The sequence below is a fragment of the Actinomycetes bacterium genome, from assembly GCA_022599915.1.
In the GTDB taxonomy this organism is placed as follows: Bacteria; Actinomycetota; Actinomycetes; order S36-B12.
In genome coordinates, this window is record JAHZLH010000008.1 from 1 (window position 1) to 57,671 (window position 57,671).

General features: G+C 61.6%; 56 protein-coding genes. 31 read left to right on the plus strand and 25 right to left on the minus strand.

What is annotated here, in order from left to right; translation table 11 throughout:
- A partial coding sequence (locus K0U62_01500) for an ATP-dependent DNA ligase (protein MCH9800190.1) occupies positions 1-267 on the minus strand: 267 nt, incomplete at its 3' end.
- 126 nt (positions 268-393) lie between these two features.
- On the opposite strand from K0U62_01500, the gene mscL reads away from it, so the two are divergent.
- The gene (gene mscL, locus K0U62_01505; GenBank protein MCH9800191.1) at positions 394-798 is read left to right on the plus strand and encodes a large conductance mechanosensitive channel protein MscL; all 405 of its coding nucleotides are present in this window, start codon (positions 394-396) and stop codon (positions 796-798) included.
- Here the strand turns inward: mscL and K0U62_01510 are convergent.
- Positions 782-1,450, minus strand: coding sequence for a hypothetical protein (locus K0U62_01510; protein MCH9800192.1), 669 nt, complete (start codon positions 1,448-1,450; stop codon positions 782-784). The two genes, mscL and K0U62_01510, sit on opposite strands and share 17 nt — an antisense overlap.
- 174 nt (positions 1,451-1,624) lie before the next feature.
- Between K0U62_01510 and msrB the strand changes: the two genes are divergently transcribed.
- Positions 1,625-2,074 (plus strand): peptide-methionine (R)-S-oxide reductase MsrB, encoded by a 450-nt coding sequence (gene msrB, locus K0U62_01515; GenBank protein ID MCH9800193.1) that lies wholly within the window; start codon positions 1,625-1,627, stop codon positions 2,072-2,074.
- Between the two features lie 62 nt (positions 2,075-2,136).
- Here the strand turns inward: msrB and K0U62_01520 are convergent, their stop codons facing one another.
- From K0U62_01520 to hemE, 4 genes are all read right to left on the minus strand, one after another.
- Positions 2,137-2,970, minus strand: a complete 834-nt coding sequence (locus K0U62_01520) for a DMT family transporter (protein MCH9800194.1) — start codon at positions 2,968-2,970, stop codon at positions 2,137-2,139.
- Positions 2,971-3,663, minus strand: coding sequence for a chlorite dismutase family protein (locus K0U62_01525; GenBank protein MCH9800195.1), 693 nt, complete (start codon positions 3,661-3,663; stop codon positions 2,971-2,973).
- A 10-nt stretch (positions 3,664-3,673) separates the two neighbouring features.
- On the minus strand, positions 3,674-5,197 hold the full coding sequence (gene hemG, locus K0U62_01530; GenBank protein ID MCH9800196.1) for a protoporphyrinogen oxidase: 1,524 nt from the start codon (positions 5,195-5,197) through the stop codon (positions 3,674-3,676).
- A gap of 85 nt (positions 5,198-5,282) precedes the next feature.
- A complete protein-coding gene (gene hemE / locus K0U62_01535) occupies positions 5,283-6,380 on the minus strand; it encodes a uroporphyrinogen decarboxylase (GenBank protein MCH9800197.1) in 1,098 nt (365 codons plus the stop codon).
- A gap of 95 nt (positions 6,381-6,475) precedes the next feature.
- Here hemE and K0U62_01540 point away from each other — a divergent pair, with 95 nt between their 5' ends.
- The 5 genes from K0U62_01540 (at position 6,476) to K0U62_01560 (ending at position 12,447) form a co-directional block, all read left to right on the plus strand.
- Positions 6,476-6,991 (plus strand): DUF3000 domain-containing protein, encoded by a 516-nt coding sequence (locus K0U62_01540; protein MCH9800198.1) that lies wholly within the window; start codon positions 6,476-6,478, stop codon positions 6,989-6,991.
- A gap of 150 nt (positions 6,992-7,141) precedes the next feature.
- A complete protein-coding gene (locus K0U62_01545) occupies positions 7,142-7,744 on the plus strand; it encodes a LuxR C-terminal-related transcriptional regulator (protein ID MCH9800199.1) in 603 nt (200 codons plus the stop codon).
- Between the two features lie 10 nt (positions 7,745-7,754).
- Complete coding sequence (locus K0U62_01550; protein MCH9800200.1) at positions 7,755-8,987, plus strand: HRDC domain-containing protein; 1,233 nt, start codon at positions 7,755-7,757, stop codon at positions 8,985-8,987.
- A 98-nt stretch (positions 8,988-9,085) separates the two neighbouring features.
- Positions 9,086-10,294: an acetyl-CoA C-acyltransferase gene (locus K0U62_01555; protein ID MCH9800201.1), complete on the plus strand. Its 1,209-nt coding sequence runs from the start codon at positions 9,086-9,088 to the stop codon at positions 10,292-10,294.
- A gap of 2 nt (positions 10,295-10,296) precedes the next feature.
- Complete coding sequence (locus tag K0U62_01560; GenBank protein ID MCH9800202.1) at positions 10,297-12,447, plus strand: enoyl-CoA hydratase/isomerase family protein; 2,151 nt, start codon at positions 10,297-10,299, stop codon at positions 12,445-12,447.
- 40 nt (positions 12,448-12,487) lie between these two features.
- Here the strand turns inward: K0U62_01560 and K0U62_01565 are convergent, their stop codons facing one another.
- The 6 genes from K0U62_01565 to K0U62_01590 form a co-directional block, all read right to left on the minus strand.
- Positions 12,488-14,257, minus strand: a complete 1,770-nt coding sequence (locus K0U62_01565) for a bifunctional diguanylate cyclase/phosphodiesterase (GenBank protein ID MCH9800203.1) — start codon at positions 14,255-14,257, stop codon at positions 12,488-12,490.
- Between the two features lie 319 nt (positions 14,258-14,576).
- Positions 14,577-16,442 (minus strand): 1-deoxy-D-xylulose-5-phosphate synthase, encoded by a 1,866-nt coding sequence (dxs, locus tag K0U62_01570; protein MCH9800204.1) that lies wholly within the window; start codon positions 16,440-16,442, stop codon positions 14,577-14,579.
- A gap of 97 nt (positions 16,443-16,539) precedes the next feature.
- Entirely contained in the window at positions 16,540-16,911 is a 372-nt protein-coding gene (locus K0U62_01575) for a hypothetical protein (GenBank protein ID MCH9800205.1), read from the minus strand.
- Positions 16,912-16,914: 3 nt separating this feature from the next.
- Positions 16,915-19,566, minus strand: a complete 2,652-nt coding sequence (gene acnA / locus K0U62_01580; protein MCH9800206.1) for an aconitate hydratase AcnA — start codon at positions 19,564-19,566, stop codon at positions 16,915-16,917.
- A gap of 106 nt (positions 19,567-19,672) precedes the next feature.
- Positions 19,673-20,908 (minus strand): methyltransferase, encoded by a 1,236-nt coding sequence (locus K0U62_01585; GenBank protein ID MCH9800207.1) that lies wholly within the window; start codon positions 20,906-20,908, stop codon positions 19,673-19,675.
- Positions 20,862-22,871 (minus strand): APC family permease, encoded by a 2,010-nt coding sequence (locus K0U62_01590; GenBank protein MCH9800208.1) that lies wholly within the window; start codon positions 22,869-22,871, stop codon positions 20,862-20,864. The genes K0U62_01585 and K0U62_01590 overlap by 47 nt, the downstream gene beginning before the upstream one ends.
- 164 nt (positions 22,872-23,035) lie before the next feature.
- On the opposite strand from K0U62_01590, the gene K0U62_01595 reads away from it, so the two are divergent.
- A complete protein-coding gene (locus tag K0U62_01595; protein ID MCH9800209.1) occupies positions 23,036-23,704 on the plus strand; it encodes a TrkA family potassium uptake protein in 669 nt (222 codons plus the stop codon).
- Complete coding sequence (locus tag K0U62_01600) at positions 23,701-24,387, plus strand: TrkA family potassium uptake protein (GenBank protein ID MCH9800210.1); 687 nt, start codon at positions 23,701-23,703, stop codon at positions 24,385-24,387. The genes K0U62_01595 and K0U62_01600 overlap by 4 nt, the downstream gene beginning before the upstream one ends.
- Here the strand turns inward: K0U62_01600 and K0U62_01605 are convergent.
- Both K0U62_01605 and K0U62_01610 read right to left on the minus strand, forming a co-directional pair.
- Entirely contained in the window at positions 24,369-25,088 is a 720-nt protein-coding gene (locus tag K0U62_01605) for a DUF3159 domain-containing protein (protein MCH9800211.1), read from the minus strand. The two genes, K0U62_01600 and K0U62_01605, sit on opposite strands and share 19 nt — an antisense overlap.
- Positions 25,085-25,462 (minus strand): OB-fold nucleic acid binding domain-containing protein, encoded by a 378-nt coding sequence (locus K0U62_01610; GenBank protein ID MCH9800212.1) that lies wholly within the window; start codon positions 25,460-25,462, stop codon positions 25,085-25,087. The genes K0U62_01605 and K0U62_01610 overlap by 4 nt, the downstream gene beginning before the upstream one ends.
- Before the next feature lie 67 nt (positions 25,463-25,529).
- On the opposite strand from K0U62_01610, the gene K0U62_01615 reads away from it, so the two are divergent.
- Positions 25,530-26,255, plus strand: coding sequence for a hypothetical protein (locus tag K0U62_01615; protein ID MCH9800213.1), 726 nt, complete (start codon positions 25,530-25,532; stop codon positions 26,253-26,255).
- A gap of 6 nt (positions 26,256-26,261) precedes the next feature.
- On the opposite strand, the gene K0U62_01620 is transcribed toward K0U62_01615, so the two are convergent.
- The 3 genes from K0U62_01620 to K0U62_01630 are packed head-to-tail and all read right to left on the minus strand — an operon-like array spanning position 26,262 to position 27,846.
- Complete coding sequence (locus tag K0U62_01620; GenBank protein MCH9800214.1) at positions 26,262-26,984, minus strand: DUF3710 domain-containing protein; 723 nt, start codon at positions 26,982-26,984, stop codon at positions 26,262-26,264.
- Positions 26,984-27,448: a dUTP diphosphatase gene (gene dut / locus K0U62_01625; protein MCH9800215.1), complete on the minus strand. Its 465-nt coding sequence runs from the start codon at positions 27,446-27,448 to the stop codon at positions 26,984-26,986. Before dut ends, K0U62_01620 begins: the two co-directional genes overlap by 1 nt.
- On the minus strand, positions 27,445-27,846 hold the full coding sequence (locus tag K0U62_01630; GenBank protein ID MCH9800216.1) for a PaaI family thioesterase: 402 nt from the start codon (positions 27,844-27,846) through the stop codon (positions 27,445-27,447). The genes dut and K0U62_01630 overlap by 4 nt, the downstream gene beginning before the upstream one ends.
- Positions 27,847-27,983: 137 nt before the next feature.
- Here K0U62_01630 and K0U62_01635 point away from each other — a divergent pair, with 137 nt between their 5' ends.
- Together K0U62_01635 and K0U62_01640 are read left to right on the plus strand one after the other, a co-directional pair.
- On the plus strand, positions 27,984-28,517 hold the full coding sequence (locus tag K0U62_01635) for a DUF3093 domain-containing protein (protein ID MCH9800217.1): 534 nt from the start codon (positions 27,984-27,986) through the stop codon (positions 28,515-28,517).
- Complete coding sequence (locus tag K0U62_01640; protein MCH9800218.1) at positions 28,517-28,771, plus strand: DUF4235 domain-containing protein; 255 nt, start codon at positions 28,517-28,519, stop codon at positions 28,769-28,771. Before K0U62_01635 ends, K0U62_01640 begins: the two co-directional genes overlap by 1 nt.
- A gap of 4 nt (positions 28,772-28,775) precedes the next feature.
- Here the strand turns inward: K0U62_01640 and K0U62_01645 are convergent, their stop codons facing one another.
- On the minus strand, positions 28,776-29,069 hold the full coding sequence (locus K0U62_01645) for a DUF4193 domain-containing protein (protein ID MCH9800219.1): 294 nt from the start codon (positions 29,067-29,069) through the stop codon (positions 28,776-28,778).
- Between the two features lie 133 nt (positions 29,070-29,202).
- Between K0U62_01645 and K0U62_01650 the strand changes: the two genes are divergently transcribed.
- Positions 29,203-29,721, plus strand: a complete 519-nt coding sequence (locus tag K0U62_01650) for a gamma carbonic anhydrase family protein (GenBank protein ID MCH9800220.1) — start codon at positions 29,203-29,205, stop codon at positions 29,719-29,721.
- A 39-nt stretch (positions 29,722-29,760) separates the two neighbouring features.
- Here K0U62_01650 and K0U62_01655 read toward each other — a convergent pair whose 3' ends face one another.
- Complete coding sequence (locus tag K0U62_01655) at positions 29,761-30,570, minus strand: inositol monophosphatase (protein ID MCH9800221.1); 810 nt, start codon at positions 30,568-30,570, stop codon at positions 29,761-29,763.
- A complete protein-coding gene (hemH, locus tag K0U62_01660) occupies positions 30,563-31,558 on the minus strand; it encodes a ferrochelatase (protein ID MCH9800222.1) in 996 nt (331 codons plus the stop codon). The genes K0U62_01655 and hemH overlap by 8 nt, the downstream gene beginning before the upstream one ends.
- A gap of 154 nt (positions 31,559-31,712) precedes the next feature.
- Here hemH and K0U62_01665 point away from each other — a divergent pair, with 154 nt between their 5' ends.
- A complete protein-coding gene (locus K0U62_01665; GenBank protein ID MCH9800223.1) occupies positions 31,713-32,927 on the plus strand; it encodes an MFS transporter in 1,215 nt (404 codons plus the stop codon).
- A gap of 30 nt (positions 32,928-32,957) precedes the next feature.
- Positions 32,958-33,743, plus strand: coding sequence for a DUF3071 domain-containing protein (locus K0U62_01670; protein MCH9800224.1), 786 nt, complete (start codon positions 32,958-32,960; stop codon positions 33,741-33,743).
- 48 nt (positions 33,744-33,791) lie between these two features.
- Here K0U62_01670 and K0U62_01675 read toward each other — a convergent pair whose 3' ends face one another.
- Genes K0U62_01675 through K0U62_01685 form a run of 3 tightly spaced genes read right to left on the minus strand, consistent with a single transcriptional unit; the run spans position 33,792 to position 38,189 of the window.
- Positions 33,792-34,895 (minus strand): alkaline phosphatase family protein, encoded by a 1,104-nt coding sequence (locus K0U62_01675; protein ID MCH9800225.1) that lies wholly within the window; start codon positions 34,893-34,895, stop codon positions 33,792-33,794.
- A 1-nt stretch (position 34,896) separates the two neighbouring features.
- Positions 34,897-35,457: a phosphodiesterase gene (locus tag K0U62_01680; protein ID MCH9800226.1), complete on the minus strand. Its 561-nt coding sequence runs from the start codon at positions 35,455-35,457 to the stop codon at positions 34,897-34,899.
- A gap of 47 nt (positions 35,458-35,504) precedes the next feature.
- Positions 35,505-38,189, minus strand: a complete 2,685-nt coding sequence (locus tag K0U62_01685; GenBank protein ID MCH9800227.1) for a GNAT family N-acetyltransferase — start codon at positions 38,187-38,189, stop codon at positions 35,505-35,507.
- 78 nt (positions 38,190-38,267) lie between these two features.
- Between K0U62_01685 and K0U62_01690 the strand changes: the two genes are divergently transcribed.
- The 7 genes from K0U62_01690 (at position 38,268) to K0U62_01720 (ending at position 44,935) form a co-directional block, all read left to right on the plus strand.
- Complete coding sequence (locus tag K0U62_01690) at positions 38,268-40,691, plus strand: DNA topoisomerase IV subunit A (protein MCH9800228.1); 2,424 nt, start codon at positions 38,268-38,270, stop codon at positions 40,689-40,691.
- A complete protein-coding gene (locus K0U62_01695; protein ID MCH9800229.1) occupies positions 40,688-41,515 on the plus strand; it encodes a hypothetical protein in 828 nt (275 codons plus the stop codon). Before K0U62_01690 ends, K0U62_01695 begins: the two co-directional genes overlap by 4 nt.
- Positions 41,516-41,567: 52 nt before the next feature.
- A complete protein-coding gene (locus K0U62_01700) occupies positions 41,568-42,281 on the plus strand; it encodes a hemolysin III family protein (GenBank protein MCH9800230.1) in 714 nt (237 codons plus the stop codon).
- Entirely contained in the window at positions 42,278-42,691 is a 414-nt protein-coding gene (locus tag K0U62_01705) for a DUF393 domain-containing protein (protein ID MCH9800231.1), read from the plus strand. Before K0U62_01700 ends, K0U62_01705 begins: the two co-directional genes overlap by 4 nt.
- A 170-nt stretch (positions 42,692-42,861) precedes the next feature.
- Complete coding sequence (locus tag K0U62_01710; GenBank protein ID MCH9800232.1) at positions 42,862-43,443, plus strand: thioredoxin family protein; 582 nt, start codon at positions 42,862-42,864, stop codon at positions 43,441-43,443.
- Positions 43,440-44,423, plus strand: coding sequence for an NAD(P)/FAD-dependent oxidoreductase (locus K0U62_01715; GenBank protein MCH9800233.1), 984 nt, complete (start codon positions 43,440-43,442; stop codon positions 44,421-44,423). The genes K0U62_01710 and K0U62_01715 overlap by 4 nt, the downstream gene beginning before the upstream one ends.
- On the plus strand, positions 44,423-44,935 hold the full coding sequence (locus K0U62_01720) for a carbonic anhydrase (protein MCH9800234.1): 513 nt from the start codon (positions 44,423-44,425) through the stop codon (positions 44,933-44,935). Before K0U62_01715 ends, K0U62_01720 begins: the two co-directional genes overlap by 1 nt.
- 8 nt (positions 44,936-44,943) lie before the next feature.
- Here K0U62_01720 and K0U62_01725 read toward each other — a convergent pair whose 3' ends face one another.
- The gene (locus tag K0U62_01725) at positions 44,944-47,061 is read right to left on the minus strand and encodes a type IIA DNA topoisomerase subunit B (GenBank protein MCH9800235.1); all 2,118 of its coding nucleotides are present in this window, start codon (positions 47,059-47,061) and stop codon (positions 44,944-44,946) included.
- 262 nt (positions 47,062-47,323) lie between these two features.
- Here K0U62_01725 and K0U62_01730 point away from each other — a divergent pair, with 262 nt between their 5' ends.
- The 9 genes from K0U62_01730 (at position 47,324) to K0U62_01770 (ending at position 57,097) form a co-directional block, all read left to right on the plus strand.
- The gene (locus K0U62_01730) at positions 47,324-47,524 is read left to right on the plus strand and encodes a hypothetical protein (GenBank protein ID MCH9800236.1); all 201 of its coding nucleotides are present in this window, start codon (positions 47,324-47,326) and stop codon (positions 47,522-47,524) included.
- A 9-nt stretch (positions 47,525-47,533) separates the two neighbouring features.
- Entirely contained in the window at positions 47,534-48,007 is a 474-nt protein-coding gene (locus tag K0U62_01735) for a DUF456 domain-containing protein (GenBank protein ID MCH9800237.1), read from the plus strand.
- A gap of 111 nt (positions 48,008-48,118) precedes the next feature.
- The gene (locus K0U62_01740; GenBank protein MCH9800238.1) at positions 48,119-49,618 is read left to right on the plus strand and encodes an amidase; all 1,500 of its coding nucleotides are present in this window, start codon (positions 48,119-48,121) and stop codon (positions 49,616-49,618) included.
- Positions 49,619-49,649: 31 nt separating this feature from the next.
- A complete protein-coding gene (locus K0U62_01745; protein ID MCH9800239.1) occupies positions 49,650-51,506 on the plus strand; it encodes an ATP-binding cassette domain-containing protein in 1,857 nt (618 codons plus the stop codon).
- A gap of 117 nt (positions 51,507-51,623) precedes the next feature.
- Entirely contained in the window at positions 51,624-52,754 is a 1,131-nt protein-coding gene (locus K0U62_01750; GenBank protein MCH9800240.1) for an acyltransferase family protein, read from the plus strand.
- A gap of 354 nt (positions 52,755-53,108) precedes the next feature.
- Complete coding sequence (locus K0U62_01755) at positions 53,109-53,723, plus strand: fasciclin domain-containing protein (GenBank protein ID MCH9800241.1); 615 nt, start codon at positions 53,109-53,111, stop codon at positions 53,721-53,723.
- 62 nt (positions 53,724-53,785) lie between these two features.
- Complete coding sequence (locus K0U62_01760; protein MCH9800242.1) at positions 53,786-54,349, plus strand: RNA polymerase sigma factor; 564 nt, start codon at positions 53,786-53,788, stop codon at positions 54,347-54,349.
- Complete coding sequence (locus K0U62_01765; protein MCH9800243.1) at positions 54,336-55,097, plus strand: anti-sigma factor; 762 nt, start codon at positions 54,336-54,338, stop codon at positions 55,095-55,097. The genes K0U62_01760 and K0U62_01765 overlap by 14 nt, the downstream gene beginning before the upstream one ends.
- 113 nt (positions 55,098-55,210) lie before the next feature.
- A complete protein-coding gene (locus K0U62_01770; GenBank protein ID MCH9800244.1) occupies positions 55,211-57,097 on the plus strand; it encodes a Na+/H+ antiporter in 1,887 nt (628 codons plus the stop codon).
- Here K0U62_01770 and K0U62_01775 read toward each other — a convergent pair.
- Positions 57,079-57,654, minus strand: coding sequence for a hypothetical protein (locus K0U62_01775; protein ID MCH9800245.1), 576 nt, complete (start codon positions 57,652-57,654; stop codon positions 57,079-57,081). The genes K0U62_01770 and K0U62_01775 overlap by 19 nt on opposite strands.
- Positions 57,655-57,671: the final 17 nt, after the last annotated feature.

Below are 57,671 nucleotides of genomic sequence, written 5' to 3' on the forward strand. Positions count from 1 at the left end.
GCGTGGCACCCGTTTCTGGTAGAAGGCGGCCCCCTTGACCCCGCTGCCTGGCTCGGTACCGGCCACTACCCCACCGGGCCACCGCTCTAGCGTGGTTGGTCGGCTATGCAGCTGCGGGAGCAGCACATCCGCAACCGCAACATAGTAGTTGACGACATCAAGTTTGGTCAGTCCAACTTCAGCAAAGTAGGGGCGCTGCGGGTTGCTGCAGCGAACTTCTCGCTCCCCAACCGTAATCGTGAGTGGTTCACCGAACTTCCCTGCCACACCCCTGACGCTAGCCGTTGACTTTCCTACATGAGAACTTCCTGACCGAAACGGACACGGCCCCCGGTATCCCATTGGGCGTGCACATGTTGCAATGACACGGTTGTTGATGAAGTGGGAGGCAACATGATCAAGGAATTTAGAGAGTTTGTCACGCGAGGCAATGTTCTTGACCTGGCAGTCGCGGTCGTTCTGGGTGCGGCTTTCGGAGCAGTCGTCACATCGGTTGTCGAGAACCTACTGATGCCCCTCATTGCGGCACTGGTTGGTGAACCCGATTTCAGCAAACTGGCATTTTCCATCGGTGACACTACGTTCTCCTACGGCTTGGTATTGACCGAGGTCGTCAACTTCCTGTTGATCGCACTGGCAGTCTTCTTCTTCATCGTGAAGCCCGTTACGAGCCTCACTGATCGCCTCAAAAAGGAAGAGGAAAGCACCGAGCGAGACTGCCCGGAGTGCACCAAGGCGGTTTCCATTGATGCCAAGCGGTGCCCCTACTGCACCTCAGAACTCACCCCGGCTGGTTAGCGGCAGCGGCGTCACCTGTGTGGCTGGTGGCGCGGAAGTAGCGTCCGCCGTAGCGGCGCTTGAGCCCGATCAATGCGAAATAGAACGGGATCGTCGCGATGTACCAAATCGCGTCCGGAACGACGGTGTAAGGGATCATCTCGCCATTCCGCGAGAATAATGACGTGGTGTAGTAGGCCGGGTTGTACTCGTTGGGGATGAACAGGAAGGTACTTCCCACGCTGGTCCAGTCAACTAGGTAGTTGGAGATCACGCCCCACGCCCAGATGATCCCGAACTCGCCCCAATGCCAACGCGTGAACGCACCGCGTCGGTTCCGGCCCAAAAACAGCCACGCCAATGCAACGCCAATCATGAAGATAGCGCCGTCCTCGATGGTGTGCGCCAAACTGATGTACCACCGTGGCAGCGGGCTACCGGGTAGACAGATCTCATTGTCGGCGACAAAGTGACACCCGTCGTGAACCGTGAAGGACTCACCCAGCAGATCGAAGGTGAACTCCCAGACCGCTCCGATCAAGCAGCCGACCCAAAAGGCCAAGAAAATCGCGAGATCGCAACGACGACTCAGCCACAAACCGAGCATGACGCCAACTGCTGTGATCGGCAGCACGACGTCTGACACCCACTGGTACTGCTGCAGATCAGCCATGTTCGCGGAGCCTCTCGGAAATCATGTCGGGTTACCTCCACCCTAGACGCGGGCCACAGCGCATTGCAGCGCTTTGCGGAGGAGCGACAACACAAAACCGCTCGGATCGTCACCGTGCATCTCACGCTGACCCCCCGCACACTAGTTGCAGGGCACGTGAGTGAAGGCGGCACTATGGCTGAGATAACGAAGGTTGACAAGACCGACGAAGAATGGCGAACCCAACTTTCCCCCGAGGAATATCAGGTCCTGCGACAGGCCGGCACCGAGCGACCCTTCACCGGTGAATACACCGACCACAAAGAGGTCGGCGTCTACACCTGTCGGGCCTGCGATGCGGAACTGTTTCGCTCAGAACACAAGTTCGACAGTCACTGCGGTTGGCCGTCATTCTTCACCCCGTTGGCGGGCGAGGCAGTCGTGGAGATCGAAGATCGCTCACTGGGAATGGTTCGGGTTGAGGTTCGTTGCGCGTCTTGTGATTCCCACCTCGGCCATGTGTTCGAGGGCGAGGGCTACGGCACTCCCACTGATCTGCGGTACTGCATCAACTCCATCTCGTTGCGGCATGTTCCCGCCGATGAGGACGATGAGAACGATGGGGACGACAGCACCGACAGCTAGCCGCGACAGTGGCTAACCGGCCCGGCTGACGCTGCGCTGCTGATGGATGATCTGATCACACCCTAACCAGCGTTGATGGCCACCACCCCAACCATCGCTACCGTGACCCCGATGTATTGCACCGGTGCCAGTCGTTCTCGCAAAATCAACCAGGCCAACAGCACTGTGACTACGGGGTACAGCGAACCGAGGACCGACACCACCGAGAGCAGCCCAGTTTCGGCGGCCAGCGCGTAGGCCAGATTGGCACCGATATCTAAGGTGCCGATCGCTAATACCGCACCAGCGTCCCCGCGCTGCAGGTCTCCGGTGCTGCGAGTCAGCAGGATAGCCCCCAGCACCAGTAGCGAGGCCCAGATCCGCTCGGCAAACATCACCATGGTTGGACTCTCTTGCGAGCCAGCGGCAATAAAGACGTAGAACAGTCCGAAACCAATTGCAGCGCCAAGGGCTAGCAACACTGGTCGCAGGCCAGCCGCCCCGCTGACTTCTGGCCCGCTTGCCAGCACCACGCCCACCACAGCAATCAGAATTCCCAGCAGTTGCACTCCGCTGGGTGATTCGCCACCCACCAGCCCGACCGCCAACGGGACCAAGACACCTAACGCCGCGATGGGTGAGACTACTCCCATCCGGCCGCTGGCCAGCGCTAGGTAGAACATCACCAGCCCCCCCAGTCCGGCCACACTGGCCAGTGCCGCCCACCAAACGTAACTGCCCCAACCGATCCGCCACTCGCCCGTGACCAGCACGATGACAGTCATCAGTACTAGGCCAACGAGTTGCGAAGCACCTGCTACGGCATAGGCGGAGCGCTTCCGAGACAGTAGGCCGGCGATGAAGTCGCCAGTCCCCCACAGCAGGCTGCTGAGTAGCGCCAGTACGGCTGCCGGCATCTAGGCCAACGCCGCGATGAGATCCTGCGGCTCGTGCCGGCGTCCGGTGTAAAACGGAATCTCTTCTCGCACATGCATCCGTGCTTGGGAAGCCCGAAGATGACGCATCAGATCCACAATGCGGTATAACTCATCGGCCTCAAACGCCAAAATCCACTCGTAGTCACCAAGCGCAAAAGAAGCCACGGTATTGGCGCGTACATCCGGATAGTCACGGGCCATCTGTCCGTGCTCCACGAGCATGGCTCGACGTTCTTCATCTGGCAGCAGGTACCAGTCGAAGGAGCGAACAAACGGGTAGACGCACAGGTAGTTTTTCGGGTCCTCACCAGATAGGAATGCCGGAACGTGAGACTTGTTGAATTCGGCCGGCCGATGCAGCGCCATCTGGGACCAGACTGGCTCTAGTTGCCGACCCACTTCGGTACGTCGCAGCGCATGGTAGGCGGACTGCAGCGCATCACTGTCAGGTGCATGAGTCCACAGCATGACGTCCGCGTCCGCCCGCAGCCCCGAAACGTCATACCAACCCCGTACCGCAACGTCGTCCAGCGAGGTCACTGCTTCCTTCACCGCAATTGGCGTAGCTGGTAGCGGGCCAGCCGCCCGGAAGACGCTGATCATCATGTAAGCGATCGAGTCGTTGATTTCCCGAGTTCGCTGGGCCGAAGGGTTGTTGCCGTGGTGTCCCATGGCTATGAGTTTATCCCGCAGATGCAGTTGCCGCCCTGCCGCGGGCGATCATCCGTCGCGCCGCAGTTCGAGAGGAACCAATAACTGCGGCGATACCGACGCCATCAAATGCCGCACCGCACACCTCAAGACCCTCAATACCAGCGATCGAGTTCCGGATCCGTTCCACTCGACGTACATGTCCCGTGGCGTACTGTGGCAGCGCATCCGGCCAACGAGTCACTCGGCCCGCCACCGGCGGTGAGGAAATCCCGACGGCTTCAGCCAGATCGGTATGCACGTCACCGACCAGATCCTTGTCTGGCCGCTCAAGTACTTCTTCCTCGCCGATGCGGCCAACGGAAGCCCGGATCATCACGAGTGCGTCGCTGCGCTGCTGCCGGGTGCCTGCAGCACGGGCGACCCAGTTCCACTTGTTGCTGGCGTAGTTTGCGGCCTTGATGGTCCGCCCTGCAACCTGCGGTACCAAGAATCCCGAACCACGCATGGGTGCGACGTCGCGAGCCCGATAGGCGCACGTCACTACGGCCACACTGGACATGTCGATCAAGCCCAAGTCGTTGGCTGCGGGTGGACAAATGTGGGACAACAACTCCGAGGCCACCGGCGGCGGCACTGCCAGGATGACCTCTTCAGCCGTCAAAACTTCTTGGTCGTGAGGTGGATTGACGATGATCCGCCAGACATCATCAACCCGATGCAGCGAACGCACTGCGGACTGGGTTCGCAGTGAAACTCCCTTGCGATCGAGGTCAGCAGCAATCGCCAACGGCAACCGACCGACACCACCACGGATCCCAGCAAAAACCGGTCCCCGACGGGCCCCAGCGCGCCGACCGCCCCCTCGGGCAGTGCGTTGGGCGGCACGCAGCAGCGAGTTCTCGTTGCGCAGTTCCCGGAACAGCGCCGGGACCGTCGCGGCCAACGACAACGCGTCCGCGCGACCCGCATAAACGCCACCGAGCAGCGGCTCCACCAGATTGTCGACAACGTCTCGACCCAATCGCGACTCAACAAAGGCACCGACGGACACGTCGTTTTCGAACCGAGTCGCTGCCTTGCGGTATTCCAGCGGCAACTTCAGTAGCGAGCGATAAGGCAGCACCTGACTAGCAGCCAGTGCGGCCAAATCGGTGGGAACACCCATGACTCCCGGGGACATCGGGCGCAACTCGTCCCGCACCCACAGCGAGGCCTTGGTAGTGAGTGGGTCCACCAGATCGCGATCCAAGCCGACCTCGCGGGCCAAGCTGACCGCCTCGGGGCGCGCGGCCAACAGCGCCTCAGCGCCTTCGTCGACGGGGACGCCAGCTACTTCGCTGACGCTGAGCTTTCCGCCGACTTCGTCTCCGGCCTCCAGCACAGTGATATCTAATGCTTCATCGGATTCGGACACCAACGTATGCGCTGCCGCCAAGCCAGCAATACCGCCACCAATAATGACGACTCGCCGCCGTGGCTCCGCAGGGTGCGGCACCAACCGCAGATTGGGTCGGGACGACTCGCGGGGCACCCCCGCGGGGGAAACAGTCATGCCCCACCTTTGCACAGGTGCACAGGTGGTGTGCAAGAGGTTACGGCCAGATAAATTTCGTGTCCGTTATCCCGAAGACTGAGAACTACTCCTGCGCAGCGGGCACTGGCTGCTCGTGCAGCCAGTCCACCAGCCGAGTGATTTGGTCCGGATCGGTGGCAGGCAGCACCCCGTGGCCGAGGTTGAAGATGTGGCCGCGGGCCATCGCGCCCTCCCGCAATACCCGGGCAGCCTGCCGTCGCACCTCGTCGGCCCCCGCGAAGAAAGCAGTGGGGTCTAGGTTCCCCTGCACGCTGTGTCGTGGCCCGATCCGTTCGATTCCGTCAGCCAACGCCACCCGCTGGTCGACACCGACAACCTCGCACTCCGGCACCGCCATATCGGCCAGTAACTCACCGGTCCCCACGCCAAAGTGAATCCGAGGCACCTGCAAATCTGCGACTGAGGCCAAGACCTGTTTGCTGTAAGGCAGAACCTGCGCGACGTAGTCAGCGCGGGACAGCGCGCCCGCCCAGGAGTCAAAGATTTGCACGATGCTGGCCCCGGCCAGCACCTGCGCTCGCAGGAACTGCCCGCACAGCACCGACAGCCGAGACAGCAATTCCTGCCATAACTCCGGCTCAGACCACATGATGGCCTTGGTATGGGCGAACTCGCGGCTCGGCCCACCTTCGATCAGGTACGAGGCCAGCGTGAATGGAGCACCGCAGAATCCGATCACCGGGATTTCGCCCAGTTCCGCCGTCAACTGCTTCACTGCCGCAGTGATGCTGCTGACATCACCGAGTTCACCAATCGCCGCAACCCCTGCGGCGTCGCGCACCGGACTGGCCATCACGGGACCGACGCCCTTCTTAATGGTGACGTCCACGCCTGCCGCGCGCAATGGGACCACAATGTCGCTGAACAGCACCGCCGCGTCAACCCCGTGGCGGCGGATCGGCTGCAACGTAATCTCAGTGACCATCTCCGTGCTGAAGCACGCCGCCAGCATGTCACCGTCACCGCGAGTCTGGCGATATTCCGGAAGAGAACGGCCAGCTTGGCGCATGAACCACACCGGCACCCGTTCAGGTGTCAGACCACGGGCAGCGGCAATGATGGGCGAACCTGCGGTGGCACCGTACAGCGGGTGATCGGCAGGTAGTTCGGTAACTACATCGGCGGAGGACACGAAAAACAATGGTGCCACGCTGCCAAGGATCTGCAGCGTTCCGGGACTAGCCTGGCGGAGTGTCCCGATCACCCAGCCCTGCCGCAACTGCGTTCGAGGAGGCCATGAACCAACTGCGGGAGACCCGAGTACGCCCGGAGATTGAGGTTGTCCAAGCACCAGCGCCGCAGCGGCTGGCTCCCCACGCGGCGGCATTGACCGCCGAGGTGATCTCCGACGAGGAAGAAATCGCCAGTGGGCGACTCGTCGTGCTGTTTGACCCGGAAGGCCAGGATGCTTGGGAAGGTGACTGGCGGGTAGTGATCTTTGCTCGCGCTCAACTCGACCCAGAAATGGCCAGCGACCCGGTCTTGTGTGACGTGGGCTGGTCTTGGCTCGGTGAGGCGATTCAAGCTTTGGGGGTGTCACTGACCGCCTACGGCGGCACGGTGACGCGAACTCAGTCCCAACCATATGGCGCCATGGCAGGCCGATCCGAGAGCGGCGAACTGGAGATTCGCGCATCCTGGACCCCCACCGATGGCCGGATCGGCCATCATGTTGCGGTGTGGCTGCAACTCCTTGAGACCATGGCCGGTCTGGAACCGGAACTCGAAGGTGTGACGTCGCTTCGCCGATAATTGCGATTGGCCTCATTTCGGGTTCATCCGCGTCCGATACTTGAACTATCGGACAATCCCGGTAAACGGTCTGATACCTACGCGAATCCGGCAACGACGGACGTCGTGGCTCCCTCGCTGATAACGTCAAGTCGGGTGAACGGAGATGCCATGAGCGCCGCTATCGGACAGAGTCCACAACGGCCCGCACCCCGTCTTGCCGCCCTCGTCGTCTCTCCGGAAACCGAACATCGACAGGCCTGGATCGGCAGCCTCCGCAAGGTGGGGATCGGGCACGTACTGGAGGCCATCGGAGCCAACGATGCGGTCCAGCGAGGTCGCTCCGCTACTGGGCACGGTGTCTGCATTGTGGAAGCGTTACCGCAGGAAGGCTCAACCCTGCAAGCGATTCGGGAACTGCGTCGGCAAGGCTGGCTGCGCCTGGTGCTGGTGAGTTCCCGTAATGACGAAAGCACCGTCCGGCTAGCGATGGCCGCAAAGGTTCGCAGTTTTGTGGTGCAACCCAGCAGTCGGCCTCGCCCACCCGAACCGCTGCAACCAGAAGTTTCGTCGCGAGTTCCAGAGTTGTCTAACCGGGAAATCGAAGTGGTACAACACGTAGCGAACGGCCACACCAACCGGGAGATAGGCGAAAAGTTGAGTCTGTCCGCCCTGACTGTGAAAAGTCACTTATCCCGGGTAGGGCGCAAACTGGGGACCGGGGATCGCGCGCAAATGGTGGCGATTTGTTTCCGCGCCGGAATTGTTTCCTAACCCAACCCACATGAGCGATTCCCCTGATCCGGCCACGGTTGATTCTGCCGACCATGCCGTCGCGCCGCTGCGTCGACCAGCAGAGGGCATCCCGGAGATTGTGGCCTCACCCGCCGCCCTGCGGAACACCGCAGCCGCTCTGCAAGCGGGTAGCGGCCCGATCGCTGTTGACGCGGAACGAGCCTCCGGCCATCGCTACGATCAGCGCGCCTACCTAGTTCAACTTCGTCGTGAAGGCTCCGGCACTCACCTCGTCGATCCGATCCCGTTAGGTGACACCACCATTCTGGCCAACGCCTTGCGTGAAGCGGAGTGGATCCTGCACGCGGCGACCCAGGATCTGCCGTGCCTGCGCGAACTGGGACTGCAGCCGCCTGCCCTGTTCGATACCGAGTTGGCGGGTCGACTGCTTGGCCTCCCCCGGGTCGGCCTCGCTGGGATGACTGAAGACCTATTGGGCATGGGGCTTGCCAAACAGCACAGCGCCGCCGACTGGTCTCGGCGACCGCTTCCGGCTGACTGGTTGGCCTACGCTGCGCTAGATGTCGAACTGCTCGTGGAGTTACGGGCGGTACTGATCGACATGTTGCAGCAGGCCAATCGCTGGGACTGGGCCCAGCAGGAGTTCACCTATTTGTTGACCTGGCAGCCGCAGGAGCGCCCAGATCCTTGGCGCCGAGTAAGCGGCGTGAGCCGACTCAATGACCGCCGAGATCTCGCTATCGCCAAGGAATTGTGGCAAACCCGCGACACCATCGCCCAGCGAGCGGATCAACCTCCCGGACGCATCCTGCCCAATGCGGCCATCATTGCCGCCGTCAAAGCTGCACCTACCTCAACCGCACAGTTGAAAGAGTTGCCGGAGTTTCGCAACCAGCGGCGGTCAATGAACAATTGGTGGCGTGCGATTGAGCGAGGCCGCACCCTCCCCGAGGCGGAACTGCCGCTGCGTAAAATCGAAGGCGGTATCCCCCACCACCGAAACTGGGGTCAACGCAACCCGGCGGCGGCCCAGTTGCTGGCACCTGTCCGACAGGCCATCGCCGACCATGCCCAAGAGTTAGGGATCACCCACGAGGTATTGGTAAGTCCGGAGGCGGTGCGCACTTTGGTCTGGGAGCGAGTCGGTCAGCCCGCCGACGAAGTCGCGTTCGCCGAACAGCTGGCCGAACAGCAGGTCCGCGACTGGCAGATCGAGCATGTGCTGCCGCTCATTGTGCAGGCCTGGCAGTCACCTGAGTAGCGACTGCCGAGGGGGGTTTGGGCGCCAGGTTACTTGCGAGTAATATAGGCGGATATCCGCTGGGCGCCGCGGTGCGCCCCCGGGGAATGGGAGTCATTGTGACCCGAAATGTTCGATCAGTTGTTTTCGTAGATGGGGCACGTACCCCGTTCGGCAAGGCCGGCAAAAAAGGAATCTTTGCTGAGACCCGCGCCGATGATCTTGTCGTTAATGTCTTCCGAGAGTTGTTGCGTCGCAATAGCGACCTGCCCGCCGAGCGGTTCGACGAAGTGGCAGTTGCCGCCACTACCCAGACTGGTGACCAGGGACTGACCATCGGTCGCTCCGCTGCACTACTCGCGGGTCTGCCTCGCTCCGTGCCGGGCTACAGTGTCGATCGCATGTGCGCCGGCGCCATGACCGCGGTCACCTCGCTGTCGGCCCCAATCATGGCGGGCCTCTACGATGTGGCACTCGCCGGTGGCGTTGAGCACATGGGCCGCCACCCTATGGGTGAAGGAGTCGATCCGAATCCTCGCTTCCTCGCCGAGAAGTTGGTGGATCCGGAAGCCCTAATGATGGGTAAGACGGCGGAAAACCTGCACGATCGGTTCCCGCACCTGACCAAGCAACGCGCCGACGCCTACGCAGTGGCATCGCAGGAAAAGACCGCGAAGGCATATGCGAATGGCACAATCCAGCCGATGCTGGTGCCGGTGGCCACTCGGTCCGCCGAAAATGGGTTCAGTCTCGCCACCACCGACGAACCACCTCGTCCCGGCACCTCGATGGAAAGCCTGGCCGCGCTCAAGACCCCCTTCCGTCCACATGGCCGCGTCACCGCCGGTAACGCCGCCGGGCTGAATGATGGCGCAACCGGAGCCATCCTGGCCGCCGAAGAGGTCGCTGACGAACTGGGCTTGAACAAGCGGATGCGGTTGGTGTCGTTCGCTTTCGCTGGTGTGGAGCCGGAAGTTATGGGCATCGGTCCGGTTCCCTCGACCGAAAAAGCGTTGGCCAAGGCCGGCTTAAGCATTGCGGACATCGGCCTGTTTGAGGTCAACGAAGCGTTCGCCATTCAGGTGCTCGCCTTCCTCGACCACTTCGGCATTGCCGACGACGACGCTCGCGTCAATCCCTACGGTGGTGCGATCGCCGTAGGCCACCCGCTGGCCTCTAGTGGCATCCGGCTGATGACGTACCTGGCCAACCAGTTCGAAGAGCACCCGGAGGTCCGCTACGGCTTGACCACCATGTGCATTGGCCTGGGTATGGGCGGCACCGTGATCTGGGAGAACCCAAACTACGACGGCAAGAAGGACAACTGACGATGACTGAGACCGAACAGACCATCTCGCACGAAATTCCGCAGACGTTCGCGGACCTCGCCATTGACGAGTCGCTGTTGGGCGACGAAGTAGTGACCCACGCCAAACTGCAGTTCCTGGATCTGCCCGGCGATGCGGGCCGTGCCGCACTCATCACGTTGGACAACGGTTTTGATCACACCAAGCCCAATACTTTTGGACCGCTAGGGCTGATCAGCCTCAACAACGCCCTTGATGCCGCTGAGGCTGAGGACATCGTGGCGCTGGCCATCACCGGCAAACCGTTCATTTTCGCTGTTGGAGCAGATCTTTCCGGAGTTCCGAAAATCACTGATCCAGCGCAAGCTGAGGCGATCGCCCGCATGGGCCATCGCGTCTTGGGTCGGCTGGGTACGTTCAAGGTTCCCACGTTCGCCCTAGTCAACGGCGCAGCCATGGGCGGCGGCTTGGAAACCGCTCTGCAGTGCAACTATCGCACCCTGTCCTCCGGTGCCGCGGCTATCGCACTACCCGAGTGCTTCCTGGGCCTCGTGCCTGGCTGGGGTGGCACCTACCTGCTGCCGAACCTGATCGGTGCGGATAAGGCCATCGACGTCATCATCAACAACCCACTGGCGCAAAACCGAATGTTGAAGCCGAAGCAGGTGATGGACCTGGGCATCGCCGACGTGATGTTCGAGCCGGCTGACTTCATCGAACGGTCTCTGGGCTGGGTCGCTGACGTACTGTCCGGTGATGTAACTGTGAGTCGTCCTGAGGTCGACCGCGGCGACGGCTGGGAAAACGCTGTTGCCGGCGCTCGTGCCGCCTTGGACGAAAGGCTGCACGGTGCTGCCCCGGCACCGGTGCGAGCGCTGGATCTGATCGAGCTGGCTCGCACGGCTGACCGAGATACCGCATTCGCGGCAGAGGACACCGCGTTGGTGGACCTGATCATGAGCGACGAACTGCGCGCTGGTCTTTACTCGTTCGACTTGGTACAGAAGCGAGCCAAGCGTCCGGTCGGAGTACCAGACAAGTCGCTGGCCCGGCCGGTCAACAAGGTTGGTGTCGTTGGTGCTGGCCTCATGGCCAGTCAGCTGTGCATGTTGTTCGTTCAGCGACTACAGGTACCCGTTGTGATGACTGACCTGGACCAAGAGCGAGTCGACAAAGGTGTCGCTTACGTTCACGGTGAGATCGACAAATTGCAGGCCAAGGGACGAATTAACTCCGACAAGGCGAATCGGTTCAAGGCGCTAGTTACCGGCACCACTGACAAGGCCGGCTTCGCTGACGCTGACTTCGTGATTGAGGCGGTGTTTGAGGACCTGAAGATCAAGAAGCAGGTCTTTGCAGAGGTCGAGGCAGTCGTATCCGAGACCTGCATCTTGGCCACGAATACTTCTTCCCTGTCGGTCACCGACATGGCGGTGGACTTGCAGCATCCGGAACGGGTTGTGGGCTTCCACTTCTTCAACCCAGTTGCTGTGATGCCGCTGCTGGAGATCGTTCGTGCCGAGGGCACCGACGATGCCTCGCTCGCGACCGCGTTCGCAGTTGGCAAGCAGCTGCGCAAGTCCTGTGTGTTGGTCAAGGACGCCCCCGCATTCGTTGTGAATCGGCTACTGACTCGCTTCCTCGGCGAAGTGACCAAGAGCGTTGATGAGGGAACGCCGTTCGAGGTTGCCGACAGCGCGCTGGACCCGCTTGGCCTACCCATGTCCCCCTTCATCTTGCTGCAGTTGGTCGGGCCGGCGGTCGCGTTCCACGTATCGGAGACCATGAAAGACGCCTACCCTGATCGGTTCTATGTCTCAGACAACCTGCGTCGCGGTGTTGCTGCTGGAATCACCGGAATCTGGGCCTTTGACAGTGCCGGCACCCGTAGCGTTGATCCCAAGGTTGCGGAGAACTTCCAGCAAGGCGATAGCCCGCTCACCAGCGAGCAGGTTCGCGATCGCGCACTCACTGCACTTGCCGAAGAGGTTCAGCTGATGCTGGACGAAGGGGTGGTGGCCGATGTCCGCGACATTGACATGTGCATGTTGCTAGGCGCTGGCTGGGGCTTCCACCTAGGCGGCATCTCCCCCTACCTCGATCGCAGCGGCGTAGCCGAGAAGACCAACGGCAAGCGTTTCTTGGCTCCCGGCATCGCTTCCGATCCTCGCTAGAGATTGATCAGGGCCCCGGAACCTGCCGGGGCCCAGTCAGCTAGGCGCGACGCCGCTGCTTCTGCGCCGCCGGCGAATGCTGGTCTTTCTGCATATCAGCCAGTTGCATAGGGCGACCAAATAGGTAGCCCTGACCGTATTCGCAGCCCATCCGTCGCAGCACTTCCGCCTGCTGGCGGGTTTCGATGCCCTCAGCGGTGACCTTTCTACCAAGCTGGTGGGCTAGTTCAATGATCGTGGCAACGATATTGCGGCTCTCTCGATCCTCCGTAACGCGGGCAATGAAACTGCGATCGATCTTCACCAGTCGTGCATCCACGTCCCGCAGTTGCGACAGGCTGGAATAGCCGGTGCCGAAATCATCAATGGCTATACCAAGACCGGCTTCCCGTAGCGAGGCCACATTCGCAGATACTTCATCATTCACCTGCAGCAACGCACCTTCGGTGACTTCCAGCGTTACCCGATGCGGCTCTATTCCCGCTGCATGTAGGTGAGCCAGTACGTTGAGGGAATACTCCGATTGCCGTAAATCCTCCGGCTCGCAGTTGATATTGATGTCGACATTGGGCTCGGGGAATCGCCCGGCGGCAAGATCGCCGAGCGCCCGCTCCAGGGTCATTTGATCCAGCACACTGATCAGATCCGCTGATTTGGCGACTGGTAGGAATTCGGCCGGGTTCAGCGTCTGCCCGTCTCGGGTGAGAAGCCGGACCAATGCCTCGTACGAAACTATCGTTCCATTCGCCAGATCGACAATCGGCTGGTAGGCCACCGCGACGGTGCGATGCGCGATTGCATGTGCCAACTCTTCGCGGACGTTCATGGCTGCCAAGGCTTGCTCCCGCATTTCCTCGGCGTAGAACTCCACCTGACCGCGGCCTTGGCGCTTGGCTCGATAAAGTGCCAACTCAGCCCGTCGCAGCGTCTCGTCACTGGTCAGTTCGTCGGTTTCCACCACCGCAATTCCGAACGACGCCAGCATCGAGGCCTCGCCCAACGAATCGATAATGGGGCGAGAAATCTCTTGGCGGAGTGCACCGACGAGAACTGCAGCCGATTTCCTGCTCGCGCCCGGAATCACGATCGCAAACTCGTCTGGGCCGATGCGTGCCACCACGTCCTCTGCCGAAGTCAGCTCCCTTACTCGCTGAGTGGTCTCCACCAAGATCTCGTCGCCGAAACGGTAGCCATAGAAGTCGTTGAGCTCCTTAAAGTCATCCAAATCCACCAGTACCAACGTCAGTCCGTCGTGATGACGCGATCCAGGTTTGGCCGCGGCCATCCGGTGTAACCAGGCATCCAGTTGGTCCACCAGGGCGCGTCGATTGAACAGACCCGTGGTCGGGTCAATCACCGAATGCCGCTGCGCCTCACGCTCAGCTGCGCGACGAGCGGTGACATCTTCCAAGTGCACAACGAATCGCTCTTCACCCTCATCTTCAGTTCCGACCAGCATTGCCACTGTGGCGATAGCGGTACGTTCTTCCCCGGAAGATTGGCGTACGACCAGTTCCACCTGCAAGTGCCAGAGGCCAGCGGCTTGATCACGGGCTCGATCGAAGAGGTCTTGCATCGCCGTGGCGCCAGCATCATCAAACAGGGAGATCAGCTCTTGACCGCTGAGAGCAACCGTCTGGCAGCCCGCCAGGAGTCCAGCAGCCGTGTTCGCTGACAAGATTGCGCCGGTGTCACCAGCTACCACGAGAGTGGCCAGCGGTGACGCATCGAACGTCGCCGCCAGCAGCCGGGTTTGCTCCGCCAGGATTCTCGTCTGATCGTCATGTCGACGAGCGCCGTCCGCTCTCATGACCTTCCCCGGATCATGACTCGCCCATCAGCCAACTGCCGCACAGTTTCGACAGGGGCGGTTGGTCGCTCTGATGAGGAAGCAACTGACTGGCGGCTACACACCCGACAAGAGAGCATGTCGTCCTTTCACCACCCGTTCACATGACCCTGGCGGACACGGGAACCGCCACTGATTGCCACCGACCTAGCATCGGAGGTCAGCGACGTTGTTGACGCTAGCGCAGCAGCATTCTCCTGACTAGATATCGGCACAGATCCGACCAACTTGAGGAAATATTAACTCGAAAAGTGGCCGCTACTCCAGCGGCAGCGATCGACTAGGTCCGCGTAAACTGCCCGCGAAACCACTCTTTAGCCACTGATTCCGCTATTCCGCCAGCATCAAGACCAAAATCGGCGAGTAGCGCGGGACGGCGGCCTTGCTCAGGAAAGTCGGCAGGGATACCCAGCACCACCATGGGCACTGCGGGAATAGCTGCGCGAACGGCAGCGCCGACTCCGCCGTGCACGAGATTGTCTTCCACCGTGACGACCAAGCGGGCGGCTGCTGCGAGGTCTCGCAGCGCCTCTGGCACGGGCAGCACCCAGCGGGGATCAACTACCGTCACACCGATCCCTTGATCCGCAAGCAAAGCAGCCGCCGCAACTGCATCAGCGGCCATGGCACCGACTGCGACCAGCAAGACATCATCGCCGTGATCCGCCAGCACATCGACGCTACCCATTCGGCGCAGCGCTGGGAGTGGTTCGGGCAGCGTTCCCTTGGGGAAGCGCACCGCGGTGGGGCCGTCTGCTACTGCCAAGGCCTCGCGGACTGCCGCGTCAAGAGTCTCAGCATCACGCGGAGCAGCCACCTGCATTCCGGGCACCCCAGCGAGCATAGAAAGATCCCACATCCCGTTGTGACTCGGACCGTCCTCGCCGGTGATCCCGGCGCGATCAAGCACAAAAGTCACCGGGAGTTTGTGTAGCGCCACGTCGAGGAGCACCTGGTCATAGGCCCGATTGAGGAAAGTGGCGTAGACCGCCACGACGGGATGACAGCCTCCCATCGCCAGCCCAGCAGCACTAGTGACCGCATGCTGCTCGGCGATTCCGACGTCGAAGAAACGATCTGGGTAAGCGGCGGCGAAATTCGAAAGTCCGGTCGGTCCAGGCATGGCAGCAGTGATCGCAACCACCTCTGGCCGGCTAGCCGCCTCCGCGACCAGTGCATCAGCAAAGACCCCGGTCCAACTGGGACCACTCGGTCGGGCTGGCTCTCCCGTTGTTGGATCAATCACGCCAACACCATGGAAGCGGTCTCGTTCATCCGACTCTGCCGGCGCGTACCCGTGTCCTTTCTCGGTCAAGCAATGCACAATCACCGGACCGGGGAATCCGGCGGCCTGCCGCAGACTCCGTTCCAGCTGCTCAACATCGTGACCATCGATCGGGCCAATGTATTTCAGGCCTAGATCCTCAAACATTCCCTGCGGCGCGAGCATGTCTTTGACACCTTTTTTCACACCGTGCAACGTGTCGAACATAGGTTTACCGACTAGTGGAGTCCGGCCTAGTGCGCTTCTCCCCCACCGCAACATTCTTTCGTAGCCGCCAGCGGTGCGTAACGCCGCCAGATGGTTGGCCAGCCCGCCAATAGTTGGAGCGTACGACCGCGCATTATCGTTGACCACGATGACCGTCGGCCGATCAGCGGCAGCAATGTTGTTCAGTGCTTCCCAGGCCATACCACCCGTCAATGACCCATCGCCAACTATCGCCACGACTTTGCGATCAGCCGACTCACCAGTTAGCTGGTGCGCCTTGGCGAGTCCGTCAGCGTAGGACAGGGCTGTCGAAGCGTGGGAATTTTCTATGAAATCGTGCTCGCTCTCCGATTGGGCAGGGTAGCCGGATAGTCCACCGGGCTGCCGCAAGGAATCAAAGAGTTCACGTCGACCGGTGATGATTTTGTGCACATAGCTTTGGTGACCGGTATCCCAGATCAACTGATCGTTGGGGGAATCAAACACCCGATGTAGCGCAAGTGTGAGTTCCACGACTCCCAAGTTCGGCCCCAAGTGGCCACCGGTGCGGGACACCTTCTGGATCAGGAACTCGCGAACTTCTTGGGCAAGCTGTGGAAGTTGGTCGACGTCAAGTCGCTTCAGGTCAGCAGGTGAGTTGATGCGCTGCAACAGTGTCACTTCACATCTCCCGACTCCTAGGCCTGAAACAGCACTCCGGCTGCGTCATCGCGTTACCTAACATCCTACGGCTCTTCTGCAGGTACGCGAATCACAGGCGCGCCCGCCATTGCTGACCGGCAAGCGCTGCCGCCACCAATTCCACCTGCCGTAACGATTCCGCACTTTGCGCGCCCTGGGCTTCAATGTCTGCCAGTACCGCCGCGATCTCGTCTGGCCCGAGGTACTCAATCAACTCTCGCCGCGCTCCCGCATAGGCAACGCGTAGCGCCTCGACCTCCCCCATCGCCACGTTGGCAACAATGAGCGCGAGCGCCTGAGGTTGCGAGCGCAGCGTCCGAGCAGTTCGAAACCCAGCCGGCGCTCGATCCAAAAGCCACGCCACCACCCGTTCGCGGAACTCCGCCGAATCCGGTGCTGGTAGATCTCGCGGCCAACCAGGCGGTACCGCGCTCGTGGCCATCGGCTAGTCCAGCAGGGACCGCAGCACGTAGGGCAGGATGCCGCCGTTGCGGTAGTAGTCCGCCTCACCTGGGGTATCGATTCGCACCACCGCGTCGAACGACATCGTGGTTCCGTCGCCCCGCGTTGCTGTGACGGCCACCGTTGCCGGAATCTCACCGCTGTTCAACTGCGAGACGCCAGCAATGCTGAATTCTTCGGTACCGTCCAGCCCCAGCGTTGCCGTCGACTCCCCTTCAGGGAACTGCAGCGGCAGCACGCCCATGCCGACGAGGTTTGATCGGTGGATCCGCTCGTAAGACTCAGCAATGACCGCTCGAACTCCCAGTAATTTCGTCCCCTTGGCGGCCCAATCGCGTGACGATCCGGAACCGTATTCCTTACCCGCCAGCACGACCAGCGGCACGCCGGCAGCCGCGTAGGACTGAGCGGCGTCGTAAATGAACACCTGCGGCCGCTCGGGGTCCAGCAAGTCCACGGTATAGCCACCCTCAACGTCATTTAAGAGTTGGTTGCGGAGCCGGATGTTGCCGAACGTTCCTCGAATCATCACTTCATGGTTTCCGCGACGGGAGCCGTAGGAGTTGAAGTCCCGCGGCTCAACGCCGTGGTCCATCAGGTAACGACCAGCCGGACTGTCTCGCTTGATCGCCCCCGCCGGGGAGATGTGGTCGGTGGTTACCGAGTCTCCGAGCCGAGCCAGCACCCGCGCGCCAGCGATGTCGGTCACTGCGGCGGGCTGAAGTGCCATGCCATCGAAATATGGTGGCTTGCGCACGTAGGTGCTCTCTGAATCCCAGGTAAAGGTCTTACCGGTGGGAGTCGGTAACTGCTGCCACTGCTCATCGCCGGCAAAGACGTCGGCATAGCGGGTGGCGAACATCTGTGGGTCGATGGTGGCTGCGACCGTCTCTTCGATTTCCTGCTGCGTGGGCCACAAGTCGGCCAGGAAGACCGGCTCACCCTCTGGGTCGTAGCCGAGTGGCTCGCTGGTGATATCAATGTCCATCCGGCCAGCCAAGGCGTAGGCAACCACCAACGGCGGCGACGCTAAGTAGTTCATCTTCACGTCCGGGTTAATGCGCCCTTCGAAGTTTCGGTTGCCGGAAAGCACTGAGGTGGCCGCTAGATCGGCCTCGCGAACCGCCGCCGACACTTCGGTGAGTAATGGCCCGGAGTTGCCAATGCAGGTGGTGCAGCCGTACCCGACCAGATCAAAACCGATCTTGTCCAAGTAGGGGGTTAATCCGGCCCGCTCCAAATAATCGGTCACTACCTTCGATCCCGGCGCCAACGTGGTCTTGACCCATGGCTGCCGGGACAGTCCCCGCTCGACCGCCTTCTTGGCTACGAGTCCGGCCCCGATCATGACTGACGGGTTGGAGGTGTTGGTGCAGGAAGTGATCGCCGCGATGACAACCGCGCCATGACCGATTTCGATGTCGCTGCCCTCGATCTGGGCGGTCGCTGCCGGATTATCGGTGTAGTTGGCCAGGTCTCGGACAAACGTCGCCTTGGCATCAGTGAGCGCAATCCGGTCTTGCGGTCGCTTCGGTCCAGCGATGGACGGCCGTACGTCGGCGAGGTCCAGCTCCAGAGTCTCGGAGTAGGCCGGCTCGTGCGCTGGATCGTGCCACAGCCCCTGCGCCTTGGCGTAAGCGGCGACAAGTTCGATCTGCTCCTCCGCACGACCGGTGAGCCGGAGGTAGCGCAGGGTTTCGTCGTCGATGGGGAAGACGGCTGCCGTTGAGCCGAATTCGGGACTCATGTTGCCGATGGTGACCCGGTTGGCGAGCGGGACATAAGTCACACCCTCGCCGTAGAACTCAACAAACTTTCCGACCACGCCGTGCGCACGCAACATCTCGGTGATGGTCAACACGAGATCGGTAGCGGTCGCACCTTCGGGAAGTTCGCCAGTCAGTCGGAAGCCGACTACCCGCGGAATCAACATGGATACCGGCTGACCCAACATGGCCGCCTCTGCCTCAATACCGCCGACGCCCCAGCCGAGGACCCCGAGACCATTGACCATGGTGGTGTGGGAGTCGGTGCCAACGCAGGTATCCGGATAGGCAACATCGCCGTCTGCCATGACAACTCTGGCAAGGGCCTCCACATTGACTTGGTGCACGATGCCAGTGCTCGGCGGCACCACTTTGAAATCGTCCAGAGCGGTCTGCCCCCAGCGCAGGAACTGGTAGCGCTCGCGATTGCGCTGGTACTCCAAGTCGACGTTGCGGCGAGCCGCATCGCCGGTGCCGAAGAAATCGGCGATCACGGAATGATCGATGACCAGTTCTGCGGGTGAGAGCGGATTGATCCGCTCCGGATCCCCACCCAGTTCCGCGACGGCTTCCCGCATCGTGGCTAGGTCGACGACGCAGGGAACACCGGTGAAGTCCTGCATAATCACTCGGGCTGGACTGAACTGGATCTCCTGACTTGGGGCCGCCGAGGCATCCCAACCCGCCAAGGCCCGAATATGGTCGGCCGTCACATTGCTGCCGTCCTCGGTACGAAGCAGGTTTTCCAGCAGCACCTTGTGAGTGAAGGGCAACCGACTCGACTCCGGCAACGCATCGATGCGGTAGATGTCGAAGTTCCGCTCGCCGACAGACAGCTGGGACCGCGCGGAGAAGGTGTCGAGACTCATCAAGGCTCCTCATTGGGTACTCGGATCAGGCGTAGCCACCACTTCCCCGGGCGACCGCCTCCCTCAGTCTAGTGCGACCAGTCCAACATGCAGGCCCGGCCATCACTCAACGATCAAATACGGCGATGGTTTCCACGTGATGGGTCATCGGAAAGAGGTCAAGCGCGGAAACCTCCGACAATGTCCAGCCTTGCTCGCGCAGCAATCCGGTATCTCGACCCAACGCACTGGGCTCACAGGCGATATAGACCAATCGCCGCACCGCAGTAGTGAGCAACGGCTGCAATACAGCGGCACCTGCCCCTTTGCGTGGCGGATCAAGTACCACCGTGTCCGGTTTTGGGCCACTGGCCGAGGTCACCCAGGCTCGGACATCTCGCCGGACTACCCGCACCTTGCTGAAATCAGAGAGATTGCGCCGAGCAAGCGCGGCAGCGCGACGATCGCCTTCCACCGCCACAATCGAGCGGGCCCGTTGCTGGGATAAGGCACCGGCAAACAGACCAACCCCGCAGTAGAGGTCCCAGAGCACCTCGGCGTCCTCGCACGCTGTCAGCACTTGTTCGCAGAGGGCATCGGCAGCCGCAGGGTGCACCTGCCAGAAGCCATCTCCGGCAACTGCCCAGTCTCGTCCCACTGCCCGTTCCGTTACCTCCGCTGGCCGCGGCCCAGGTTCGGGCAGCACCTGCACGCCACCGGCTGCCGACACCACCGCTAACGCCTTGCTCCCTTGCCAGTTACTCGCTAGCAGCGGCTCTCCTTCACTCACGGCTGCTTGGATCTGCGGCACCGCGATCAGACAACGATCTAACGGCACGATCGCGTCACTGCGATACTGCCGCAGTCCGGCATGACCACCATCATCGACTGCGTAGCGCACCCGGGTGCGCCAGCCCAATCCATCCTCGGCTCCGGGCAGCGAACTAATCGGCACGTCCATTGTGACCCCGCCGAGACGTTCCAGTTGTTCGGCCACAATCAGACTCTTCCAGCGAAGTTGTTCCGACAACTCCACATGTTGGTAATCACAGCCGCCACAGCCACCCGGTCCCGCGAACCGACAGGGTGGGGTGACGCGCTTGGCAGCAGGCTGCAGAATCTCCACCGCGTCAGCGAACCAGAACCGGCCACCGCCTCCCGAGCCGGTAATCCGCGCCAGCACCGATTCACCCGGCAAACTGTGTCGGACAAAGACCACTCGACCATCAAGCCGGGCAACGCACGCGCCGCCGTTAGCCACCGCAGTGACCTGCAACTGCACCAACTGATCCGGTAGCTCAGCCGGTGGCCGCGGCTCAGCGATCACCGCTCCCTGCGTTATCAGTGGAATCCGTGCCACCATGGCGGACTGCTGTCGGGATGGTGGGGTCTGGACCTGGTCGCCACTCCTGCGAAGACTGCAACTGCCACGGCACGGTCACGACGACTACGTTCTTGGAGAACATCAATCGAGTTCGCAGTCGCAGTGCCGACTGATTGTGCAGTAGGTTCTCCCACCAATGACCCACGACCAGTTGCGGGATGTAGACCGCGATCAGGTCTCGTGGACCTTCCCGGCGGAGACCGTGGACATACTCCAGCACCGGTTTGGTGATATCCCGATAAGGCGAGTCCAAGACTCGCAATTGGACCGGCAGCTCCCGCTTTTCCCATTCGGCAACCAGCCGCCTGGTACCAGCTGGATCAACGTTGACCGTAATGGCTTCTAGCTCAGTGGGCCTAGCGCCTCGAGCGTACGAAACCGCACGCAACGTGGGCCTGTGAATCTGACTCACCAGCACCAAGGCGTGTACGCGAGACGGCAGCGTAACTTTCTCGTCTTCACCGGAAACCGCCATCTCAGCGCCGACAAGGTCGTAGTGCCGCTTGATGGCCTGCATCAGCAAGTACAGCAGCGGAATCAGCAGCACCACAATCCAGGCGCCTCGGGTGAACTTCGAGACCACCACGATAACGAGGACTGAACCGGTGAGGACCGCACCGACGCTGTTGACCAACCGTGACCGTCGCATCCGTTTAGCGGCGGCGCTCCCGGGCTCTCCAGCCAGCAGCCGATTCCAATGTCGCACCATCCCTACCTGGCTCAAGGTGAAAGCGACGAAGACGCCGACGATGTAGAGCTGGATCAGTGCGCTAACGCTGGCTTGGAACACCACGATCAGTCCCGCCGCCCCCAGCGCCAGCAGAATGATTCCGTTGCTGTAGGCCAACCGATCGCCTCGGGTATGCAACTGGCGCGGCAAGTAGCCGTCTCGACCGAGCACAGAGCCCAATAATGGGAAGCCATTAAAGGCACTCGTTGCGGCTAGCAACAGCATAATCGCGGTGATGATGGAGACAGCGGCAACTAGCCAACCCATGCCACCAAAGACCGTTTCGGCAATCTGCACGATCACGGTTTGTTGGGTCTGACCTGCCGGAAGTCCGATCAGATCGGAATCTTCGCCGGTCACTTGCACCCCAGTGCGTAGTGCCAGCCAAGTAATGGCCAAGAACATGGTGCAAGAAATCACTGCGAGCAACAGCAAGGTGCTCGCCGCATTGGTGCTCTTGGGTTTCTGGAAAGCCGGCACCCCATTGGCGATCGCCTCCACCCCGGTGAGTGCCGTCGTGCCGGAGGCAAAGGCACGGGCGACGAGGAAAGCGAGTGCCAAACCAGCGAACTCGTCATCGGCCACCACCTGCCAGGCCGCACTCTCTGCAGTGAGTTCGGCACCGGTGGCGAGCCTGATGAGGGCAGTGATCACCATGATGCCGATCGTCAGCATGAACAAGTAGGTGGGTACTGCGAACAATGCCCCCGACTGCCGGACCCCGCGCAGTGTGATTCCGGCAAGCCCCGCCACCGCGAGTACTGCGATCACGACCGCATATTCAGCGATGAAATCAGAAATCGACGCCAAGCTGGCCACTCCGGCCGAGATACTCACCGCCACCGTCAGCACGTAGTCAACCAGCAGCGCCGCCGCGGTCCAGACCCCCGCCCGTGGGCCAATATTCCTCGACACCACCTCGTAGTCGCCGCCCCCTTGTGGGTAGGCGTGCACGTTTTGCCGGTAGGACGCGACCACCACGAAGTAGACCAGCACCACTGCCGCGGCTGCCCACATGCCGTAGCTGTAAAGCGATGCGCCCCCCAGCGCCAGCACGATCAGAATCTCTTGGGTGGCGTATGCATTGGAGGACAGCGCATCTGAGGCAAATACGGGTAGCGCAATCCGCTTGGGAAGCAACGTTTCGTCTAGCCGGTCCGAGCGCAGCGCTCGACCCACCATTAACCGTTTGGCGAACTCCGACAGGGCCACAGGCCACGATGATACGCCGGTTCCCTATCCCGCGGGCGCATCTCCCGGTTGCTGGCAACACAACCCGGTGGGCGGTGCTAGCGTGAAAGTAGACTTTGCGAGCGAAATATCCATTCGGCGTGGAACGTCTTGGCCGGATAATCGCGTGAAAGGTTGGAGAGCCGGTGCATATCGTCATCATGGGCTGTGGCCGCGTGGGGTCGAATTTGGCACAACGGCTGGACGCCGAGGGCCATTCGGTAGCGGTCCTGGACCGCGATCCCGCCGCATTTCGTCGACTCGGTGACAACTTCTCCGGCCAGACCGTAACCGGTGTCGGCTTTGATCGCGACCGACTGCGGGACGCAGGTATCGAGCAAGCGCACGCTTTTGCTGCCGTCAGCAGCGGGGACAACTCCAACATCTTGGCGGCGCGGGTTGCTAGGGAAACCTTTGCAGTGGAGAACGTCGTCGCCCGCATCTACGACCCGAAACGAGCCGAAATCTATGAGCGGCTTGGTATCCCCACCGTGGCTACCGTTGCCTGGTCCTGTGGCCAAATGCTGCGACGATTACTCCCCGGGAACGTCTGGGAAGAGTGGCGCGATCCATCCGGCACTGTCCTGCTCTCCCAGGTGGGTTGCCATCACGACTGGATCGGTCACCGCATCAAGTACATCGGTATGGAGACCAACACCCGGATTGCCTTCATCACTCGATACGGCGAAGGGCTACTGCCAGAGCCGGACACGGTGCTGCAGGAAGGTGATCTACTGCACGTGATGATGCGACTTGATGAGCAAGAGAAGATCATCGAAGCCCTCAGCCAACCTCCCAGTAAGCCGGCCTCATGAGAGTTGTTATTGCCGGCGCCGGCAAGGTCGGGCGCAGTATCGCGGTGGAACTTTTGGGCAACGGTCACGATGTGTTGTTGATCGACAAAGATTCCCAGATCATCGACCTGAATCTCATTCCGCAAGCCGAGACCCTGCTCGCAGACGCTTGCGAGATCGACTCGTTGACCCAAGCAGATCTACCCAACTGTCAGGTTGTCATCGCAGCTACCGGTGACGACAAGGCGAATCTGGTGGTGGCCCTCCTGGCCAAGACTGAGTACGGCGTACCCCGAGTGGTTGCTCGGGTTAACCATCCAAAGAACGAATGGATGTTTGACGAATCCTGGGGCGTTGATGTTGCGGTATCGACACCGCGCATGTTGTCGGCACTAGTAGAAGAGGCCGTTACCGTCGGCGACCTGGTGCGGCTGTTCTCGCTACGTCAGGGAGAAGCCAGCTTGGTGGAGTTGACGTTGCCCTCGCACAGCGAACTGGAGGGCCGCCGCACCGACGACGTGTCCTGGCCGCAAGACACCGCACTGGTCGCCATCGTGCGCGGCACCCGCGTCATTTCGCCGGAACCGGACGACGCGTTGGAATCCGGCGACGAACTCCTCTTCGTCTGCAGCCCGGAGCAGGAAGAGGCCCTTGAGCAACTTCTCGCCCCCGGCCATCCGCATCGTCAGGTGGAAGGCGCCTGATCAGGATCATCGGATTCAGACTCCGTGGTAGCCGCCGGCATCACTTCCGGGTTCATGCGTGGCCGCATGATTCGATAACTCACATACCCCACGAACAAGAACAACGGCCAGCCCATAGCGAGTTTGGCAACCCCCAGCGCTCCGACTAGTCCAGCCAGATAGAGCGGCAGCTGCACCGCCACTCGGGCCCCGAACATTGCCGCCCACGCCCAGGTCGCCGCCACCGCGCCGCGATACGCATTGTCATCTCCGCGCCAGGAACTCAAATCCCCCACAACGGCACCGGCAGCGTAGCCAACAAGTGGCCGACGTAGCAGTGCGCTCACCGCGAAGAGTAGGCAGTAACCGATGTTGATCAAGATGCCCGGAAGGAAGAAATCCTCCGCCCGCCCGGTGCGAGCGGCCAAGAATGCCGCGATTCCCAAACCGATCAAGCCAGTCGCGATATGCCGCAACGACTCACCGCGGATCCGTCGGACTATGGCGACAATGACTCCAGCAGCCACTGCCGACCAGATCGCGGGATAGAGCTGACTACCCGACACGAGGTAGACCACGACGAACACCGCCGTCGGTGCTCCCGAGTCGAACAGCCCAGCAGAGCCACCAATGCCCTGCGAGATGGCCGCCGACATATCGTCAGCCGGCTTCTTTTCTTCGGTCGCTTTCGAGTCAACCGGGGTGGGTTCGGGTTCGGTCACGTCTGTCCGACGGGCTGCAGTTGATAGCGAGGATTGAAGACTGTCGCCTGACTGCGCGCGTCTGCCAGCCGGCCAGTGATAGTGACAGAACGGCCCGCCTCAATGCCGTTGATGTGCCGCCGACCTAACCAGACCAACCGCAGATGCCCAGAGCCGTCGTACAAGTCTGCTTCCACGGCTGGCGATCCAGCGACCGGGCGCACCGTGACACTGCGCAGCACACCGCAGGCGGTGACCACCTGCCCACGACAGCAGTCCAGAATGGGGGTAGCGCCAGAATCATTTACCTGCTGTTGCAGATCGTCGGCCTCAGCAGCTTCCCGGGAGAAGGATTTAATCCGTCCGGAGCGTGCAAAGGGAACTTTCCAAGCCACTCCCTCAGGCTAGACCCAGTTCGCCCGTAGTTCGACTCGATTAGGGCAGATCGGCCACCATGACAGGGTGAGAAAGAACACGCCTTGGCCTAGGGAATCCGTAGCAGTCCTAGCGCATGGCGCTGGGTCGACTGCCGAATTCCTGCAACGGGCCTTCCCTGCTGATCGATTGGGGGTGGCGGAATGCCGCTATGTCGAGAATCGCAGCGGTGATCTCACCCAGATTCAACGGTCGCTACGCCTTGCGGCGATTACGGCTGATTTGCCTGTGATTCTGGGCGGAGTGTCCCTCGGCGGACACGCTGCAGCCGCATTGCTCGCCAGTAGCGAAGCACCGCCACAGGCCATCGCGGGTCTCGTCTGTCTGCCGGCATGGTTGGGGGCGCCAGAAGAGGTGGCCAGCATGACTGCCAGTGCCGCTGCTGACATCGCACACCGTGGCTCGCAGGCTGTGCTCGCTGAACTTGACCCAACCGACTGGGTAGTGAACGAACTCGCGGCCGCTTGGCGAAACCTCGATGACGAGTTGCTGGCGACGGAATTGCGAGCCACAAGTCGCCAGCCGGCCCTGACCGTCACCCATCTTGCCCAACTGCGCTACCCCATTGGCGTGGTGGCGTTGGCGAACGATCCGTTACATCCACAGATTGCGGCGCAGAAATGGGCTGCGGCCCTCCCTCGATCTGGCCTATCACTGATGGCACGAGATGAGCCTGCAGCCGATCGAGCAGTTTTCGCTGATCACGCCCGGCGGGCGCTCACTGACGCCTGGTCGGCGGCCGGGCCCGGCTAGAACTGGTTAGTCGTCACTGTCTTCGTCTGGTTCCTGCACTTCGGCCCCTTCGGGCACCTGCTCGGGCAGTTCGATGGCTAGCGGGTTTCCAGGCGGCATGGGTTCGTCGCCACGGGCCACAACCAGTGACCGAAAGACGGTTTCCAATCCGGCAGCGCGACTGGGGTCAGTGCCATCACCAAGGAGCACACCCTGCACCATCCAACGCGGCCCATCGACGCCAATGAAACGCATCCGCTGCGGCTGATCGTTGCCGTCACCGTCCTTGAGGTAGGCGGTGGTGCGTAGTTCCGTGCCAAACGTACCCGATTCTTCGTCTATCACACCGCCGTCACCGGAGATGGACGAGCGAAGTTCACCACGAGCTTCGGCCCAGCCGCCGCCCGATTTGGGGGCTGCGAACACCCGCACCTGCACGGCTCCTTCGCCCAAGACCAAGGTGACGGCCAGCGGCTGCTGGGTTTGTGGGTCTACCTCAACCCGAACTTCAAGTCCGTCAGCGAGGGGTACCTGCAAGGCGCCCAGGTCGAGCCGCTCCGCGGTAGCGGCATCTTCCTCCTCGACCTCGCCCAAATCAAAGGGACCTTCGCTGCGGTCGAATTCGTCCGCTAACTCCACTTCCGATTCATCCTCTGAGTCCGTGTCCTCGAAGTCGCCATCGTCAACTTCGATGAACTGATCCTCGTCAGTCTCCGCAGCACTGTCCTTCTTGCGCTTCCTACCCAGCATCAGCCGTGGCTCCTTCCGTCACCCATGCCCGTCGAACCAAACCCGCCTTCGGAGCGATCACTGCCCGGCAGACTGGTCACCTCATGCAACCGCACGTCAGCGACCCGTTGCACCACCAACTGGGCAATGCGATCCAGGGGCTGAAACTCAACTGGATGTGTGCCGTCCAGGTTTATCACGCTCACCTTGATCTCGCCCCGATAACCGGCATCCACAGTTCCGGGTGAATTCACTAGCGATACCCCGTGTCGCACAGCCAACCCCGACCGCGGCACCACGAAAGCGACATAACCCGCCGGCAACGCAATGGCGATCCCGGTGGGTAACAATCCCCGCTCCCCCGGAGCCAACCGAGCCGCTTCGGTAGTGACCAAGTCCAATCCAGCGTCACCAGGACGAGCCCGGCGAGGAAGTGGGACTTCCGGGTCCAGACGGTGAACCAATACATCGACGGGGTCATTCATGTCTCGCTCCGCTTCGCCGCCGCTTCCCAGGACTGCAAACCACCGCCATGCCGGCGAAAGTGATCCGCTGGTACTTGCAGAAATAGCGCCCGGGCACTGGCCAGTTCGACGCCGTCAGTAGATCGGGCCAGCGCCCGACGCCACGTTTTGCGTCCATCTTGCGATTCGACGTCAGCCATCATCAGCACTCGGGATCCCACCGGTACTGGGCGACGAAAATCAGTTTCCAACCGCGCCGTCACCGCCGGGGTCTGCAGCAACCAGCTCAGGGCACCCAGGACTTCATCGAAGGCAGCCGCTAACACGCCACCGTGGATGAGGCCGGGTGCACCTTGGTGATCAGCAGTCACCTCAAACTCAGCGAGCACTGTGCGATCAGGCCCGACCGATAGCTCCATGTGTAGGCCGCCACTGTTATGGGACCCGCAGCCGTAGCAGTGGCCATAGTGGCTGGGGAGTCGAGACCCTGCTGCGAACGGTTCCGGTGGGGAAGTCGATGGATCGGACACCGCCTCAGGGTATGCGAGGATCAAGCATGCAGTGGCAGGAAGGCCAAGATGGTCGGGAGCGGCGTTATCGTGAGCGCATCTTCCCAGGCTGGTGGCTGTGGCTGGCAGTATTTGGCTTCGTCGCCATGGTTGCTATTGCGTATGGCTACGCCTTCGGTAGCGGCGCTGGTTGGCTAGTGGCCGCAGCCGGAGCGCTACTGGCCGCCGGAGTGCTGCTCTCTACCCAGTTGGCAGTGCAAGTTGACGACCAAGTGCTGCGTGTGGGTCGGGCCAGACTGCCATTACGCTGGGTGGGCCGAGTCGTGCCACTGGATGCGGAACTCAGTCGCGAAGCCCGTTCGACCCGACTCGATCCGCGAGCCCACTTGGCGCTACGTACCTCCCGATGTGACACATCAGTGATAGTCGAGGTGACAGATCCCGACGATCCTCACCCGTACTGGCTGTTTTCCGCCAAGGACCCCGATAAACTCGCCACCGTGCTGCGCGAGGCAGTAGAACTAGATGAGGCGCGCCCACCTCAAGGCGCCCTTGGCAATGTAGGGAACGAGGACAACTAATGAGCGTCATGCGGATCGCCACCCCAGTGATTGCGGCGGTAGCCGTCTGGGGCGCTAGTGAGGCACTGAAGGCAGGCTATCGAGCAGCCACCGGAAATCCACCGCCGGAGGCGGAAGATCTAGAGGCCCCAGTTATCCAGGTGCTGGCTTTCTCGGCCGCTGCGGCTGTTTTGGCCGCCGTAGTTAACACCGGGATCACTCGTGGCGTGGCAATCGCTACAGCGCCGAGCGATGAAACGGAAGCGCTGGCTTGATTTTTCAGCCGAGGCAGTCCGTGCAGATCATGTCATCCGGATCAGCCAACTGGCTTTGGTGGTGCACGAGGAAGCACTCGGAGCAGGTGAACTCGTCGGTCTGTTTCGGAACGACCCGGACTTCGATGCTCTCTTTGGACAAGTCGGCACCCGGCAGCACCAAGTTCTCGGCGGCTTCGGTCTCATCGACGTCAACTGACGCTGTGGACCGGTCCCCGCGGCGGGACTTCAGTTCCTCGATGCTCTCGTTGCCGTTGTCGTCATCGGTCTTGCGAGGGGCGTCGTAATCGGTAGCCATCGCTTCACTTTCATCTTCGAGGGGCAGTTATCTGCCTATGCGCCGCGTATTCTGCCCCAAATACTCGGTGCTCGCACAGCCGACATGCCGAACTGTGAACTCCGCAACACTTAACGACCATCAGGAGACGGATATGCCGCGTTATGCGCTAGGCGAACAAGAACCCAAAATTGACCCATCAGCCTTCGTCCACCCAGACGCCGTCTTGATCGGAGATGTGCGCGTCGGACCGCAGTCGTCGATCTGGCCGGGGGCAGTTCTCCGCGGTGACCGTGGGGCGATCATCATCGGCGCGCAGACCTCTATTCAGGATGGCTCAGTGCTGCACTGCACCGACGAACTGGACACCGTGGTCGGCGATCGATGCGTCGTTGGCCATCGAGTTCACATGGAGGGGTGCACCGTCGAGGACGATTGCCTGATCGGTTCCGGGTCGGTGGTGCTGCACCGGGCAGTGATTCGCTCCGGAGCCTTGGTCGGTGCCCAGGCGCTGGTCACTAATGACACCGAGGTGCCAGAACGGGCTATGGCGCTTGGCGTCCCTGCCAAGATCTTCCCCGACCGCGTTCCTGCCGGCGCTCATGAACCTGCCATGCGGGTATACGTGGAGAACGCGGATTGGTACAACCGGGAACTACGCCGCATCGACTGAGGGTGCCCACCTCTCGCCGAACGCACTACGGGTGCTGCCTCACAAACAGTTACGCGCACCCAGTCGATCGAGCGCGGCAGCCAGTTGACTGGCCAGATCCGGTGGCCCCGTCACCATCATCTCGGTACCCCCTGCTCCGCCGGCCAGATCGCGGGTCACTCCACCAGCCTCAGCAATAATCAGACCGCCGGCCGCCCAGTCCCAGTAGTTCAAGCCACATTCGTAATGAGCATCCAATCGACCGTTCGCCACCCAGCACAAATCCAGCGCAGCCGCCCCAATCCGGCGCAGATCACGCACCTGCGGTAGCAACTGCGCGGCTACTTGACCCTGTCGTCCGCGACGTTCGGCGTCATAGCCGAAGCCGGTGCCTACGAGCGCATCAGCCAGATCAGCGACGCGAGATACCGCCAACCGCGTCGGCTGTTTTGCAGTGACATCCCAGGCACCACCTCCTCGCCAGGCGAGGTAGGTCTCAGGCAGGGCGGGAGCGACGACAGCCCCGGCAACAATCTGACCATCCCGTTCTGCCGCGATGGACACTGCCCAGTTGGGGTGGCCGTAAAAATAGTTGACCGTACCGTCCAGCGGGTCCACTACCCAGCGGATGCCGGACTCCCCGGTGTCGCCGGTTTGACCTTCTTCTTCACCCAACACCGCATCGTCTGGCCTAATTGCCGCTAGCCGCTCCCTGATGAGGCTTTCGCTGTCCCGGTCCATCTGCGTAACTAGATCGTGTCGGGTGGATTTTGTGTCTACGGGCTCCACATATTGCCACCCCGCTAGGAGCAACGCGGCTGCCTCGGTCCCGATGTCGAGCGCAAGCCGGGCTAACGCCTCGTCAGTCATCCGCTTGTTCCCCCACCGTGGGGAGCTCCTGTCGCGGGTTAGGGCAACAGCCGACTCGGCAGGGAATCCCGTCACCCTCCTCGATCAGGTCATAGATCATCTCGATGAAGCGCGGATCATCCTGCGGCGGCTCTACCCGCTGGTAGGCCACCCCCAACTCCTCGGCAAGCTTTCCGGCGGTGACGTCGAGGTCCCAGCGGATTTCCAAGTTGTCGGAGAGGAAACCTATCGGCACCACGAGCAGTCGCTTAACTCCCGCCTCGGCGGCTGCCGTCACCTCTTCGCCGATGTCCGGCTCCAGCCAGGGCTGATGCGGTGGCCCGGAGCGTGATTGATAAGCCATCCGCCAATCCAAATCCGCCATTCCCGCTTCGGCAGCAGCCGCAGTGGCGATTCGCTCGGCAAGTGCTTCGTGTTGTGGGCGGTACTTGACCGAATCGGAGATCGGCACCGAGTGAGTTACGAAGACCACCCGCACCGGTTCACTACCAGGCAGTGCCGCTGCTAGTCGCTCAGTCCAGATTTCCTGCAACGTTGGATGGTCGTGAAACTTCGGCACGATCTTGAGATCGAGATCCGCTCCGGACTCTGCCAGGGCGGCGGCTAGGTTTTCCCGGTACTGCCGACAACCGGAATACGAAGAGAAGGCGCTGGTTGGGAATACCACCGCAGTACGCACCCCGTCGGCGGCCATCTTGGTCATGGTGTCGGCCAAGAACGGTTCACTATTGCGGTTGCCCAGATACACCTGTTGTCCCTGCCACTCCACAGGGGCGTTCTCGGTCAGTCGCTCTACCAAATCGCGGTTCACCTCATTGATCGGCGAGACCCCACCGAAATAGCGGTATTGCTCTGCGACTGCCTCCAGCCGCTCATCGGGGACTCCCCGTCCGGCGACCACCCGTCGCAGAAACGGTATGACCTCGTCTTGTCCCTCTGGACCGCCGAACGACAGCACCAGCAAGGCATCTACATCTTGAGTACGCATCGGCGCCAGCGTAGTTCCCTTGCTGGGGAAGTACACATCGGATGGTCGACGCAGTTCTGGGTGCGGACCACGGAGCGGGAAATCCCGCAGCTTCGCACTGCACCGCAGGCTTCCGGAGATCAGCGTAGTTTCGCTGCGCGATAGATTGCGGCTCGTGGACAAGTACCGGCAATTGCTGCGCATTCCCGGTGCCGCGCGCTTCGTTACTGCTGGATTCATCGGTCGACTACCCATCGCGATGATTTCGCTGGGGATCGTCCTGCTCGTTACCGGCCAAGGCGGCGATTACGTGACCGCTGGGATGCTGACTGCCACCTTCGCATTAGCGCAAGCGTTCGTCTCGCCACTGGGGCTTCGTTGGGTGGATCGAGTGGGGCAATCAGCCACGATTCCTTGGCTCATTGTGGCGGAGGCCATCGGTCTGGCGCTGTTCACCGTGTCGGTCATCCTGGGCTGGTCGCTCGTAGTTCAATTCGTTCTCGCTGGGATTTCGGGCGCCTGCAGCCCCCATATCGGATCGCTCGTCCGCGCCCGCTGGGCGGCGCTGCTGTCCGGGAGTCCACAGTTGTCGTCCGCCTTTGCGCTTGAGGCAGTCGTGGACGAGTTGGTGTTCATCGTGGGGCCGTTGCTGGTCGTGAGCATCGCGCTGTGGTTTGGCGAGCCAGTTGCCATGACGGCAACTGTTGTCCTGCTGCTGATTGGATCGCTTTGGCTGGTTGGGCAACGCGGCACCCAACCAGCACCGCATCGAGTGTCGGCTCAAGCCAAACCGGAACGCATGTGGTCGTTGGCGCTCACCATCATGCTGGGGATCATGGTGCTGCTGGGCGGTGTGTTTGGCGCCTTCGAGGTGACAACCGTCGCGTTCACCCGCGAACTTGGCCAAGAAGGCGCCACCGGTGTCGTGCTCGCGCTCTATGCCGGCGGCAGTCTCATCGCGGGTCTCGTGCTGGGTGCCCGGCCACCGCTGATCACGTTACGCAGCCAAACGCTGCTGGCCGCCACCCTGCTCGCTGCCGTAGGGCTACCGCTGATTTGGGTGGCGGACGTCTGGTGGTTGGCATTGTTGTCATTTCTTGCCGGGTCAACCGTGGCTCCCGTGCTGATCACCACCACTGGAATGGTTGAGCGGGCAGTCCCGGTGAGTCGAATTACCGAGGCACTGGGACTCACCATTTCCGGGCTGGCAGTGGGATTTGCGCTCGGCTCGACCATCTCCGGCGCGCTCGTTGATCAAGTGTCGGCCAACGCAGGCTTCCTGCTTATGGTGAGTTGCGGGGTGGGATTGTTCATCCTCACGACCATCGGCTATCGGGCACTTCGCACCACCGATCAGCCCCGTCGAACCACGCTCACCACGTCGGACTAGGCTTGTGCCAACTACACGCGCGAGGGGCCAATGTCCAACCTGACTTTCGTGGGACTGTCTGACGACGGTGCCGCCTTGATTTTGTCCTCACCGCAGGGTGATCGATTCCGGCTTGCCATCGACGAGCGACTGCGCTCGGCGGTGCGCAGTGGTCGCGCACAGTTAGCGGCGGTCGACGGGCCGATCGGCGCCAAAGAGATTCAGGCACGCTTGCGTGCTGGTGCCACGCCAGCGGAGGTCGCTGAGTTTTCTGGCTGGACGGTGGATCGCGTAGAAGCCTTTGCGGCCCCGATCTTGCAGGAGCGTAGTTGGGTCGCCCAGCAGGCGCAGAAATGTCAGGTGGGACGCACCGAGGAAGCCCCGACTCTAGGCGAGTTGACCGAGCGTCGACTGTCGGATCGGGGAATCGACCCAGACACGGTGCGTTGGGATGCCTGGCGACGTGAGGACGGCGAATGGACCGTACTCATGGCCTACCCGTCGGGGAAGGGCGATCGGGTCGCCACCTGGCAGTTCGATGTGGCGGCAATGTCGTTGGTGGCTCAGGATGACGAGGCGCATTGGTTCAATGAGGACCCAGCCGAGCCGCAGCGGCCCCGGCTACTGCGGGTGCCCGATGACGACACTCCCCGGTCCACAGCAGTGAGTAATCACCCTGCCGGCCGAAACGCTGGCGAACAACCGCGGCCCGCCGAATCGGCCCCGCAACCAACCGAGCCTGCCAGCCAGCAACGTCCCGCTGCTGCTCCAGCCGCAGAGTCAGACAGCCCACGTTGGGATGAAGTACTTTTCGGCTCTCCTGCTGACGACAACTAGCGCGGTTGCCAGCGAGGTCCCCGTGACTCCGAGGCCCAACCGCCTCGGCTAGCCGTCGAATACTGCTAACGGCACCAGCATCTCTGCCTCAGTAAGCGCGCCGTGTTGCCCCCGCAATCCGGAGATTCGGCCATCCCGGGTCGGGGCCGTGAGCTTGCTGTTACCCCGCGCCACCGCCAGCACATCACCGATGCGTTGCCGGTGATGATCCGAGACGGTGCCGAACCAACCGGCTGCGATCGCCTGATCCCGCAACACCACCTCGGCGTGATCCTGCAGGTGATTCGCCCAGCGCTCCGCTACTGACCCAGCCTGACTTGCTTCAGTGAACACCTGCCGCATCCGCGGCTCCCCTGCCAGCAGCGTGACCCCGGCCATGAAGTCATTCGTGTCAACGTCCACTGCTGAGTCGCAATCCACCATGCCGTGATCAGCGGTGACGATGAGTCGACCGCCCGCAGGAAGTTCCTGTGCCACGGCAGTTACGAAATGCTCCACGGCCGCTAGCTCTGCTCGGTAATGCTCGGAGTGCACACCATGCACATGACCCACCTTGTCGAGGCCTTCCCAGTAGCCGTAGACCAATGCTCGGGTTCCCAGTCGTAGCGCTGCAGCAATCTCTGCGACTCGCTCCCCCACCGCATCTGCTCCGATATAGCGACCACCTCGAAAAGCTGCACCGGTCAGGCCACCAGATCGGTGCTGCCGCGGACTGACCACCCGCACCGTCACTCCGGCATGTGCGGCCCGCTCCCACCAGGTGGGCTCCGGCTGGATCGTAGTTGCCGGCGGATCCTGCCCCCAACTCAACGGGGCGAACGGCTGACCGTCGAGGCGAAAGACCGCTCCCAGCAAGCCATGCTCGCCGGGGGCCAGGCCAGTTCCTAAACTAGTGAGCGCAGTGGGAGTGGTACTGGGAAATACCGTCGTGATGGGGCCACGGTCGGCAGCCGCCAACGTCGGTGCGATCTGAGCGTGCGCCTGGAGCTGCTGGTGACCCAGACCGTCCACCACCATCACCACGACCCGGCGACTCTCCCCTAGCCCAAAATGATCCCAGCAACGCGGGACTCGAAGCCCATCACAGACACTGGGCAGCACATCGGCCAGACTGCTGTCGCCGTACCGCGGGCGGCATAGGTCTATGGCCACGTCAGCCGGTTGCCCGTGACAACGCCTCAGCGAATGCCAACGCCCGCTGCACCGCATCAGGTCCGTCGCCAGCAGCTGAGAAACGTAGGGACAAATCGTCGCTGGCAGCCGTTCCGGCGTAACCGTGATCCGCCTCGCATTGCGGATCGCCGCAGCTGGCGGGTTCCAGATCAATTCGTTGCACGGCCCCCCAACCAATGGTGAGCACGGCCTCTGCCGCTGAATTAGGCGCGTACCGTTCTGGCCCGGGGACAACCCGAGTGACCGCCACTGAGGCAACAGCGGTAAGCCGCACCGCCTCGGTAACCGAGGTCGCGTAAGGCTGTGGGTAGTTGTCGTCAGCTGGGTGCTCATCGGTGTGCTGCAGAATCAGCCTGGTAGGGGTCAGCGCTAGCACGGTCGCATGCCGGCGAAGTTCTTCACGATCAAACGTGGCCTCGTGGTGGACGACGAAGTCCACCAACTCTTCATCTCCAAGCGCGGTCTTGAGCGAGTCGTCGACGAGATCTGGATAGTAGCCAGATTTTTCAATGTCACGACGAAGTTGACTGCGAGCATCCATCCCGGCAAGCCTACCGTTCGCAGGGCCGGGTGGCGGGGATGAGTAGCTCACATTCGCGGCAGTCGGCGCACCAACGCTGAATCGCCACTGTCTGGTTCCCGCAACCAAGCCGCCGCACCGATAACTTGAACTCCCGAGGGGGCCGCCACGACTGGGTTGAGATCTAGCCGCTGTAACTGCGGCAGGTCACGACCCATCAGCCCCACCCGACACACCAACTCCTGCAGCGCCGCCATATCCACCGGCGGCCTCCCGCCGTATCCCGCCAGCAACTGAGCCGAGTCCGGCGACTGGATCAACCTACCTGCGGCAGTGTCGCTGATCGGAGCAACGTGATAGCTGCGATCAGCGACGACCTCTCCCACTAAACCAGCCGAGCCGAAGGCCAGCACCGGACCGAATACCGGATCTCGGATCAACCGCACGACCGTTTCGATACCGGACTTGGGTGTGGCCTGAACGAGCATTCGAGCCGCTGACTCTTGCCGGACGGTGGCTACGAGCGAGAGATAGGCTTGCCGCAACGTCGCCGCACTTCCCAGGTTGAACCGCCTCGCTTCTTGGCCGTCGATACCCCCTTCGCGTCGCACGCTAGTACTGCGTAACGTCACTGGCCATCCCACTTGGTCGGCCGCAGCTTCGGCCTCATCCTCCGAACCGACGACCATGCTGGGCAGAAGTGCGATCCCGTAGCAGTCCAGCAGTTCGGACAGTTGCGTGCCCACCAAACTGACCGTGGCACCCTTTTCCCGAGGCCTGATCGATTCGAGCCGTTCTCGCACGATGATGCGAGAACGCTCCCGATTGATTTCGTCCCGCTCGGGCACAATCCCTGCCGACGCGCGGCGAGTCTCAGCAGCATCAACCACTCGCTTTAAGACCTCCACCGCTTCTTGGATGATGGCGAAAGTGGGAATCGAGCCGAAATTGGCATCAGAGCCTGCGGGCGTCAGAATCGAATTGATGCCAGCCGTGCTGTGGAGCACTGCCAACACCGGAGATGTCGCCACCTCCGCTTCCCGCAGCAACGCTTCCTGCAACGGACGCGGATCTTCACCCACCGGACTGACATGCACGACCATGAGTGAACCGACGTTTGGTTCCGCTAATGCATCCCGGACCGCATCGACGAGCGGAACGCTGTTCGACCCCGGATTGACTGCTCGTTGCCGCTGCACCTGCAATCCAGCGGTTGCGCAGGTGTCAGCGACTAGGTTCACCAGCTCCCAAGAATCACCGACTACCGTCACACGCTTGCTGGTCGGCTCTGGTTGACATGCCAATAGCCCGGCTAGGTCGACCATCTGATCCAGATCTTTGGCTTCGATCACTCCCGCGGACGCCAACAAATCTGCAGCCGCTGCTGGATTTAGCGAGGTTCGAACATTTTGGGTGCCGGTAGGGAAGGCTCTGCTGGCTCGGCCTGACCGAACCACGACGACCGGTTTTTCCGCCGCCACTGCCCGCACCAACCGCAAAAACTTGTTGGGGTCCGCCATTCGCTCCAGATACAACAGAACCACGCGAACTTGACTATCGTCACGCCACATCTGCAGCAGTTCATCAGCCCCCAGATCAGCGCGATTTCCGGTTGCCACACACGAAGCGATTCCCAGCCGGCGCTGGGCAAGACGATTCAGTACCCCAATCGACAAGGGCGCGGACTGGGTGTAGAGCGCGAGCGGACCGCGCGGCGGCTGTGTCTCGGCGAAACTGGCCTGCAGCTGTACGCGAGGATCGTTGTTGATCAGGCCGAGGGAACTCGGACCTACCAGTCGCATCCCCTCGCCACGAACGAGTCGCAGCAAAGCCCGTTGATAGTCGGCACCCTCTTGCCCGGTCTCAGCGAAGCCAGCGCTCACCACAACTACCCCCTGCGCCCCCGCAGCAGCAATTTCCGGGATCAGATCGTCGACGAGATCGGCAGGAACCGCCACAATGGCTAGATCCACCGGACCGGGAGCATCCGCCACTGTTCGAAAGGCCGGTAGGCCGGCCACTACACCGGCTTCGGGATGAATGGGAAAGATCCGTCCGCGGTAGCCGCCGGCCACCAACGTGTGCACCAGTTTCCCGCCCATTGACTCTTCTCGCTGGGAGGCGCCAATGATCGCGATCCCCCGCGGATTCAGCAGTCGCCACGCTGACCGGGCATCGGCGCGGGCTTCTCGACGATGTCGGATCGCGGCGATCTCTCGATTTGGCTCAATCTCGAAGGCAAGTTTCACTATGCCCTCGTCCAGTTCTTGCGCGACTGTGTAGCCCGCTCGACTGAAGGTGGCCGCCATCTTGCGGTTTCCGGGCAAGACCTCAGCGACGAACCGACGAATACCCTCCTCTCGGGCGGCAAAGGCCAGATGCTCCAGCAGGATCGAACCCAAACCCCGACTTTGGTAGTCGTCCCGGACCGTGAAAGCCACCTCGCCGTCAGTACCTGACACCCGGTCCAGCTGCGCCACTCCGATAATGTGCCCGCCGACGAGGGCCATCAGGGCGATCCGATCATGATGATCTGCCGCAATCAGTCGATCAATGTCCTTGTCCAGTAGCTCCTGATAGGGCGAGAAGTAGCGGTAGTAGATGGATTCCTTGGACAAATGCGTGTGGAATTCCCGCAGTAGTTCGTCGTCGTCGGGTAATACCGGCCGCAAATGACACACGCTGCCGTCACCCAGTAAGACGTCCACCTCCCAGTCGCCGGGGTAATCTTCCGGCTGGTCAGCTGCAGTCACACCCACACGCTAGCGAGGTGGTGGTCGGCACACACGCTGAAGCCGCCTACTCTGTTGCTGCAGCCAAAAGGAGGGCCGATGCCACGCACGCGGGAGCCAGCACCAGCGGTCATGGAGCGAATCGTCGATATTGACGTCGCCCAAGAGATGCAGGGGTCATTCCTGGAGTACGCCTACTCGGTGATCTACTCCCGAGCGCTTCCCGACGCCCGCGACGGCCTCAAACCGGTGCAACGGCGGATCTTGTTCCAGATGGCCCAGATGGGTCTGCGGCCAGACCGCGGCCACGTGAAATCCGCTCGCGTCGTGGGAGAGGTGATGGGTCGGCTTCATCCACACGGGGATAGCGCCATCTACGACGCACTAGTGCGGATGGCGCAACCCTTCAGCCTGCGGCTGCCCATGGTGGACGGTCACGGCAACTTTGGCTCACCCGATGATGGGCCCGCTGCCATGCGATATACCGAGTGCCGACTCGCCGCACCCGCACTGGATATGACCGCATCGTTGGACGAAGACGTCGTAGATCTGGTCAGTAACTACGACGGTCGCGAGACCGAGCCGCAGGTACTGCCGTCCGCGATTCCCAATCTGTTGGTGAACGGGGCGGCCGGGATCGCAGTGGGCATGGCTACCAACATGGCTCCCCACAATCTCGGTGAGGTGGTCGCAGCTGCCCGCCATCTGCTGAAGCATCCCCGAGCCTCAGTGGCTGACCTGAACCGCTTCGTTTTGGGTCCCGATCTCCCCACTGGTGGGCTAGTTGTTGGCTTGGACGGTGTCCGGAAGGCCTACGAGACCGGAAAGGGCTCGTTCAAAATGCGGGCCCAAACCACGGTGGAGCAGGTGTCTGCTCGCCGGCAGGGCATCGTGATCCACTCACTGCCCTATGGTGTGGGACCGGAACGGGTGGTGGAACGCATCCGCGACCTCGTCCGCGACAAGAAGTTGACCGGCATCGCGAATCTGGTTGATCTGACCGATGCAGACCACGGCCTGCGGCTGATTGTCGAGATCAAATCTGGTTTCAACCCCGACGCGGTCTTGGTCCAGTTGTATAAACTCACCCCGATCGAGGAGCAGTTCTCCATCAACAACGTTGCCCTCGTCGACGGTCAGCCGCGCACGCTGGGACTTAAAGAATTGCTGCAGGTCTTCCTGGACCACCGGCTAGAGGTGGTGACCCGTCGCTCGGAGTACCGGCGGGCACGGGCCCAGGAACGACTCCACTTAGTCGAGGGTCTGCTGATTGCGATTCTGGATATCGACGAAGTCATCGCGATCATCCGTGGCAGCGATGACACCGCCATGGCTCGCCAACGGTTGATGACCGCTTTCGATCTGTCCGAAGCGCAGACCAACTACATCCTGGAGATGCCGCTGCGCCGCCTCACCAAGTTCTCTCGGCTGGAACTGGAAGCGGAAGCAGAGGAACTTAAGGAACGCATCGAGGCCCTCACTGAGATCTTGGAGAACCCCAAGACTCTGCAGAAAGTGGTGTCCGCGGAGTTGGCTGAGGTGGCTGACCGCCACGCGGATGAACGTCGTACGGTGCTGCTGGAATCAGCCGAAGCGGAGTTGCCGACCGCCGATCTGGAAGTCCCCGACGGCCCCTGCTGGGCACTGATGTCCAGCTCCGGACTGCTGGCTCGCACCACCAACACCGAACCACTGTCCACCGAAGGCAAGCGCGCCAGTCACGACAGCATTGTGGCGGCGGTGACCTCGACAGTCCGCGGTCGGGTCTGCTTGCTGACCTCCGACGGTGCGGCACATCCGATCAACGTCATCGACCTCCCAACATTGCCCGACAGCGCCAACGCGCCGGCCTTGTCCGGGGGCAGTTCGATCACTTCGCTCCTCGAACTTCCCAAGAATGTCTCTGTGATCGGCCTGGCCGTCCCGGGCAGCACCATCGCCATCGGCACCCAGCAGGGCGTGGTGAAACGGGTCGAGATCGAAGACTTGGCGAAATCGGAATGGCAAATCATCAACCTGGCTGACGGTGATGCCGTCGTCGGCGCCACCCCGGTTGTCGGTGATGATGACGACATGGTGTTCATTACGGCTGCCGGGCAACTATTGCGTTTTCCGGCCAAAGCCGTGCGGCCGCAGGGGCGAGCGGCAGGTGGCATGAACGGCATCAAACTGGCCGCAGCGGACGAAGTGGTGTTCTTCGCAGCCGTCACCGCCTCAGACGATGCCGAAGTGGTGACTGTGGCGGGATCCGCTGATGCCTTGCCCGGCACTACTCCCGGCACGGTGAAGGTAACGCCGCTGTCGGCCTACCCGAGCAAGGGACGGGCAACCGGTGGCGTTCGCTGCCACAAGTTCCGTTCCGGTGAGGATCGACTGCAGGTCGGTTGGGCTGGGCCTGGTCCGGCACGTGCGGCCACTGCCCGAGGCGCAGCTGCGCCGCTACCGGAGGCCGACCCTCGCCGCGATGGCACCGGCACGCCCGCGACCAAAAACGTTGCTCGGGTGGGCGGCCGTTTCGCATGAGCGACGTGGCCACGCGTTGCTCGCGTGCCAACGGGGCCGAGCCGTTGGCGGGTACCGCCCCGACGGAATCGCACATTTTGATTCTGGAGCAACCGGGAGCATGGGGTCGGGATGCAGTGTCCGATAGCCAGCTTCCAGCGGAAGTTTGGTCGCGCTGTGCTCCGGAAGGAACTCGGGTCATGCTCGCCCGACGGGCCGACCGCACCAAAGCGTCCCAGGAGCGGCACTGGTGGTCCTTGCAGGTCGACGGCAGCACGGTGACCAGCCGGGCTGGTGTCATCGGCTGGCAGGATTCGCTGGACGACCGGGTCTGGCACGGTCCAACTACCACGACAAATCCGATCTTTTTATGCAGCAACGGCAAACGAGATGCCTGCTGCGCTGAGTTCGGTCGAGCACTACTACGGGAGTTTCCCAATGAGGATCGGCTATGGGAGTGCTCCCATTTGGGCGGGCATCGCTTCGCGCCGACCGCGCTGGTGCTGCGCACCGGGGAGGTGCTAGGTCGGCTCTCCCCCACATCGCTGACTGCTGCCCTCGCCGGAGCTGCGCCTGGCGCCGATGTGTTGCGCGGCCGAGTTGGTCGTAGCCCCCAACGACAGGTGGCCGAAATCATCGCCCACACCCAAGCCGGCGTACCGCTTCGCGAGGTTAGCTCGATCCAGCGGGGAACTGACGAAGTGGAACTCACGCTGCGATTGGCCGATGGTCGGGCAGCCACCTCTCGGCTGCGGCTGCAGCGGCAGGAAGGTTCGCCCCGGTCGGTGTCCTGCGGTCGCGAACTGGAGCCCGCCGTGTTCTGGCAACAACTATCGCCAGGCTAGTTGCGAATTCCGTAACTATGCCACTGTCGGCTATAGCGGCTAACGTTCTCCCATGGCTATCAATGACGGCAGCGCAGGTGGATTAGACGCTGTCGATCCCCGCGCCAAGATCGAGGGGTTGCGCGCCTCGATCGGCACGGCAGTCAAACCACGGTTGCGGGGCTGGCTGCATTTTGGTGCCGCACCGATGGCTTTCCTCCTGGGTCTGGGCCTCCTAGTTTTCACCCCGGATCAGAGCCTGCGGTTCGCAGTCGCGGTGTATGTCGCAACCACCGTTTTGCTCTTCGGTGTGAGCGCCGGCTATCACCTAGGGGCGGGTGGTCGACGCACCAGCGCCGCCCTGAACCGACTCGACCACGCCAATATCTATCTATTCATCGCTGGCAGCTATACCCCGTTTGCAGTAGCGCTCGACAATGAGCAGATCGGCCGAACGATGCTGCTGCTGGTGTGGAGTATCGCGTTGCTCGGCAGTCTCGTGCGGGTGATCTGGTGGGGTGCGCCACGCTGGCTTGTGGTGAGTTCTTATTTGGCGTTGGGCTGGGTGTCGGTGCTCTTCCTACCGGCCATTGCCGAGCAATTCAGTGCCGTCATAGTGGCACTAATGGCAGCGGGCGGAGTGCTGTACTCCATCGGTGCCGTCGTATATGCCCGGAAACGACCCGATCCCCACCCGGAATGGTTCGGCTATCACGAGGTGTTCCACGGCTTCACCATTGCCGCCTTCCTTCTCCAGTTTGCCGCGATAGCGATGGTCGTCACATGACCTCCGCCACTTGGCCAGTGTCGACCGAGCACCATAGGCCTTTGCTCGTTTTTGACGGCGATTGTGGTTTTTGCACCACCTCGGCCACCTTCATTGTTCGTCGGATCCGCCCGACTGCTCAGGTCGTGCCGTGGCAACGCCTAAACCTCGGGGACCTCGGCTTGACCGAACAGCAGTGCACTGAGGCAGTTCAATGGGTCACGCCCGACGGTGCGATCCGTTCCGGTAGTCAGGCGATCATGGCCATGTTGGCGACAGCGGGCGCGCCGTGGCGGGTTCTGGGCCGGGTTGGTGAATGGCCACCCGTAGCGATCCTCGCGGATCGATGTTACCGCTGGATCGCAGAGCACCGCGGCATGCTGCCTGGCGCTACCCCTGCCTGCGCCCAACCCATCACTGCAACCGGCTAACGGCCAACGACTCAGCGGCATTTTCTGGCCGCGGGCGGCCCACATCGGGCGCGGTAGCAACCCATTGCCGGTAGCGAGTACCCACGGCAAACCTCACCTCTCGCGGCAAATTGTCCGATCAGCGACACCGCTCCCGGCCGAAGTGCCCTAGGTGGGATAAGTTGTCAGCCATGGCTGTTCAGTCGCAACAAACCGAACTGGGAACTGCGCTTCCCGCCACCACCCTGCCGGATCTCGACGGCAACTCCGTTGATCTGGCGGCTTACCGCGGTGACGAACCACTCGTAGTGGCTTTCGTCGCTAATCACTGCCCTTATGTCAAACATGTGGAAGCCGAACTCGGCCGATTGGCCGCCGAAGCGGCCGCGGCTGGGGTGAACTTCGTGGCTATCGTCTCCAACGATCTCGCGAACTACCCTGATGATGATGTTTCGGGTGCGCGTGACCAAGCAAAACGGTCCGGTTGGGACTTCCCGTATCTGATGGACCGCGAGCAAACCGCAGCGATGGCCTTCGGCGCCGCCTGCACACCCGATTTCTTCGTCTTCGATGCCGACGGAAAACTCGCCTATCGCGGTGCCCTGGATGAATCGTCGCCCAAGAATGGCAAGCCGCTGACCGGCGATGCCTTGCGTGATGCCATTGCCCGGATCACGCGTGGCGACGAGGTCCCGCTTCCCCACCAGCCGGCGCTGGGCTGTGGAATCAAGTGGCTACCGGGGAACCAGCCGGAGGGAATCAGTCTGATATGAGTTCCATCGAGGTCGACTACACCATCATCGGTGCCGGGCCCACTGGCCTGTATGGCGCCTACTACGCAGGTTTCCGCGGCTGGTCCAGCGCCGTCATCGACGCACTACCCGAAGTGGGTGGTCAGATCACCGCGATGTACCCGGAGAAAGATATTTTCGATGTCGCCGGTTTCCCCTCGGTACGCGGGCGAATTCTGGTGGAACAGCTCAAAGAGCAGGCCGATCAGTTCTCCCCGCAGTACGTGTTGGGTGAACAGGCTGCGGAGTTGAAGGCTCCGGAAGACGGGCCGATCACCATCACTACGACCCAAGGCACCACCGTCACCACCAAAGCGCTGTGTATCACTGGCGGGATTGGCTCGTTCCGACCGCGCCCATTGCCGGCAGGGGCTGGCTGGGAGGAACGCGGTTTGGTGTTCTTCGTTCCTAAGCCCGATGAACACGCGGATAAAGACATTGTGATTGTCGGCGGTGGTGACTCGGCGCTTGACTGGGCGCACATGCTGCATCCGATCGCCCGCAGCGTGACCGTTGTGCATCGTCGTGATCAGTTCCGGGCGCATGCGGCGATGGTGGATCAGGCGCGGGATTTGGGGATCGAACTGCTCACCCCATGTGAGGTCACCGCGCTGCGCGGCGAGAGCCAGGTGGAAGAAGTAGAGGTCACCGGCAAGAAAGATGGCAGCGTGCGGGTGCTTCCTGCCCAAACCGTCGTGGCAGCGCTTGGCTTCATCGCCAACATTGGCCCGATCGCTGACTGGGGCCTGGAGCTGGAGAAGCGCCACATTACGGTTGACACGCAGATGCGCACCAACCTGCCAGGGGTCTTTGCCGCCGGCGATATCGCGGTCTACCCCGGCAAGGTGCCGCTGATCTCTATTGCGTTCGGTGAGGCTGCCTTGGCCGTCAATAACGCCGCTCCGATCATCAATCCAGAACTGGGCGTGTTCCCCGGCCATTCGAGTGGAGAATCGAACTGATGTCGACCTTCCCCGGCGATACCTTCGCCGACGTCATCACCGGCAATGATTCTTACGCAGCAAGTTTCGGCCAGGGCGACCTACCTGCCCGCGCAGGCCAAGGACTCGCGATCGTCACTTGCATGGATTCCCGCATTGACCCGCTGGCGATCACCGGGCTTCAGGCTGGTGATGCGAAGGTGATCCGCAACGCGGGGGCGCAAGTCACCGATGAGGTGCTGCAAACGCTAGTGCTGGCGGTCTACCTGTTGGGGGTGACCCGGGTGTTAGTGATGCCACACACCAACTGCAAGATGGCTAGTGCGACTGAGACTGAAGTTCATGACCTGCTAACCGAAGCCGCTGGCATGGACACCCGCAGTTTGCAGATCAAAACCATCGATGACCAGCTGCAAGCGCTGGCTCGTGATCTGGTGAAGATTCGCAACTACCCCTACTTACCAAGCGACCTGACTGTAGCCGGTGCTATTTACAACGTGACCAATGGCCAGTTGCAGCCGTTCGAGGACTAGTTCGCCGCTTAGGCGTCGATGCGTTCGCGGTCGAGTTGTTCCGATGAGGTAACCAAGAACTCCTTGCGGGGAGCAACGTCGTTGCCCATCAGCAGATGGAATACCTCCTCGGCCGCTTCCGCGTCCTCGACCTGCACTCGGCGCAGGGTGCGGGATTGACGACTCATTGTGGTCTCCCGCAACTGCCGTGCGTCCATTTCACCCAAACCCTTGTACCGCTGCACTGGGTCCTTCACCCGAACATTGCGCTTGTCCAGATCGCGCAGCGTTTCGTGCATTTGATCCTCGTTGTAGGTGTAGATCACCTCACCGTTGCGCTTACCCGCTGCGACCGTTTCGATCCGATGCAGCGGCGGAACCGCGGCGTACACCCGGCCATCTTCCAGCAGCGGGCGCATGTAGCGATAAAACAAGGTGAGTAACAGGCACCGAATGTGCGCGCCATCTACATCGGCGTCACTCATCATGATGATCTTGCCGTAGCGGACCTGATCGATATCAAAGGTGCGACCGGAGCCAGCCCCGATGACCTGAATGATGGCGGCACATTCAGCGTTCTTCAGCATGTCGGCGACCGAAGCTTTTTGAACGTTCAGGATCTTGCCGCGGATCGGCAGCAGTGCCTGCCCCTCGGATTCCCGTGCGAGTTTGGCCGTACCCAAGGCGCTATCACCCTCGACGATGAAAAGCTCGCTCTCGTCCACTTTGCTGGTGCGGCAGTCCACCAGTTTCGCTGGTAGTGAGGAGGACTCCAGCGCATTCTTGCGCCGCTGCAAATCCCGAGTAGCCCGGGCCGACACCCGCGCCCGCATGGCGTTGGCGACTTTCTCCAGCGCCAACTTCACCGATTGTTTGTCGCCGCGTGGTGGTTTGCGCATCCACTCAGCCAACTGCTCAGACACCACTTTCTGCACAATTTTGGTAACCGCTGGCGTGCCCAAGACCTCCTTGGTCTGACCTTCGAACTGGGGCTCAGCTAGTCGAACCGACACCACCGCGGTAATACCTTCCAGCACGTCGTCTTTAGTGACGTTGTCTTCCCCCGACTTCAACACCTTGGCCGATTTGAGCCGCTCGTTGAACGTCCGGGTCAATGCTCGCTCGAAGCCGGTGACATGCGTTCCACCCTTGGGGGTAGCGATGATGTTCACGAACGATTTCAAGACTGTGTCGTACCCGTTGCTCCACCGCAACGCGACGTCTACGGTCAGATCTCGTTCCACGTCCTGCGGTGTCATATGACCGGCGTCATCCAGCACTGGCACCGTTTCGGTAAAAGTATCCGAGCCGCGCAGTTCCACGACGTTGGTGACCGGCTCACCCACGGCGAGGTGGTCGACGTAGTCCACGATCCCACCTCGGTGGGCAAATGACTCGTCCACTACCTCCTCGGGATTCCGCTCGTCCAGCAGGCGGATAGTCACGCCGGGGACGAGGAAGGTGGTCTGTTGGATGCGTGCGCGGAGGATGTCGAGGTCGTAGCCGGCGTCAGCGGTGAAGATTTGGCGGTCCGCCCACCAGCGCACCCGCGTGCCGGTTTTCTTCGGCGAACAACGACCGCCGTCCTGCAGACCAGCCTTTTTCTTGAACTCAGCATCCGGCCCATCACCATCGAATAGGCCAGGAACGCCGCGGCGGAAAGAGATGACGTGGATTCGGCGGTCACGGTCTACCTCAACATCGAGCCGTTCCGACAGCGCGTTGACTACCGAAGCTCCAACGCCGTGTAAACCGCCAGAGGCGGCATATGAGCCATCGCCGAACTTGCCACCAGCGTGCAGTTTGGTCATCACCACTTCCACACCGGTCATCCGGGTCTTTGGCTCTTTGTCCACCGGGATCCCGCGCCCGTCGTCGCGAACTTCGACCGAACCGTCGGGGAACAAGTGCACCTCGATCTCGGTACACCAACCGCCCAACGCCTCATCGACAGAGTTGTCGAGAATCTCCCACAGACAGTGCATCAGACCACGACCGTCGGTCGACCCGATGTACATGCCGGGACGCTTGCGGACGGCGTCCAACCCCTCTAAGACCCGCAGTTGCTTAGCGGAGTAGCCCCCGGTGGCTTTCTTGGCACGGGACCCAGAACCGCGCTTTTTGGCTGCGGCGGTGCTGTCGGGCACGGTGTCCTCCACTAGTTGATGTCATCGCTAAGCCTAAGCGGCGACATCTGCACCGACCGACAGGCGCTCCGGTCGCCGCACTCACCGAACCCTAAGTACTCAGGACCGATGAGCCAGACTGGTCGCCCGCCCTACCTCGATCAGGTCAGGGAATTCATCCGGCTTCCGGATATCACTCGACTACGCCCTCGGCGAACCGCGGCTCACGGTGGCTGCACCTAACCAAAACCAGTGTCAGACTGGAGTCCTGGAGGTGAAGGGAATGACTACTGTTACCGCTCCCGCTCAGTTGGGCATGCAAGATCGGTGCGACCGATGTGGCGCCCAAGCTTACGTGCTGGTTCGGCTCAAGACCGGATCGGCGCTGCAGTTCTGCGCCCATCACTACACCGAGCACTCGACCGCACTGCAGCCGCTTGCTGACGAGATCGTCGACGAATCGCACTTACTGCTGCAGCCGTAGTTCGTGGAACTGCTAGCGGGGGTCCTCCTCGGCGCAGCAGTTGTTCTGGGGCTTATCGGTACCGTATTTCCGATCCTGCCGGGATCGCTGTTCGTTGCTGTCGGCGCCATCGGCTACGCGCTATGGGCGCAACAAACTCCCATCACCGTTGCGGCAATCGTCGCGCTGATCATTTTGGTGGCGGGCGTGGGACTGAAATACCTAATTCCCGCCCGAGCCGTCAGCGGCGACGTCGACAACGTCGCCTTATTCATCGGCGGCCTGCTGGGGCTGATCGGATTTTTCGTTATCCCGATTGTCGGGCTGTTGATTGGATTCGTGCTGGGTGTGGTGCTGGTGGAACTGCTGCGCACTCGCTCGCTGCGGCAAGCGATCCCTGCCACCAAGTGTGCACTCACTGCTGCTGGGATCAGCATTCTGGTGGAACTAGTTGCGGTCTTGCTCGCAGGCGGAATCATCATCACCGCCGCACTTGTCTTTTAGCAAGGTCACCGCGTCGGTCGCGCCAACAGACCCGCTACCGCTGTCGCCCCAGTCGCTACGACTGTCCTGCCAGAGCCTGTCATGGTCTACTTGGGCCGGAAGGTGATCTTGATGGATTTCACCGAGTACCGCTCGCTAGATGCTACGGCGATGATCGCTGGCATTGCGTCCGGGGACTTCACCGCTAGCGAACTGGTTGACGTGGCAGCCCGACGACTGCGTCGAGTGAACCCGACCCTCAATGCGGCGGTGTTGGATCTGTCCGGTGCTGCGCGGCGCGACGTTCGAGACGGATTGCCCAGCGGACCACTCCACGGCATCCCCATGGTCGTCAAGGACATGGATGGCACGCTTGCCGGAGTCCGCTGCACTATGGGCTCGCGCTCCCTCGTTGACTGGGTGCCCAAGAACGACTCGACGTTACTTGGTCGCTACCGGGCGGCAGGCGCGGTCTTCCTTGCCAAAACCAACTGCCCCGAGTTCGGGATGGTGGGAGTTACCGAGCCCGAACTGCACGGCCCCACCCGCAACCCGTGGAACACCGACTACACCCCCGGTGGATCTTCGGGGGGTACGGGGGCTGCGGTCGCCGGCGGTGTGGTTCCGGTGGGACACGGTGGCGATGGTGGCGGGTCCATCCGCATCCCCTCGTCACACTGCGGGCTGTTCGGCCTCAAGCCCAGTCGCGGCCGGATGCCCACCGGCCCGGATATCGGCGAAGGCTGGAACGGTCTGGCCATCCCCCACGCACTCACTCGGTCCGTGCGTGACAGCGCACTCCTGCTGGACGTCGGTCGCGGGGTTGATCCAGGTGCTCCCTACGCGGAGCCACCTGGCCCGCGCAGTTTTGTTGCTGCCATGCAACGACGAGTGAAACGGTTGCGGATCGGGGTCAGCCGACGAGCCCAACTTGCTGGCGAAATCCACGCAGATAATCTGGCCGCCATCGAGGATGCCGTTGCGCTGTTGACCGATCTGGGTCACAAGGTAGAAGAGGTGGATCTGCAGTTCGATCGGGAGGAACTGTTAGCCGCATTCCTGACCATCACGGTGGCTTCCATCGCCCAAGACGTGGCCGCTACTACCAGCAAGACCGGACGTGAACCCAAGGCCAACATGTTCGAGCCCGCCACCTGGTTCGCCTACCGGTTGGGTCAGGTGCTGTCAGCGCAAGACCTCGAAGCCGCACTTGCAGTTCGGGATCGCTTCGCCCGCTCGATGGCTACGCAAATGAGCGGCCTAGACCTTCATATGACCGCCACGACCGCGATTCCGCCGGTCAAGATCGGAGAATTAAATTTGAGCGGTATCGAACGCACCGGGCTGGGCGCGTTGCGTCGACTCGCCAGTATCAGTGGCCCTGCCACGAATCCGCTGTATCGCACGCTGCTCGCGCAACTGTCGGAGCAACTCATGGCACCCAACCCCAACACGGAGACCGCCAACCTCACCGGTCGACCCGCCATGAGCGTGCCATTGTTCTGGAACGACACCGGCCTACCAATCGGTACGCAGTTCACCGCAGACTTGGGGCAAGAGGCACTTCTGCTGCAACTAGCGCGGGAACTGGAAGAGGCCCGACCCTGGTTCGACCGGGTGCCACCGCTGTGATCGACTATTGGCTGTTGGGGAGGACAAGCTCATGATTGAAATCGTCGGGGTCAGTAAGCACTACGGGGATACTGCCGCTGTTGCGAATTTGAGTTTCACTGTGCCCAGCGGGCAGGTGACCGGATTCCTTGGACCTAATGGTTCCGGAAAATCCACCACGATGCGGATGATCCTGGGACTGGATCGACCCGACACCGGGTTCGTGCGAGTCAATGGCCGTCGCTATGTCGACGAACAACTCCCACTCACCCAGGTGGGTTCCCTCTTGGAAGCCCGATCGGTCCACCCGGGTCGCACTGCCGCCAACCACCTGCGCTTTCTGGCCGCCAGCAACGGCATCAACCGCAGGCGAGTTGACGAAGTGATCGAGTTCGTCGGATTGGAATCGGTAGCGGGTCGCCGTGCCGGCGGTTTCTCGCTCGGCATGGGTCAGCGGCTAGGGATCGCTACCGCACTGTTGGGTGATCCACCTATTTTGATCTTGGACGAACCGGTCAACGGCCTCGATCCGGAGGGCATCATCTGGGTGCGCACTTTGCTACGAGGACTGGCGGCGGAAGGCCGGACCATTCTCGTTTCCAGTCACCTCATGACGGAAATGTCGATGACCGCAGATCAACTCGTCGTTATCGGGCGAGGTCGACTCATTGCCGACACTACGGTGACTGAGTTCGTCGCCTCGGCCGGCGGGGCGAAGGTGCTGGTCAGCTCCGATCAAACTACCGAGATGACGGCTGCTCTTGCGGAAGCGGAGGTCGAAGAACAACCGAATGGCACCCTGCTGGTGAGCGGTCTGACGGCTGCTGAGATTGGCCAGCGGGCCTTAGCCGCGCAGATTCCGTTGACCCAACTCAGCACCCAGACGCCGTCACTGGAAGAGGCGTTCATGTCGTTGACGTCTGGCGATGTGGTCTACCACGGCCAGACGCTATCCAGCGCTGACAGCACTGGCCCGACCACCGCCACTTCCCTCGACGAGCCGCCATCCAACTCAGCGGCCGAAACGGCGCCGTCAACGACAGCCCCGGAGCCACCGCCGGCCACGCATGATGACACCCACACCCGGGTAGCTACAGCTGGGGAAGCCCCGGCCAAGAAACGCACACCCTTCTTTTCGGACCTGTCGCGAGGGATTCGGGCCGAGTGGCGCAAGTTCATCAGTCTGCGTTCCACGAAGTGGTCGCTGCTGTTGTCCTTCGTCATTGTGGTGGCCTTCGGCGGAATCGCGGCCTACGGCACCACGTTGCGATGGGATGACTTCAGTCCGTTGCGCCGAGCAGTCTTCGACCCCACCGCTCAGTCGCTAGGGGGGATTTTCTTCGGCCAACTGGTCCTCGGCGCGCTGGGAGTGCTGGTGCTGTCCAGTGAGTACAGCAGCGGCAGTATCCGAGCCACGATGGCCGCGATCCCCCGCCGACCGCGGGTACTGCTGGCCAAGATCTTGGTCCTCGGCGTAGCCGGTCTCGTCGTCGCCACCGCAACCATGTTTGCCGCGTTCTTCTTCACCCAATGGATGCTAGGACCTATTGAGGTGCAAGATACGTTGGCCAGCCCCAACACCCTGCGGGCCATCATCGGCGCCTCGCTCTTTCTGGTCGCAGTCGCCCTGCTCGGGCTGGGGCTCGCGGCAGTCCTGCGGCACACCGCCGGTGCCATCAGCTCCCTGTTCGGCCTGCTACTCGTGCTGCCATTACTGGTCAACTTCCTCCCGGAAGAGTGGCAAGCTGAAATCAATCCCTACTTGCCAGTCATCGCGGGGCTACGCATCGTGCAAACCAAGCCAGTAGTTCCGGGGTTCGATCCTTGGGTGTCACTGCTGCTGATGTTTGGGTATGCAACGGTCGCATTACTTATCGGCGTATTTCTGTTGCGTCGCCGAGACGTATGAGACTCTGATTCGATCCCGCACTCGACCGCAAATCCGGATGCGCTGGCTCGCACCACACCACCCGTGAGATGGCTCACACAGTTGATTAGGGCCCAGCGCTGCTGGGTAGGAGGGGCTATGGCAACAAGTTTGAGCGGCCGCATGGCCTGGGTCGACCTAATCAAGGGCCTCAGCGTCGTTCTCGTCGTGTTGATGCATGCCGCCTTGCTGCTGCCGGGTCTGGCCGGCGACTCGACCGTCGCTGGGGTGTGGAACGACATCGGCACGCTGCTAGAACCATTGCGGATGCCGGTCTTCTTCTTCGTATCCGGCATGCTGGCCTCTTCTGCCGTGCAACGCAGTTGGGACAGCAACCGACAGCGCACCTGGGGAATGGGCTACCTGTATGTGCTGTGGACCATCATCCTGCTCGGCCTCACCACCCTCTTCCTGCAACAAACTCCGATCGAAGCGACCACGTCGCTGCCGGGCACATTGCTCTTCGCAGCTAGCGGCTACTGGTACCTGTACGCCCTGCTGCTGTTCTTCGTCATTGCGGTGGTCACCCGCCGGCTACCCCCGTTGCTGGTCGTTGCTGCGGCCGCTGCATTGAACATTTTCCGCCCGCTCACCAACGATGTGTTGGCAAGCGTGCTGGATCCGATCCATCCCGGCAGCTTGGCGGCGATGATGACGCTGAACCTGGTCTTCTTCCTCGTAGGAGTGCACTACAAGAAGTGGGGCACCTGGGTCGCCGCACGCGCCAACTGGCCGACGATGCTGCTGCTCGGTTCCGCTCTGGTCACGGCGGGTATCTACCGGCTGAATACTCCGGAACTGTGGCAGCACACCTTCCTGCCGCTATCCATCGGGTGGATCATTTTCGCGATCATGGCGGCCACCATCGCCACCCGTTGGGAGGCACCGCGCGAGTTGGGCTCCTACCTCGGTGCTCGCACGCTGCCGATCTACGTAATGCAGTTCCCGTTGCTCTTCCTCATTTCGTGGGGTTTGCAGCTGTACGCCACCGGGGCGTTGGAACCAGCCTGGGTGCAGGCACTGTTCCCGCTAGCCGTGACCGGATTCATCGTGTTGGTGGCGTTGGTGTTGCACACCTGGGTGCAACGCAAGCAGCTGCGGTATTTGTTCACCGCGCCAGAGTGGGCGCTGAACCCACGCGCCGCCATGACCCGCGCGCGCGGGGACGTCGAGTTGGCCGAAGATGCACCCGCGCCCACCACCGAATTCGATCTCAAACCGGTCCGCTGAACGCGTCTGCGACATCACAGCGGTCATCGGACAACTACAGCGCAACACCCCACCCGTCGGCGATGCTGTCCTCGGCTGCGGCAGTCAACCTCGTCGTACGGTGGCTGTGCTGGCAGGCTGCTATTGCAGCGGCCTCCCGACCCAAACCGGTCCCGGCCGTTGATCACCAGCCAACTGACCCGCGGTCTCGATCCCGACTAGGCCGCTGCCCATCGTTCGCCCAGCACCGGCCAGTGACCCAGGTCACGTAAATCATTCAAAACTTCTGCAGATTTAGTGCATCTAAAACCGGTACTAGCCGCGAAGTAATGGTTGTACACCCCGACGGCGGGTGGGAGACAAAGGAGAACAACCATGAACATAACGAAAATGCTCGCGGCTGGGTCCGCAGTCGCTCTGGCTGCCACCCTGGGAACCGCGGCGGTACCAGCCAATGCGGCCAAGGGCGACACGCCCCTGGCCTCGGTGATTCAGGATAATAAAGACTTCGACGTCCTATACGGCGCAGTAACTGCTGTTCTTGCGGACAACCCGGATTCGGCCGTGAGCGTGCTCACAGACGGTTCCGTGAAGTTGACCGCCTTCGCCCCTACCGACAAGGCGTTCAAGAACCTGGCCACCACCATCTCCGGCACCAAGGTGAAGAGCGACACTAAAGCGCTGAACACTATTGCTGAGGCTGTCGGCATCGACGGCGTGGAGTCGGTCCTGCTCTACCACGTGGTACTGGGCAAGCCGATCACGGCGAAGAAGGCTCTCAAGTCCAACGGCGCCAAGCTGGAGACTGCACAGGGCGGGACCGTCAAGGTCAAGGTCAAGAAAAAGCACAGCAGTGCTCCAGTCATTCGGTTGAAGGACAAGGATCCGGAGCTGAAGAACCCCAAGGTGGTTGTGGCTGACGTCAACAAGGGCAACAAGCAGATCGCACATGCGATTGACAACGTGTTGCTGCCGATTCAGGTTAGCTGACGGATAGAACAGTGAGCGTTGCGACGCTGCTGGAAGCAGCGCCCCCCGGTGCATGGGACACTATGCGGGTGACCGATGTGGATGTGGAGCAGCTAGGCTACCGCCTAGTCTCCGGAGATCACTCGGCTCTCGAAGAGTCCTACCAGCGCTGGGGGGCGCTGATCCATACGATCGCTTACCGCTCCCTGGGTGATGCAGACGAAGCTGCTGACGTCACACAGAACACCTTCATCTCGGCCTGGAATGGTCGAGAAAGCTTCAACCCCGAGATGGGAAATGTACCGGCCTGGCTGACCGGAATCGCTCGGCGAAGGATCGCCGATTCCTACCGCCGAACTCCACGACAGCGTGAAGTGGCAGTGGCTGAAATTGGCGACACTAGACCTGCGGTGGGTACCGCCAACGCAGATCCGACTCGGGTTGTGGACCAGGTGGTGCTGGCCGACGAACTGGATGAGTTGGGTGAACCTGCCCGCAGCATCATCCAGTTGGCCTTCTACCAGGACCTCACGCACCAACAAGTAGCCCACAAGCTTGACCTACCGCTCGGTACGGTCAAGAGCCACATCAGAAGATCATTAACTAGGTTGCGAGACCGGCTGGAGGTGACTCATGCAGCATTGTGATCCGGAGACTTTAGCGCTGGTAGCGCTGGAGCCGGAAACGTTAGGTCACCAAGACCAGACTCATCTGCAGGAGTGCAAGACGTGCCGGACTGAGTACGAATCATTCCGTAGCACCGTCGACATCGGGCGCAGCGGCCCGAAGGAGTTGGTGCCACCGCCACCGGCCACCTGGACTGCCATCGCGGAGGCCACCCACACTCCTCGACTGCGATCGCTTCCCGGAGGTGCTGCTGCCTCGGCGACTACTCAGTCAGCGAGCGACACAGCGGGCCCTACTAGGCGTGGTTGGTTGCCGCTGGCGGCAGCTGCGATGATCGGCGCGATCGTCGGCGGTGCGGCCATGACGGGTGTGGCGGTCAACCAAAATGATGCCCCGATTGCACAACCCAGTGCCACGCCCTCGATTACCTCTGCCACCGCGTTGCAGCCCCTGCCCGAAGGTGGCAGAGATACTGCCAGCACTGGCAATGCAGCCGTGGCATCGACCGACACCGGCGAGACCTTAGGAATTTCCACTGCTGGCTTGGAGGCGACCGACGGCTACTACGAGGTGTGGCTTATCGACCCAGAGACTATGCAGATGTTTTCGATTGGATCTATCGCTGCTGGTGACCAAGACAGCGTCCTGCCAATCCCGGCAGGAGTAGATCTAGATCAATACTCGGTGGTCGACATTTCAGATGAGCCGCTGAACGGTGATCCCACGCATTCCAAGGTGAGTGTGTTGCGGGGCCAGCTGCCCGCCTAACTTCCAGGCCACCGGCCACAAGGATGACTTCCTGCCGGTCGGCCCACTAGTCTTCGCTCGTGCCGATAGAACTTCACATCGAGTCTGAGTTGGCTTTCGCTCTCTGGACTTTGTTGGGCCTATTGGTGGTCATCGGATGTGCCGCGCTATCGCCGCGCGTCGGAGTACCCGCCCCGCTGTTACTGATTGTGGTGGGGATTCTCGCGTCGTTCAGTGAAACCGTGCCCGACCTAGATCTGAACCCCGAGATTGTGTTGCTGGGCATCCTGCCACCGTTGCTCTATAGCGCGGCCTACCGCACTTCTTTCATCGACTTCAACAACAAGCGATTTAGTATCGCCTCGCTATCGGTTGGACTGGTCATCGCAACGGCGCTGATCGTGGGAGTTGTCGCTACCTGGCTAATTCCCGGCCTACCATTTGCGGCCGGTATCGCGTTAGGGGCGATCGTTGCCCCACCCGATGCGGTCGCGGCCACGGCCGTAGCTAGACGGATTGGCATGCCCACCGGGATTGTGCAGATTCTGGAAGGTGAGTCATTGGTCAATGACGCCACCTCACTAACTGTGCTGCGCTCCGCGATAGCCGCACTCTCGGTCGGAACTGTGGTGTGGGGGCAGGTGTTGTGGACGTTTGCGCTAGCTTCCGTCGGCGGCATCTTGGTGGGATTGGCGGTTGCCTACCTGTACCTGCCGATACGCAACCGAGTCATCAACCCAGCGATTGACAGCACATTGTCGCTGGCAATCCCGTTTGTGGCTTATCTGCCGGCAGAAGCGATTGGCTCTTCTGGCGTGATCGCGGTAGTGGTCGCAGGCCTGCTGATCGGTCATCAATCCCCCACCGTGCAGTCCGGCAAGGCCCGACTGACCGCAGACGCCAACTGGTCAACTGTCACTTTTGTACTGGAGAACTCCGTCTTCCTGTTGATTGGGCTGGAGTTGCCGATATTGCTGCAGCGACTGGGACAAAACCCGGAGACGATTCGAGTCGCGGTGCTGGCGTCCATCGGGGTGTACCTGACGACCGTCGTCGTCAGGTTCGCTTGGGTGTTCGCCGCGAATCTAATTCCCCCGCTGACTCGCGAACACCCCACCGATGCCCGGGAACGGACAGTGATCTCGTGGGCCGGGATGCGCGGCGTAGTGACCCTGGCGGCAGCGCTGACTCTGGGCAGTGACGTACCGGAAAAGGACACACTGGTCTTCGCCGCGTTCGGTGTGGTGGTGGCCTCACTGTTGATTCAAGGATTCACGCTTCCCGGACTGGTGAAGCGGTTGCGGCTCATGCCACCAGATCCGGCAAAACTGGCGCTAGAACGCGCGAACTTAGTCGACGAAATCACCCAGGCCGGCTTGCGGCGACTCGAGGAACTCAACGATGGCGATCAGGATCCGGTCGTGCTGCAACGACTTCGACAACGTGTCGATGAGCGCAGTCAAGGAGCATGGGAATTGGTGGCCTTGCGAAACGTTCAGGAGACACCAATCGAGGCCTTCGTCAGATTGCGGCAGCAGATGTTGGTTGCCGAACGCGATGAAGTCTTGCGAGCACGTGACTCCGGCCGTTACACCGATGAAGTCGTGCGAGAAGTGATCGAACGTCTCGACGTGGAAGAGGCGATGATGGATCTCAGCCATCTCTCCCGATCGGCTCGCGATGAAGACTTGGTCGCCCCCGATGAACTGGCAGGCGGCTGCGGGCACCTAGCCGTCGCTACTGGTCTGCCGGTACCCCCGGAGCCGTTGGCCTGCGCGGCATGCCTTGACACTGGAACTCGATGGGTGCATCTGCGAATGTGTCTGGACTGCGGTCACGTAGGCTGCTGCGACTCCTCGGAGGGCAAACATGCTGATGACCACTTCCGTCGCACCGGCCATCCGGTCATGCGGAGTGTGACTCCTGGCGAGGCGTGGCGCTGGTGCTATGTAGACAAGATCATTGGCAACCCGCAGCCAGGCGAAGATCTCGCGGGCGAAGATCAGGAATCCGACGGATAGTTGACGTCGTTAACCATGACCGGAGTGGTCATTTCACCGTACCGCTCCGCGCCCCGTCGTGAAGCTTCCCGAGCCCGCTGGTACGCCTGTGCCGCGCGCTGCCGCCTCGGTGACTCCTGCCACCGCCGCTGCCATTCCGCCGCCCTCGCCGCCGCACGACCTGCTGTCGGCGCCACTCGGTTCTCTACCCGAGAAACGCGGGTGCGCACCGCCCGTTCGGCTGCATAGGAAACCGCAGCATCGTGACCACGGTCAACCAGATCCTCATAACCAGTTTCGGTTCGACCGCGCAACGCCGACAAAACACCGGACATCTGTCCTACCGCGTCAGCCGCTACCGCCTTCGCGCTAGCCACTCCGCCACGAACACCCACGGCAACTTCGGCTGGCAACTCTTGGACTTCGCTGGCCAACCGATCAGCACCCGAGCGGGCACGTTCCGGTCCCGTGTCGCGCAGTGCGATGGCCGCGCCCAACACCGCATAAACCGGTCGCGGTAGTTGTCGGTTTGACAATCGATCAGCGAGTCTCGGGGAACTAGGTTCGTTGCGGGCCATAAGAAAAGTGTGCGTCA

Excerpts from the sequence above, each read along its gene's own strand:
- K0U62_01655 (MCH9800221.1), bottom strand. The coding sequence starts at position 30,570 with ATGACTGACGAGGCGTTAGCCCGGCTTGCGCTCGACATCGGGACCGAG.
- dut (MCH9800215.1), bottom strand. The coding sequence starts at position 27,448 with ATGAATGACCCCGTCGATGTATTGGTTCACCGTCTGGACCCGGAAGTC.
- K0U62_01775 (MCH9800245.1), bottom strand. The coding sequence starts at position 57,654 with ATGGCCCGCAACGAACCTAGTTCCCCGAGACTCGCTGATCGATTGTCA.
- K0U62_01750 (MCH9800240.1), top strand. The coding sequence starts at position 51,624 with ATGGCAACAAGTTTGAGCGGCCGCATGGCCTGGGTCGACCTAATCAAG.
- K0U62_01600 (MCH9800210.1), top strand. The coding sequence starts at position 23,701 with ATGAGAGTTGTTATTGCCGGCGCCGGCAAGGTCGGGCGCAGTATCGCG.
- K0U62_01650 (MCH9800220.1), top strand. The coding sequence starts at position 29,203 with ATGCCGCGTTATGCGCTAGGCGAACAAGAACCCAAAATTGACCCATCA.
- K0U62_01560 (MCH9800202.1), top strand. The coding sequence starts at position 10,297 with ATGACTGAGACCGAACAGACCATCTCGCACGAAATTCCGCAGACGTTC.
- K0U62_01695 (MCH9800229.1), top strand. The coding sequence starts at position 40,688 with ATGAGCGACGTGGCCACGCGTTGCTCGCGTGCCAACGGGGCCGAGCCG.
- K0U62_01640 (MCH9800218.1), top strand. The coding sequence starts at position 28,517 with ATGAGCGTCATGCGGATCGCCACCCCAGTGATTGCGGCGGTAGCCGTC.
- mscL (MCH9800191.1), top strand. The coding sequence starts at position 394 with ATGATCAAGGAATTTAGAGAGTTTGTCACGCGAGGCAATGTTCTTGAC.
- K0U62_01520 (MCH9800194.1), bottom strand. The coding sequence starts at position 2,970 with ATGCCGGCAGCCGTACTGGCGCTACTCAGCAGCCTGCTGTGGGGGACT.
- K0U62_01705 (MCH9800231.1), top strand. The coding sequence starts at position 42,278 with ATGACCTCCGCCACTTGGCCAGTGTCGACCGAGCACCATAGGCCTTTG.
- K0U62_01545 (MCH9800199.1), top strand. The coding sequence starts at position 7,142 with ATGAGCGCCGCTATCGGACAGAGTCCACAACGGCCCGCACCCCGTCTT.
- acnA (MCH9800206.1), bottom strand. The coding sequence starts at position 19,566 with ATGAGTCTCGACACCTTCTCCGCGCGGTCCCAGCTGTCTGTCGGCGAG.
- K0U62_01585 (MCH9800207.1), bottom strand. The coding sequence starts at position 20,908 with ATGGTGGCACGGATTCCACTGATAACGCAGGGAGCGGTGATCGCTGAG.
- K0U62_01525 (MCH9800195.1), bottom strand. The coding sequence starts at position 3,663 with ATGGGACACCACGGCAACAACCCTTCGGCCCAGCGAACTCGGGAAATC.
- K0U62_01740 (MCH9800238.1), top strand. The coding sequence starts at position 48,119 with ATGGATTTCACCGAGTACCGCTCGCTAGATGCTACGGCGATGATCGCT.
- K0U62_01745 (MCH9800239.1), top strand. The coding sequence starts at position 49,650 with ATGATTGAAATCGTCGGGGTCAGTAAGCACTACGGGGATACTGCCGCT.
- hemH (MCH9800222.1), bottom strand. The coding sequence starts at position 31,558 with ATGCGTACTCAAGATGTAGATGCCTTGCTGGTGCTGTCGTTCGGCGGT.
- K0U62_01720 (MCH9800234.1), top strand. The coding sequence starts at position 44,423 with ATGTCGACCTTCCCCGGCGATACCTTCGCCGACGTCATCACCGGCAAT.
- K0U62_01620 (MCH9800214.1), bottom strand. The coding sequence starts at position 26,984 with ATGCTGGGTAGGAAGCGCAAGAAGGACAGTGCTGCGGAGACTGACGAG.
- K0U62_01715 (MCH9800233.1), top strand. The coding sequence starts at position 43,440 with ATGAGTTCCATCGAGGTCGACTACACCATCATCGGTGCCGGGCCCACT.
- K0U62_01710 (MCH9800232.1), top strand. The coding sequence starts at position 42,862 with ATGGCTGTTCAGTCGCAACAAACCGAACTGGGAACTGCGCTTCCCGCC.
- K0U62_01700 (MCH9800230.1), top strand. The coding sequence starts at position 41,568 with ATGGCTATCAATGACGGCAGCGCAGGTGGATTAGACGCTGTCGATCCC.
- K0U62_01635 (MCH9800217.1), top strand. The coding sequence starts at position 27,984 with ATGCAGTGGCAGGAAGGCCAAGATGGTCGGGAGCGGCGTTATCGTGAG.
- K0U62_01755 (MCH9800241.1), top strand. The coding sequence starts at position 53,109 with ATGAACATAACGAAAATGCTCGCGGCTGGGTCCGCAGTCGCTCTGGCT.
- K0U62_01730 (MCH9800236.1), top strand. The coding sequence starts at position 47,324 with ATGACTACTGTTACCGCTCCCGCTCAGTTGGGCATGCAAGATCGGTGC.
- hemG (MCH9800196.1), bottom strand. The coding sequence starts at position 5,197 with ATGACTGTTTCCCCCGCGGGGGTGCCCCGCGAGTCGTCCCGACCCAAT.
- K0U62_01565 (MCH9800203.1), bottom strand. The coding sequence starts at position 14,257 with ATGAGAGCGGACGGCGCTCGTCGACATGACGATCAGACGAGAATCCTG.
- K0U62_01765 (MCH9800243.1), top strand. The coding sequence starts at position 54,336 with ATGCAGCATTGTGATCCGGAGACTTTAGCGCTGGTAGCGCTGGAGCCG.
- K0U62_01540 (MCH9800198.1), top strand. The coding sequence starts at position 6,476 with ATGAACCAACTGCGGGAGACCCGAGTACGCCCGGAGATTGAGGTTGTC.
- K0U62_01680 (MCH9800226.1), bottom strand. The coding sequence starts at position 35,457 with ATGGATGCTCGCAGTCAACTTCGTCGTGACATTGAAAAATCTGGCTAC.
- K0U62_01760 (MCH9800242.1), top strand. The coding sequence starts at position 53,786 with ATGCGGGTGACCGATGTGGATGTGGAGCAGCTAGGCTACCGCCTAGTC.
- K0U62_01550 (MCH9800200.1), top strand. The coding sequence starts at position 7,755 with ATGAGCGATTCCCCTGATCCGGCCACGGTTGATTCTGCCGACCATGCC.
- K0U62_01690 (MCH9800228.1), top strand. The coding sequence starts at position 38,268 with ATGCCACGCACGCGGGAGCCAGCACCAGCGGTCATGGAGCGAATCGTC.
- K0U62_01510 (MCH9800192.1), bottom strand. The coding sequence starts at position 1,450 with ATGGCTGATCTGCAGCAGTACCAGTGGGTGTCAGACGTCGTGCTGCCG.
- msrB (MCH9800193.1), top strand. The coding sequence starts at position 1,625 with ATGGCTGAGATAACGAAGGTTGACAAGACCGACGAAGAATGGCGAACC.
- K0U62_01630 (MCH9800216.1), bottom strand. The coding sequence starts at position 27,846 with ATGGAGCTATCGGTCGGGCCTGATCGCACAGTGCTCGCTGAGTTTGAG.
- K0U62_01575 (MCH9800205.1), bottom strand. The coding sequence starts at position 16,911 with ATGGCCACGAGCGCGGTACCGCCTGGTTGGCCGCGAGATCTACCAGCA.
- K0U62_01645 (MCH9800219.1), bottom strand. The coding sequence starts at position 29,069 with ATGGCTACCGATTACGACGCCCCTCGCAAGACCGATGACGACAACGGC.
- K0U62_01670 (MCH9800224.1), top strand. The coding sequence starts at position 32,958 with ATGTCCAACCTGACTTTCGTGGGACTGTCTGACGACGGTGCCGCCTTG.